This is a genomic window from Paenibacillus albiflavus, from assembly GCF_004344915.1.
Taxonomy (GTDB): domain Bacteria; phylum Bacillota; class Bacilli; order Paenibacillales; family NBRC-103111; genus Paenibacillus_AM; species Paenibacillus_AM albiflavus.
In genome coordinates this window covers 1-54,644 of the sequence record NZ_SKFG01000025.1, presented here as the reverse complement: position 1 = coordinate 54,644, position 54,644 = coordinate 1, and the positions used below count along the sequence as shown (strand labels likewise).

55 protein-coding genes, 2 tRNA genes and 1 other annotated feature are annotated in these 54,644 nt (G+C 42.2%); of the genes, 39 read left to right on the top strand and 18 right to left on the bottom strand.

Annotated features, from left to right (window positions below; translation table 11 throughout):
- The coding region (locus tag E0485_RS19560) for a class I SAM-dependent methyltransferase (protein WP_132419756.1) at positions 1 to 258 on the bottom strand (258 nt) is incomplete at its 3' end.
- Positions 259 to 264: 6 nt separating this feature from the next.
- The gene (locus tag E0485_RS19555) at positions 265 to 1,242 is read right to left on the bottom strand and encodes a TIGR01212 family radical SAM protein (RefSeq protein ID WP_132419755.1); all 978 of its coding nucleotides are present in this window, start codon (positions 1,240 to 1,242) and stop codon (positions 265 to 267) included.
- A gap of 166 nt (positions 1,243 to 1,408) precedes the next feature.
- Here E0485_RS19555 and E0485_RS19550 point away from each other — a divergent pair, with 166 nt between their 5' ends.
- Together E0485_RS19550 and trmB are read left to right on the top strand one after the other, a co-directional pair.
- Complete coding sequence (locus tag E0485_RS19550) at positions 1,409 to 1,942, top strand: hypothetical protein (RefSeq protein WP_132419754.1); 534 nt, start codon at positions 1,409 to 1,411, stop codon at positions 1,940 to 1,942.
- A gap of 157 nt (positions 1,943 to 2,099) precedes the next feature.
- Entirely contained in the window at positions 2,100 to 2,810 is a 711-nt protein-coding gene (trmB, locus tag E0485_RS19545; protein WP_132419753.1) for a tRNA (guanosine(46)-N7)-methyltransferase TrmB, read from the top strand.
- Between the two features lie 58 nt (positions 2,811 to 2,868).
- Here the strand turns inward: trmB and E0485_RS19540 are convergent, their stop codons facing one another.
- The gene (locus E0485_RS19540; RefSeq protein ID WP_235857642.1) at positions 2,869 to 3,996 is read right to left on the bottom strand and encodes an MGDG synthase family glycosyltransferase; all 1,128 of its coding nucleotides are present in this window, start codon (positions 3,994 to 3,996) and stop codon (positions 2,869 to 2,871) included.
- A gap of 292 nt (positions 3,997 to 4,288) precedes the next feature.
- Between E0485_RS19540 and E0485_RS19535 the strand changes: the two genes are divergently transcribed.
- Complete coding sequence (locus tag E0485_RS19535; protein ID WP_132419751.1) at positions 4,289 to 5,524, top strand: glycosyltransferase family 2 protein; 1,236 nt, start codon at positions 4,289 to 4,291, stop codon at positions 5,522 to 5,524.
- A gap of 288 nt (positions 5,525 to 5,812) precedes the next feature.
- On the opposite strand, the gene hflC is transcribed toward E0485_RS19535, so the two are convergent.
- A complete protein-coding gene (gene hflC, locus E0485_RS19530) occupies positions 5,813 to 6,679 on the bottom strand; it encodes a protease modulator HflC (RefSeq protein WP_132419750.1) in 867 nt (288 codons plus the stop codon).
- A complete protein-coding gene (gene hflK, locus E0485_RS19525; RefSeq protein WP_235857641.1) occupies positions 6,676 to 7,689 on the bottom strand; it encodes an FtsH protease activity modulator HflK in 1,014 nt (337 codons plus the stop codon). The genes hflC and hflK overlap by 4 nt, the downstream gene beginning before the upstream one ends.
- Positions 7,690 to 8,036: 347 nt before the next feature.
- Between hflK and infC the strand changes: the two genes are divergently transcribed.
- The 3 genes from infC to rplT are packed head-to-tail and all read left to right on the top strand — an operon-like array spanning position 8,037 to position 9,169.
- Entirely contained in the window at positions 8,037 to 8,534 is a 498-nt protein-coding gene (infC, locus tag E0485_RS19520) for a translation initiation factor IF-3 (protein ID WP_132419749.1), read from the top strand.
- 25 nt (positions 8,535 to 8,559) lie between these two features.
- Positions 8,560 to 8,757 carry a 50S ribosomal protein L35 gene (gene rpmI / locus E0485_RS19515; protein WP_132419748.1) on the top strand — a complete coding sequence of 66 codons (198 nt, stop codon included), beginning with the start codon at positions 8,560 to 8,562 and terminating at the stop codon, positions 8,755 to 8,757.
- Between the two features lie 52 nt (positions 8,758 to 8,809).
- The gene (gene rplT / locus E0485_RS19510; RefSeq protein ID WP_132419747.1) at positions 8,810 to 9,169 is read left to right on the top strand and encodes a 50S ribosomal protein L20; all 360 of its coding nucleotides are present in this window, start codon (positions 8,810 to 8,812) and stop codon (positions 9,167 to 9,169) included.
- A gap of 174 nt (positions 9,170 to 9,343) precedes the next feature.
- Here the strand turns inward: rplT and E0485_RS19505 are convergent, their stop codons facing one another.
- Entirely contained in the window at positions 9,344 to 9,802 is a 459-nt protein-coding gene (locus tag E0485_RS19505; RefSeq protein ID WP_132419762.1) for a Dps family protein, read from the bottom strand.
- 299 nt (positions 9,803 to 10,101) lie between these two features.
- Here E0485_RS19505 and E0485_RS19500 point away from each other — a divergent pair, with 299 nt between their 5' ends.
- From E0485_RS19500 to E0485_RS19455, 10 genes are all read left to right on the top strand, one after another.
- Complete coding sequence (locus E0485_RS19500) at positions 10,102 to 10,425, top strand: hypothetical protein (RefSeq protein ID WP_132419746.1); 324 nt, start codon at positions 10,102 to 10,104, stop codon at positions 10,423 to 10,425.
- Between the two features lie 467 nt (positions 10,426 to 10,892).
- Entirely contained in the window at positions 10,893 to 12,638 is a 1,746-nt protein-coding gene (gene ilvB, locus E0485_RS19495) for a biosynthetic-type acetolactate synthase large subunit (protein WP_132419745.1), read from the top strand.
- 2 nt (positions 12,639 to 12,640) lie between these two features.
- Complete coding sequence (ilvN, locus tag E0485_RS19490; RefSeq protein WP_132419761.1) at positions 12,641 to 13,129, top strand: acetolactate synthase small subunit; 489 nt, start codon at positions 12,641 to 12,643, stop codon at positions 13,127 to 13,129.
- Between the two features lie 195 nt (positions 13,130 to 13,324).
- Positions 13,325 to 14,302, top strand: a complete 978-nt coding sequence (gene ilvC, locus E0485_RS19485) for a ketol-acid reductoisomerase (protein WP_132419760.1) — start codon at positions 13,325 to 13,327, stop codon at positions 14,300 to 14,302.
- Between the two features lie 112 nt (positions 14,303 to 14,414).
- The gene (locus E0485_RS19480; protein WP_132419744.1) at positions 14,415 to 15,962 is read left to right on the top strand and encodes a 2-isopropylmalate synthase; all 1,548 of its coding nucleotides are present in this window, start codon (positions 14,415 to 14,417) and stop codon (positions 15,960 to 15,962) included.
- 109 nt (positions 15,963 to 16,071) lie between these two features.
- Positions 16,072 to 17,274, top strand: a complete 1,203-nt coding sequence (locus E0485_RS19475) for an aminotransferase-like domain-containing protein (protein WP_132419743.1) — start codon at positions 16,072 to 16,074, stop codon at positions 17,272 to 17,274.
- Positions 17,275 to 17,546: 272 nt separating this feature from the next.
- On the top strand, positions 17,547 to 17,993 hold the full coding sequence (gene gerQ / locus E0485_RS19470; RefSeq protein WP_407944863.1) for a spore coat protein GerQ: 447 nt from the start codon (positions 17,547 to 17,549) through the stop codon (positions 17,991 to 17,993).
- Positions 17,994 to 18,168: 175 nt separating this feature from the next.
- Positions 18,169 to 19,248, top strand: coding sequence for a 3-isopropylmalate dehydrogenase (gene leuB, locus E0485_RS19465; protein WP_132419742.1), 1,080 nt, complete (start codon positions 18,169 to 18,171; stop codon positions 19,246 to 19,248).
- A gap of 119 nt (positions 19,249 to 19,367) precedes the next feature.
- The gene (locus tag E0485_RS19460; RefSeq protein WP_132419741.1) at positions 19,368 to 19,916 is read left to right on the top strand and encodes a peroxiredoxin; all 549 of its coding nucleotides are present in this window, start codon (positions 19,368 to 19,370) and stop codon (positions 19,914 to 19,916) included.
- 186 nt (positions 19,917 to 20,102) lie between these two features.
- Positions 20,103 to 20,531, top strand: a complete 429-nt coding sequence (locus E0485_RS19455) for a hypothetical protein (protein ID WP_132419740.1) — start codon at positions 20,103 to 20,105, stop codon at positions 20,529 to 20,531.
- A gap of 70 nt (positions 20,532 to 20,601) precedes the next feature.
- On the opposite strand, the gene rsgA is transcribed toward E0485_RS19455, so the two are convergent.
- On the bottom strand, positions 20,602 to 21,681 hold the full coding sequence (gene rsgA / locus E0485_RS19450) for a ribosome small subunit-dependent GTPase A (protein ID WP_132419739.1): 1,080 nt from the start codon (positions 21,679 to 21,681) through the stop codon (positions 20,602 to 20,604).
- Between the two features lie 271 nt (positions 21,682 to 21,952).
- Here rsgA and E0485_RS19445 point away from each other — a divergent pair, with 271 nt between their 5' ends.
- Together E0485_RS19445 and E0485_RS25725 are read left to right on the top strand one after the other, a co-directional pair.
- On the top strand, positions 21,953 to 22,696 hold the full coding sequence (locus E0485_RS19445) for an RNA polymerase subunit sigma (protein ID WP_132419738.1): 744 nt from the start codon (positions 21,953 to 21,955) through the stop codon (positions 22,694 to 22,696).
- Positions 22,693 to 23,832 (top strand): anti-sigma-I factor RsgI family protein, encoded by a 1,140-nt coding sequence (locus tag E0485_RS25725; RefSeq protein ID WP_132419737.1) that lies wholly within the window; start codon positions 22,693 to 22,695, stop codon positions 23,830 to 23,832. Before E0485_RS19445 ends, E0485_RS25725 begins: the two co-directional genes overlap by 4 nt.
- A 66-nt stretch (positions 23,833 to 23,898) precedes the next feature.
- On the opposite strand, the gene E0485_RS19435 is transcribed toward E0485_RS25725, so the two are convergent.
- Positions 23,899 to 24,462: a hypothetical protein gene (locus E0485_RS19435; protein ID WP_132419736.1), complete on the bottom strand. Its 564-nt coding sequence runs from the start codon at positions 24,460 to 24,462 to the stop codon at positions 23,899 to 23,901.
- 141 nt (positions 24,463 to 24,603) lie between these two features.
- On the opposite strand from E0485_RS19435, the gene E0485_RS25570 reads away from it, so the two are divergent.
- The 4 genes from E0485_RS25570 to E0485_RS19420 are packed head-to-tail and all read left to right on the top strand — an operon-like array spanning position 24,604 to position 27,353.
- Entirely contained in the window at positions 24,604 to 25,491 is an 888-nt protein-coding gene (locus E0485_RS25570; protein WP_235857638.1) for an MFS transporter, read from the top strand.
- Positions 25,373 to 25,867: an MFS transporter gene (locus E0485_RS25565; protein ID WP_235857643.1), complete on the top strand. Its 495-nt coding sequence runs from the start codon at positions 25,373 to 25,375 to the stop codon at positions 25,865 to 25,867. The genes E0485_RS25570 and E0485_RS25565 overlap by 119 nt, the downstream gene beginning before the upstream one ends.
- A 24-nt stretch (positions 25,868 to 25,891) precedes the next feature.
- A complete protein-coding gene (locus E0485_RS19425) occupies positions 25,892 to 26,848 on the top strand; it encodes a thymidylate synthase (protein ID WP_132419735.1) in 957 nt (318 codons plus the stop codon).
- A 19-nt stretch (positions 26,849 to 26,867) separates the two neighbouring features.
- Positions 26,868 to 27,353: a dihydrofolate reductase gene (locus E0485_RS19420; RefSeq protein WP_132419734.1), complete on the top strand. Its 486-nt coding sequence runs from the start codon at positions 26,868 to 26,870 to the stop codon at positions 27,351 to 27,353.
- Positions 27,354 to 27,428: 75 nt separating this feature from the next.
- Here the strand turns inward: E0485_RS19420 and E0485_RS19415 are convergent, their stop codons facing one another.
- Together E0485_RS19415 and E0485_RS19410 are read right to left on the bottom strand one after the other, a co-directional pair.
- Positions 27,429 to 28,106 (bottom strand): response regulator, encoded by a 678-nt coding sequence (locus E0485_RS19415; protein ID WP_132419733.1) that lies wholly within the window; start codon positions 28,104 to 28,106, stop codon positions 27,429 to 27,431.
- Positions 28,107 to 28,112: 6 nt separating this feature from the next.
- A complete protein-coding gene (locus E0485_RS19410; protein ID WP_132419732.1) occupies positions 28,113 to 28,910 on the bottom strand; it encodes a sensor histidine kinase in 798 nt (265 codons plus the stop codon).
- 173 nt (positions 28,911 to 29,083) lie between these two features.
- Between E0485_RS19410 and E0485_RS19405 the strand changes: the two genes are divergently transcribed.
- Positions 29,084 to 30,289, top strand: a complete 1,206-nt coding sequence (locus E0485_RS19405; protein WP_132419731.1) for a copper resistance D family protein — start codon at positions 29,084 to 29,086, stop codon at positions 30,287 to 30,289.
- Positions 30,290 to 30,313: 24 nt separating this feature from the next.
- Here E0485_RS19405 and E0485_RS19400 read toward each other — a convergent pair whose 3' ends face one another.
- The 3 genes from E0485_RS19400 to E0485_RS19390 all read right to left on the bottom strand — a co-directional run bounded on the left by E0485_RS19400 (position 30,314) and on the right by E0485_RS19390 (position 32,703).
- Positions 30,314 to 30,907 carry a TVP38/TMEM64 family protein gene (locus E0485_RS19400; protein WP_132419730.1) on the bottom strand — a complete coding sequence of 198 codons (594 nt, stop codon included), beginning with the start codon at positions 30,905 to 30,907 and terminating at the stop codon, positions 30,314 to 30,316.
- 6 nt (positions 30,908 to 30,913) lie between these two features.
- Positions 30,914 to 31,717, bottom strand: coding sequence for a lipid II flippase Amj family protein (locus E0485_RS19395; protein WP_132419758.1), 804 nt, complete (start codon positions 31,715 to 31,717; stop codon positions 30,914 to 30,916).
- Positions 31,718 to 31,779: 62 nt separating this feature from the next.
- A complete protein-coding gene (locus E0485_RS19390) occupies positions 31,780 to 32,703 on the bottom strand; it encodes an aldo/keto reductase (protein ID WP_132419729.1) in 924 nt (307 codons plus the stop codon).
- Positions 32,704 to 32,866: 163 nt separating this feature from the next.
- Here E0485_RS19390 and lepB point away from each other — a divergent pair, with 163 nt between their 5' ends.
- The 3 genes from lepB (at position 32,867) to E0485_RS19375 (ending at position 33,649) form a co-directional block, all read left to right on the top strand.
- Complete coding sequence (gene lepB / locus E0485_RS19385; protein WP_132419728.1) at positions 32,867 to 33,385, top strand: signal peptidase I; 519 nt, start codon at positions 32,867 to 32,869, stop codon at positions 33,383 to 33,385.
- Between the two features lie 108 nt (positions 33,386 to 33,493).
- Positions 33,494 to 33,570, top strand: a tRNA-Pro gene (locus E0485_RS19380).
- Between the two features lie 8 nt (positions 33,571 to 33,578).
- Positions 33,579 to 33,649: transfer RNA gene (locus E0485_RS19375), tRNA-Gly, on the top strand.
- A 138-nt stretch (positions 33,650 to 33,787) separates the two neighbouring features.
- Here E0485_RS19375 and E0485_RS19370 read toward each other — a convergent pair.
- Entirely contained in the window at positions 33,788 to 34,375 is a 588-nt protein-coding gene (locus E0485_RS19370; protein WP_132419727.1) for a hypothetical protein, read from the bottom strand.
- A gap of 323 nt (positions 34,376 to 34,698) precedes the next feature.
- Between E0485_RS19370 and E0485_RS19365 the strand changes: the two genes are divergently transcribed.
- Positions 34,699 to 35,499: a class I SAM-dependent methyltransferase gene (locus E0485_RS19365; protein WP_165921233.1), complete on the top strand. Its 801-nt coding sequence runs from the start codon at positions 34,699 to 34,701 to the stop codon at positions 35,497 to 35,499.
- A gap of 198 nt (positions 35,500 to 35,697) precedes the next feature.
- On the opposite strand, the gene E0485_RS19360 is transcribed toward E0485_RS19365, so the two are convergent.
- On the bottom strand, positions 35,698 to 35,799 hold the full coding sequence (locus tag E0485_RS19360; protein ID WP_132419725.1) for a YjcZ family sporulation protein: 102 nt from the start codon (positions 35,797 to 35,799) through the stop codon (positions 35,698 to 35,700).
- Positions 35,800 to 36,038: 239 nt separating this feature from the next.
- On the opposite strand from E0485_RS19360, the gene E0485_RS25195 reads away from it, so the two are divergent.
- From E0485_RS25195 to E0485_RS19345, 4 genes are all read left to right on the top strand, one after another.
- Entirely contained in the window at positions 36,039 to 36,203 is a 165-nt protein-coding gene (locus E0485_RS25195; protein WP_165921232.1) for a hypothetical protein, read from the top strand.
- A gap of 225 nt (positions 36,204 to 36,428) precedes the next feature.
- On the top strand, positions 36,429 to 37,055 hold the full coding sequence (locus E0485_RS19355; protein WP_132419724.1) for an NUDIX hydrolase: 627 nt from the start codon (positions 36,429 to 36,431) through the stop codon (positions 37,053 to 37,055).
- A gap of 11 nt (positions 37,056 to 37,066) precedes the next feature.
- Positions 37,067 to 38,875: a cache domain-containing sensor histidine kinase gene (locus tag E0485_RS19350; RefSeq protein ID WP_132419723.1), complete on the top strand. Its 1,809-nt coding sequence runs from the start codon at positions 37,067 to 37,069 to the stop codon at positions 38,873 to 38,875.
- The gene (locus tag E0485_RS19345; protein WP_132419722.1) at positions 38,868 to 39,680 is read left to right on the top strand and encodes a response regulator transcription factor; all 813 of its coding nucleotides are present in this window, start codon (positions 38,868 to 38,870) and stop codon (positions 39,678 to 39,680) included. The genes E0485_RS19350 and E0485_RS19345 overlap by 8 nt, the downstream gene beginning before the upstream one ends.
- An 88-nt stretch (positions 39,681 to 39,768) precedes the next feature.
- On the opposite strand, the gene E0485_RS19340 is transcribed toward E0485_RS19345, so the two are convergent.
- A complete protein-coding gene (locus E0485_RS19340; RefSeq protein ID WP_132419721.1) occupies positions 39,769 to 40,029 on the bottom strand; it encodes a hypothetical protein in 261 nt (86 codons plus the stop codon).
- A gap of 212 nt (positions 40,030 to 40,241) precedes the next feature.
- Here E0485_RS19340 and E0485_RS19335 point away from each other — a divergent pair, with 212 nt between their 5' ends.
- From E0485_RS19335 to E0485_RS19315, 5 genes are read left to right on the top strand one after another with little or no spacing between them, the layout of a single operon-like run.
- Complete coding sequence (locus tag E0485_RS19335) at positions 40,242 to 41,324, top strand: ABC transporter substrate-binding protein (RefSeq protein WP_132419720.1); 1,083 nt, start codon at positions 40,242 to 40,244, stop codon at positions 41,322 to 41,324.
- A 2-nt stretch (positions 41,325 to 41,326) separates the two neighbouring features.
- Positions 41,327 to 42,463 carry an ABC transporter ATP-binding protein gene (locus E0485_RS19330; protein ID WP_132419719.1) on the top strand — a complete coding sequence of 379 codons (1,137 nt, stop codon included), beginning with the start codon at positions 41,327 to 41,329 and terminating at the stop codon, positions 42,461 to 42,463.
- The gene (locus E0485_RS19325) at positions 42,414 to 44,102 is read left to right on the top strand and encodes an ABC transporter permease (RefSeq protein ID WP_132419718.1); all 1,689 of its coding nucleotides are present in this window, start codon (positions 42,414 to 42,416) and stop codon (positions 44,100 to 44,102) included. The genes E0485_RS19330 and E0485_RS19325 overlap by 50 nt, the downstream gene beginning before the upstream one ends.
- A 57-nt stretch (positions 44,103 to 44,159) precedes the next feature.
- Positions 44,160 to 45,407 (top strand): extracellular solute-binding protein, encoded by a 1,248-nt coding sequence (locus tag E0485_RS19320; RefSeq protein WP_132419717.1) that lies wholly within the window; start codon positions 44,160 to 44,162, stop codon positions 45,405 to 45,407.
- Positions 45,408 to 45,450: 43 nt separating this feature from the next.
- A complete protein-coding gene (locus tag E0485_RS19315; RefSeq protein WP_165921231.1) occupies positions 45,451 to 46,317 on the top strand; it encodes a protein phosphatase 2C domain-containing protein in 867 nt (288 codons plus the stop codon).
- 106 nt (positions 46,318 to 46,423) lie between these two features.
- On the opposite strand, the gene E0485_RS19310 is transcribed toward E0485_RS19315, so the two are convergent.
- Together E0485_RS19310 and E0485_RS19305 are read right to left on the bottom strand one after the other, a co-directional pair.
- Complete coding sequence (locus E0485_RS19310) at positions 46,424 to 47,062, bottom strand: hypothetical protein (RefSeq protein ID WP_132419715.1); 639 nt, start codon at positions 47,060 to 47,062, stop codon at positions 46,424 to 46,426.
- Between the two features lie 69 nt (positions 47,063 to 47,131).
- Positions 47,132 to 47,917, bottom strand: coding sequence for a helix-turn-helix domain-containing protein (locus E0485_RS19305; RefSeq protein WP_235857637.1), 786 nt, complete (start codon positions 47,915 to 47,917; stop codon positions 47,132 to 47,134).
- A gap of 233 nt (positions 47,918 to 48,150) precedes the next feature.
- Positions 48,151 to 48,400: a binding site (T-box leader), on the top strand.
- A 54-nt stretch (positions 48,401 to 48,454) separates the two neighbouring features.
- Between E0485_RS19305 and pheS the strand changes: the two genes are divergently transcribed.
- The 3 genes from pheS to zapA form a co-directional block, all read left to right on the top strand.
- Complete coding sequence (gene pheS / locus E0485_RS19300; RefSeq protein WP_132419714.1) at positions 48,455 to 49,486, top strand: phenylalanine--tRNA ligase subunit alpha; 1,032 nt, start codon at positions 48,455 to 48,457, stop codon at positions 49,484 to 49,486.
- Positions 49,487 to 49,533: 47 nt separating this feature from the next.
- A complete protein-coding gene (gene pheT, locus E0485_RS19295; protein WP_132419713.1) occupies positions 49,534 to 51,993 on the top strand; it encodes a phenylalanine--tRNA ligase subunit beta in 2,460 nt (819 codons plus the stop codon).
- 98 nt (positions 51,994 to 52,091) lie between these two features.
- On the top strand, positions 52,092 to 54,644 hold a 2,553-nt coding region (zapA, locus tag E0485_RS19290; RefSeq protein WP_132419712.1), incomplete at its 3' end, for a cell division protein ZapA.

Here is a 54,644-nt window from a genome sequence, read left to right as displayed (position 1 = left end):
CGCTTCCATTGCATCGTGACTGCGGAGCGTGAGTGTGACCGAGCCCGCCGCGGGCTCGGTGGATAGGCGCTGGGCTGCGCTTTCCAGCGCCGCCGCTTGCACGTCAAAGCCATACACGCGGCCTTTGACGCCGACGACACGCAGTAGAAACTGCGTGTCAACCCCATTGCCGACAGTCGCATCGATGACTGTCTCTCCCACCTGGACGCGCTCTTTCACGAGCGATTGCGCCATGCTGAGTACTGACAGGAAGCCCATGTGAGCCTACACCTCCTCATGACTGCTAGGTGTGTTACCCACCCATTTTTTACCTTGCCATGTATCACGTCTACGCAATTCAGCATCGAATGCGTTCAACACTTCCCACTTCTTAAGACTCCACATAGGGCCGATGAGCAAATCACGCGGAGCATCGCCTGTCAATCGATGAACGATCATTTCTGGTGGCAGCATTTCTAACGCATCTACGACTAAATTTACATATTCGTCTTTTTCCAAGAACTGAAGCAGACCTGCATTGTATTGTTTAACCATTGGAGTTTTGCGCATAAGGTGAAGCAAATGAATCTTAATGCCTTGTACGTCCATTTGCCCAACCGCACGCGCTGTCTCAAGCATCATCTCGTGTGTTTCCTGAGGCAAGCCAAAAATAATGTGTGTGCAAACACGAATTCCGTGTTTACGCAGCTTGGCCACTGCGTCAATGTAGCACTGGGTGTCGTGCGCACGGTTAATCAGATCGGATGTTTGGTCATGAATCGTTTGCAAGCCCATCTCGATCCATAGATAAGTACGTTTATTTAAATCAGCTAAATATTCAACCACATCGTCAGGCAAGCAATCTGGGCGAGTAGCAATTGACAAGCCGACTACGCCCGGCTGCTCAAGGATAACTTCAAAATATTCTTTTAACCTTTCAACTGGCGCATAAGTGTTTGTGTAGGCTTGAAAATAGCCAATATATTTCGCATCGGGCCATTTCTGGTGTTGCAGATCACGCACCTTATTAAACTGCGTAACCAAATCATCTCGTCTAGAGCCAGCAAAATCGCCAGAACCGCGGGCAGAGCAGAAGGTACAGCCGCCAATGGCAATATTTCCATCTCGGTTCGGACAGGTGAATCCTGCGTCCAGCATCACCTTGAACACTTTAGTTCCAAATTGTTCACGCATTTCATAATTCCATGTATGAAAACGTTTATCTCCCCATAAGCGCGGAGTCGTTACGTATGTTTGCTCCATGTTTCATTCTCCTTGTTATTCGCTCTTCAAACAGCATTTATATTGTAGCCTAATTTCACATTGAACGAGAAGCCTCTATTTCCCGTATTTGAAATTCACTAAATCGGTAATGCTAAGAAAGCATGATTATTACTCCATTTTAACATACCGAAAGGGGACAAGAGGAATGAACAAGTTTCGCGTAACCGCAACAGCTTTAGCTTTAACTGCAGCACTGAGTATTTCAAGTGCAGCACTTGCTGAAACAACCGCAGCCGCTTATAATGCGCCAGCAGCTACAACGACACCAGGCAGAATGGTGAATGATGTGGGAACAATGACAGGCAATGTTGTCAATGATGTTACACAAGGTACAAGAAATATGGTGAATGACGTAAGAACTGGCACGACCAATATGATGAATACTGGTACAACGCCGAATCCGACTGGCGTAACGCCGCAAACCAATTACAATAATGGTATGCGCCCATACAATACAGGGGTAGCTCCATACAATGCTCCTAGTGGTGTAACTCCTAGTGGTGTAACTCCATATACCACTACGCCAAACAGTGTTAATCCATACTCGACCAATAATGCGAATAGACGTACCGTTCGCGCCGCTAATACCACTACTGGCTTTAACTGGGGCTGGTTAGGATTGCTTGGCCTATTAGGCCTAGCTGGTATGGGCGGTCGCAACCGTGAAAAAAATCGTTAATTAGCAGGACAAGTAAAACGAGTAATGTGTTAGAAAACAATACCTCTGCCCTTATTGGGTAGGGGTATTGCAGTTTCCTTTGATTTTTTTGAAGTAATCGTCTATCATGAAGCATGTTATTCCAACATGGGGACTTATTGTTTTGAGGAGGATATATATGCGACTAAGAGGCAGAAAAGGGATTCGCGAAAACATTGAAAGCCAAACGGATCTTGTTATTCTTAATCCACAGCAATATAAAGGCAAATGGCATGAGGTTTTCGGCAACGATAATCCGATTTATGCTGAGCTTGGTATGGGGAAAGGTAGATTTATCAGCGAACATAGCCGATTAAATCCGAATATCAATTACATCGGAATTGATATGTACGATGAGCTTATTCGCAGATCCAGCGAGAAGGCTCGTGAGGCACATACGTTAGAGGATGGAACTTGCGATGTAAGTAATATCAGACTTGTTATATGGAATATCGAGAAAATTGAGGAAATTTTTGCGCCAGATGAATTGCAGCGTGTTTACCTCAATTTCAGTGATCCTTGGCCTAAGAACAAACATGCCCGCAGACGTTTAACACATGCAGGCTTCCTTCATAAATATACCGACATTCTGAATGAGTGGGGAGAAATTCATTTTAAGACCGATTCGCAGAGCTTATTCGAGTTCTCTCTTAATTCCTTTGCGGATATGGGGCTTCGTATGCGCAATATTTCGTTAAATCTACATGAGGATGGACCGAATCCTGAGCATATCATGACAGAATACGAAATGAAGTTCTCATCGAGAGGGGTCAATATTCATCGCTGTGAGGTAGTAATTGGAGAGAAGGTACTTGAAGCTCATCTTGCAGAGCTTAAAGGACGTAAATAAAACATAGATGTACGCAAAAGGAGTAGTGCATATATATAAAAGCACTACTCTTTCTCGTTTAATTTAAGAGTTCTATGATGGCTTGAGAACAACTCCTAGGGTCGTAGTTGTCATCTGGATTACTCTGAAGGGATGGGCGAATACCGTCAATTTCCTGATCGGAAGCAAATTCCAGGATCATCTGACGCATGCGAACATCAATGGTTTGACCTGAAATTATCGGTTCACCAAAGCCTTGATCGAGAAAATATTGCATATTCTCTTCCTCTTGTCCAGGAATCGGTTTGTAGAATAGCATTGGAATTCCTTTAACTAATCCTTCTGTACACGTAATGCCGCCTGGTTTGGTAATGAGCAAATGGGAGACGTCCATGAGCTTATCAATTTCTTTGGTAAAGCCAAGCAATTTGATATGTGGATGCTGGAACCGCGGATCATTTGATAATTGTTGTAATGTTCGCTCATTACGTCCTAAGCAAATAATTAACTGAATATGTTCACGCCATTTGATTAGATCGTCCATAAAAAGATCGTTATCGAATAATCCCCAGCCACCACCCATCACGAGTACAGTTGGCATCCTTTTAAGCCCATATTGCAACCTAATTTCTTCACGGTTATTGTGCTGCCAGAAGGAAGGATGAATAGGTATGCCGGTTATTTGTATTCGATCAGCAGGAATGCCGCGATTTACGAGCTTTTGCTTCACCTCTGCTGTTGAGACCATATAACGATTAACTTCTGAACTCACCCAGGTGCCGTGAGCATCATAATCTGTTATAACCGTGCAGAGCGGGATTGAAAGTCCAGACTTCTTCAGTCTGGAAACGACTAGGTTCGGAAATGGATGTGTGCAAACAATCACATCAGGTCTTAGTTGCCGAATGACTTCATCAGTTTGACTATATAAAATCCGGTGAAGTGCCAATTGGGTTAGCGGATTAAGTGACTTCATATACTGAAATCGATATAGCTTTCCGTATAAGTGTGGCTTAGTCGAGACGGTTCTGCGATAAGCATTAAATATCCATGGAAAAAGAGTTGGGTGCAAAAAAGCGCCAAGCTCTATCACTCGCGTTGTGAGTCCCGGATAATATTGTCGCAGAGAAACCGATAATGCTTGAGCCGCTTGGGTGTGTCCGGCGCCGAACCCTTCAGATAGTAAGAGGATCCTTTTTTTACGCAAGCTGATTTCACCTAACCTTGTACCCAGTTTAATTAAATCTACATTACCTTTTTTATATCTATATTGCAACATGTGCCGAAGTTCACACGTCTAGATAAGAGAAGGAGGTGAGGTGGTATCCGACAGGTTTTATTTGAAAAATTTAATGAAAGAAGATTTGTAACTTGTATAACAGTGCATTATAATAGTGTGGGTCGATGTAGACATAGATAAAAAATCGACACCATTCGCTAAAGAGAAATTTTAAAGAGAGAAAAAATTTCGATAGGAGAATTTAAAGGGGGATCCACTTATGCTAGACCAGTTTATACTGGCGGCGCAAGTAGTTTTGGCATTGATCGGAGCGTACCAATTGGTATTGGCTTTTTTTGGCTATCGCACTCCGAAGAAGGTTAAATCACATGCACCGCAAAAAACATTTGCAGTATTAATTGCTGCTCACAATGAGGAACAAGTTGTCGGAGCTTTAATCGATAACTTGAAGAAGTTGAGTTACCCGAAGGACAAGTATGACATCTTTGTAATCGCAGATAATTGTACGGATGGTACAGCAAATATTGCTCGTAAAATGGGTGTGTATGCATGTGAACGTCACAATGATCAACTAAGAGGCAAAGGTTATGCAATTGAATGGATGCTCAAGGAGCTATGGCAACATCCTAGTTCCTATGATGGAATTGTCATTTTGGATGCTGATAATTTGGTTAGTCCAGATTTCTTGCAGCACATGAACAACGAGCTATGCAATGGTTCCAGAGTGATTCAAGGCTACTTGGATACGAAGAACCCATCAGACTCTTGGATTACTTCTGCATATGCCATCTCTTATTGGTATTGTAACCGTCTATGGCAGATGCCGCGCCGTAATCTAGGTATGGCTAACTACCTGGGTGGAACAGGGATGTGCTTTGACTCGACTCTTCTAAAGGAAATGGGTTGGGGAGCAACTTCGCTTGTAGAGGATTTGGAATTCACCATGCGCTGTGTACAGCGTGGAATCTATCCAACGATGAGCTATGAGGCGAAGGTTTACGATGAGAAGCCACTTGGCCTAAAAGCATCCTGTAAGCAAAGACTTCGCTGGATGCAGGGGCATTTTGACGTTGCACGCCGTTATTTCTTCCCTCTATTATGGCAGGGAATTAAAGAACGGAGCTGGACCAAAATTGATTCAGCGCTATATGCAGTCAATGTCTATAACCTATTCTTAGGTTCAATCATGACCGTCGTATTATGGATCGATATCTTACTACCAGGAAGCTCGTATTTACCATCACTCTATATTGAGGCTCCTGTGCTGTTTAATGTACTCACCATATTGATTTACGCACAATTCCCAGTGGCGCTTCTACTGGAGAAAGCACCGAAGAAGATGTTCCTTAACCTAGCGTCGTTTGTGGTGTTCCTGCTGTCTTGGTGGCCTGTAACGTTCTACGCTTTCTTCACACAGAACAACAAGCAATGGAGTCACACACAACACACTCGCGTTATCCGTCTCGAAGACGTGCACAGCAAACAGGCAAGCTAATAAAGAATAAGTCAGTCATTAACATTAGTGACTGATACATATACAAAACCCCGCAGACTTCTGCGGGGTTCTTCTCTTTCTTATATAACCCACGAAACTTTTGAGCGGGGAAGAGGGGTTAATTGTTGTAATAGCATGAAACGGAGAGAGAAATAATGGATGTAAAAGTGGAACGGTAGCCTTTCGAATTTCGTAAATTCCTTAAAATCTAATCAGATTACGAAATGAGGACAGCTATTGGAATCCATTATTTCTGCTCGGAGTTTCAGCATTCTATTATAACAATAATCACTTCTGACCCATCAAAATTTTCGTGTACGGCGAGTCGATTGGCATCATAATAACCGGCTCCCCTTTAAATGTCGTCAAATAACTCTCAAGTGTACGATAAAGCTGATAGAATCCAGGGTCCTTGCCATAGGCATCATTGTAAATTTTAGCTGCTTCCTGCTCGCCTTCTGCAATGATCTTCTTGGCATCCGCTTCAGCTTGTGCTTTCAGCTCAGTCGCTTCGCGATCTGCTTTGGATGTAATCTTGCGAGATTCCTCGTCACCTTCGGATAAGTAGCTTGCTGCAATGGACTGTCTGTCTGTAATCATACGGTTGTATACACTTTGCTTATTCTCATCAGGCAAGTCCGTACGTTTAATACGCACATCTACAACCTCAATGCCGAAATTGCTTTTTTCTAATTGCAGGGCAACTTCTTTTGTAATTTCATCATTTAAATTGCCTCGACTTGTATTTTCACTGATGATATTGCCATATTCAATTTCGGAAAGCTTTCTACGAACAACGTTGTACACAGCTGCATCAATTCGTGATTCACCATAAGAAACTGTTTTGAGCGTTCTTAGGAATTTTCCCGGGTCATTAATACGCCAAACGGTATAGTTATCAACTAGAATTGGTTTCTTATCTTTAGTTAAGATCTGTGTTGGATTACTGTTATATACTTTCTGATATTTAGGCATAGATGCCGTTGTTTCGATGAATGGAATCTTAAAATGCAAGCCTGGTTTGTCATATACGCGAACGAATTCTCCGAATTTCATGACAACTTTGTACTCGCCTTGATTAACAATAAAGAGTGAGCCTACGGCTAGAATAATAACAACAATAGCTCCTATAATGCTCGTTATCCACTTACTCATGGGGTAGTCGTCGCTCCCTTCGCAGAGCCTTTTAGCAAATCATTAACTGGGAAGTACTTCACCGTGCTGTCGTTATTGTCACTGATAATGATTTTGGCATTCGGTAATATTTTCTCAAGTGTTTCTAGAATGAGTCGATTCTCTGTGATGCTTGGGCTCTTGGCATATTCCTGCTGAACCGCATTGAACTTCGCCACATCACCTTGAGCGTTCAATATTCTCGATTTTTTAACGGCTTCTGCGTTCTCAAGAATAGCTTGTGCTTCACCTCGAGCTTTAGGAATGATGTCATTCTCATATTTCTTGGCGTTATTAATTTTGGTATTCTTTTCTTCTCGAGCGTTGGTTACTTCTTTAAAAGCGTTGGATACTTCACCTTCAGGAGGCTCGATATCTTGGAATTTAATATCCTGGATGAGAATTCCTGTGTCGTACAGATTATTTAATTCATCAAGCTTTTCTTTTACTTTAATCTGGACCTCAGTTTTACCATCCGTAATTGCGGAATCCAATTTTGTTGAACCAATGACCGTTCGAATAGCAGCGATTGAGGCATTGCGCAAGAATAGCTCGGGCTCCTCAATATTGTATAAATATTTTTCGATATTACCGATCTTCCATTCGACTACTGCATCGGCGGATACGATATTCTCATCTCCTGTAATCATAAGCGACTCGCCCTCTTCGGAGATATCCTTGCCGTTCTTCTCGATATAGCCAATATGTATGCGCTGTGTGATTTCTGCTGGTACTTTAATGACATCCTGAATTGGATATGGCAGTTTAAAATGTAGCCCCGCCTTTTCTTCACCTGTAAACTTTCCAAAAGTCATAATGGCTGCGCGTTCCTGCTCTTGCACAGTGTAGAACGTTGTAGAGCCGAGTCCAATAACAGCGAGAAGAACAGCACCGATGATTACGGCTTTACCCATCCCCTTTGGCAATTTGGGCATTTGAGGCATCTGAGGTCTTTGTGGCTGCTGTTTGGGCTCATTATCAAAAATGTTCATGCACCTGTGACTCCTTTCGTTTGAATAATTCCTTATTTCTTACGAAGTTGTCGGTGTTCGGGTTGCGTAATATTAGAGATAAATATAAATTAAGTTGATGCTTGACTTTAACGAATACCATGTGATATATTATTCAGGTAATAAATATTAAACTTCGCAAGCAGAGGCGCCCGCTTCTCACCTGTCCGACATCCGTTGGCTGGTTTAATGAAGATCTTTCTTTTACATGTAATGTCATGTTAGAATGTGATCGATGGGATGTGGGCATTAATGCACACATCCCTTTTTTATTGGAAGGCCGATTAACGGATCATCTTCGGAGGTGACAAGCTATTAGTAAAGAACATATGATTAACGATGAAATTCGTGTCAAGGAAGTACGCTTGATTGGTGCTGACGGTGAACAGCTCGGCATCAAACTGACTCGTGAAGCTATGCAAATGGCGCTCGAAGCTAACCTTGATTTGGTTAATGTGGCACCAACGGCTAAACCGCCAGTTTGTCGCATTATGGATTATGGAAAATTTCGTTATGAGCAGCAGAAAAAAGATAAAGAAGCTCGCAAGAACCAAAAGGTCGTGGATATTAAAGAAATCCGCCTCAGTGCGACAATTGATGAGCATGATTTCCAAACGAAGCTGCGCAATGCGATTAAATTTTTGAAAGATGGGGACAAAGTCAAAGCATCAGTTCGTTTCCGCGGACGTGAAATTGCCCATGCCGAAATCGGCAGGAAGGTACTTGAGCGTTTAGCAGCAGAAACTGCTGAAGTCTCCACCATGGAACGTACACCGAAGTTAGAAGGCCGTTCGATGATCATGATTTTGACACCAAAAACGTCATAAATTATTTTTTAGGAGGATTTCCACTATGCCAAAGATGAAAACACATAGCTCGCTAAAAGACCGTGTCAAAATTACGGGCACTGGTAAAGTTAAAAGATTTAAAGCTTACAGAAACCACTTGCTTTCACACAAATCAGGACGCCAAAAGCGTAACCTAGCTGGACACCCAGTAATGGCTGCTGGTGACGTTAAACGCTTAAAGCAATCCCTTTCTAACCTATAATAAGTTCCTTGTTTAAGGACGTATATTCAATCATATCTAGGAGGTATTTACTATGGCAAGAGTCAAGGGCGGATTTACTAACCGTCGTCGTCATAAAAAAGTTCTAAAATTAGCAAAGGGTTATTTCGGCTCTAAACACCGCCTGTTTAAAACAGCTAATGAGCAAGTAATGAAATCCTTTATGTATGCATACCGTGACCGTCGTCAAAAGAAACGTGACTTCCGCAGACTGTGGATCACTCGTATCAACGCGGCAGCTCGCATTAATGGTATGACTTACTCCACAATGATGCATGGTCTTAAACTTGCTGGTATCGAAGTTAACCGCAAAATGTTAGCTGATATCGCAGTTAACGATGCAAAAGCATTTGCAGATCTTGCAACTGCAGCTAGAGCAAAAGTGAACGCATAAATTAGCGAATATAATCTCTCGCGATCATATTGGTCGCGAGAGTTAAAAAGCTTTCCTTTAAGTAGATGATTTCTACCTGAAGGAAAGCTTTTTTGGTATTCTAGAATTTATATCATTCGTGTCAAAAAACGCACCGTCCTTAGAGGCGGTGCGTTTCTTCTTGCTATCTGATGACTATCCCAAGAAGGCTTCGAGCATCCATACATGCTTGTCTAGTCCACTTAGAATGCCGAGAAGCATATCAGATGTCGCTTCATCTTCAGCAGCTCCAGCAATCTCCATGCCTTCTTTTAGCTCTTGCATGATCGTTTTGAAATCATTTACGATTGCAGTGACCATTTGATTGGCATTCTCGTTGTAGGCTGCTTCTTTGATGGAAGCAAGCTTTAGATATTCAGCCATTGTTGCAGCGGGCTTGCCTTTGATCGCTAGCAGTCTCTCTGCAAGCTCATCCACATGTTCGCCGGCCTCTTGATATAATTCTTCAAATTTAGCATGAAGGGTGAAAAAATGATTTCCTTTGACATACCAATGGAAATTGTGCAATTTGGTGTAAAGTAATTGCCAGTTAGCGATTTGCGTATTCAATACCTGTTCCAAAGTTTTGCTTGTTGTAGTGATTGTCATATCCATCATCCTCTTTTCATGTTATTTTGGGTATGGGTAGGGCTTATCCCATTTTTGAGCACTGCAGATTATCTTCCTCTTATGTTCTGTCGGTGCCGTAAGTTCTAACCATTTATTCTTGAAAAATAAATTAGTTAGATTAATATTAAATTTAGACTTAATCTAAATCTATAATTCCATATTATCATATAAATTTAAGGGAATCATGAAGATTTGATGAAATTATTTTGATTAAATGATTTACGGATTTGGATTTATATGATAGTTTATTTGTAAGAAAAATGTAACAATTTGGAGGAATGAGAATGGGATCTGCACGTGTAATGAAATGGGTAACAGGAGCGATGGAGGCGTTTTTAGGAATTCCGCTAATTGGGGGAGCGTTTATTATTTCGCTTAGCTGGACACCGTTATTCATTATGTTTATCTTGCATATTATTACGCTTGTATTAAGCGCGAAGGAGAATAACGCGAAAGCAGGCAGCATCTTGGGGATTATTACTTCTGTTATCGGATGGATACCTGTTGTAGGGATGTTCATGCATATTGCATCGGCAATTGTCTTAATGATTACAGCTGCCAAGAAGGATAATCACTATCCTAATTACAACAATCACTATGGTGCATAATCGTTGGTTCAATTCATTTATATTTTGAAACTTTAAATAATAGTATTGACTATACTGAGTGCCGCGAATATAATATTCTTTAAATCACAGCCAAGTGAACAATCGTAATCGGCTATGAAGAGGACGAAGTGATAAGGGCTCTTATGCTCAGAGAGTGATGGATTAGCTGAAACCATTGCCTTAAACCCTTACAACGAGCTCACCTCGGAGCCATTTTCCTGAAAAGAAGATCTTATCTCAGATCAACCTATTAGGGAGAATCGGATTAGCACACGTTAAAGTGCTTAGGTTTGAATCAACTCAAACCTGCTGAGTTTAGGTGTTGTGAGACACTTAATAAAGCTGGGTGGTACCACGGAAGCTTATCCCTTTCGTCCCGTTACACACATATCGTGTGTCTACGGGATGAAAGGGTTTTTTAGTATTCTAGAACTTAACTCGATTTATTATTTGAGAGGAGGATTCACATGAACGTTGACACAGCACCACACAAATCAACAGAGATATTATTGGAAAAATGGAAACAGCCAGAATTAATTACAGGTTCAGAAATTTTATTACGTTCTTTAGTTTTGGAGGGTGTTGATTGCGTCTTTGGTTATCCAGGCGGAGCAGTTCTTTACATTTACGACGCGCTTTATGGCTTCTCAGACTTTAAGCATTTGTTGACACGACATGAACAAGGCGCAATTCATGCAGCTGATGGTTATGCCAGATCAACAGGAAAGGTCGGCGTTTGCATCGCAACATCAGGTCCGGGGGCAACTAACCTAGTCACTGGTATTGCGACAGCTTACATGGATTCCGTACCACTCGTTATCATAACTGGGAACGTTGCGACAACATTGATCGGAACGGATGCTTTCCAAGAAGCGGACATCACAGGTATTACAATGCCGATTACAAAGCACAGCTATCTTGTTCGCGATGTGAATGAGCTGCCAAGAGTTATCCACGAAGCCTTCCATATTGCGAATACCGGACGGAAAGGTCCAGTACTCATTGATATTCCGAAGGATGTATCGGCACAGAAGGCGATGTTTGAACCTGTTAATGAAGTGAATCTTCGCGGATACAACCCTACGGTTAATCCGAATAAGCTGCAGGTGGATCGCTTAATCAAAGCGATCGAGAAAGCTGAACGTCCAGTCATCATTGCTGGTGGCGGGGTTGTATATGCTGATGCAAGCGAGCAATTGATTGAATTTGTAAACAAAACACAAATTCCAGTAACGACAACCTTCCTTGGTCTAAGCGGCTTCCCAAGTGGGCACGAACTATGGCTCGGAATGCCGGGTATGCACGGCACATATACAGCGAATATGGCGATACAGGATGCTGACCTGCTGATTTCCATTGGTTCCAGATTTGATGATCGCGTTACGATGAAACTGGAAGGATTTGCGCCTAAAGCGAAAATCATTGCACATATCGATGTAGATCCGGCAGAGATCGGTAAGAATGTTCACACGGATATTCCTGTAGTTGGTGATGTAAAGGCTGTTCTAAGTTATGCGAACACCAAAGCGACGCCAGCTAATTCAGCAAAGTGGATTAAAACAGTGCAAACGAACAAAGCGGAATTCCCACTTGCATATGAAGATTCAGAGGAAGAGCTTAAGCCGCAATACGTTATTCAAATGATCAATGATACCACTAAAGGCGAAGCGATCATTACAACGGATGTAGGCCAACATCAAATGTGGACTGCGCAATACTATCGATTCCAAAATCCACGTTCGTTCGTTTCCTCTGGTGGTCTAGGTACGATGGGCTTTGGTTTCCCTTCAGCGATCGGTGCTCAGATGGGGAATCCCGACAAGCTGGTTGTATCCATCAATGGTGATGGCGGCATGCAAATGTGTGCGCAAGAATTAGCGATCTGTGCGATCAACAATATTCCAGTCAAAGTTGTGATCATTAACAATCAAGTGCTTGGAATGGTAAGACAATGGCAAGAGATCATTTATGATAATCGCTACAGCCATATTGATTTGGCAGGCAGTCCTGACTTTGTCAAGCTAGCAGAAGCATATGGTGTTAAGGGACTAAGAGCAACGAATAAAGAGGAAGCACAGCAAAAATGGCAGGAAGCACTTGATACACCGGGACCAGTCGTTATTGAATTCGTTGTTCGGAAGAATGAGAATGTGTACCCAATGGTTACACAAGGCTGCACACTTAGTGAGATGTTATTGGGGGATGAGAAATGATGATGATACGTCGACATACAATATCCATTCTTGTTAATAATCAGCCAGGTGTTTTGCAGCGTGTATCAGGGCTATTTGGCCGCAGAGGGTTTAACATTGAAAGCATTACAGTAGGTGAATCAGAAGAAACAGGTCTATCACGGATGGTCATTGTAACCCAAGGTGATGACAAGAATCTGGAGCAGATCTCTAAACAGCTATATAAATTAATTGATGTCATTAAAGTTGTTGATCTAAGCTCCAATCCAATGGTTTCTCGTGAGCTTGCCTTAATCAAGGTCAATGCAGAGCCGACGATGCGACCAGAGATTCTGAGTGTAATCGAGACTTTCCGTGCTTCAGTAGTCGATATCGGTCCAGCTTCCCTGATCGTTCAGGTTGTTGGAGATCCGGAGAAAATTGATGCGATGGTGGAGCTTCTTACTCCATATGGCATCAGAGAGTTATCACGAACTGGCGTTACAGCGATGATTCGTGGTTCAGTTCGCTAGAATCAATTTATAATGAAGACTCTTGAACGGGTCTTTGAACGGAACATACAGCTGATAAAAGTACAAATGATTGTACTTTTGGAATGATTACAATCTAGTAATGTAATGCGGTAATCCGTTGAAATGCCCGCTCAAGGGTCGTTAAATAAAATCATACTGTTTTATACTTTGAGGAGGAATTATACAATGGCAAAAATGTACTATGAAAAAGACGCAGATCTAGCAATTTTGAAAGGCAAAACAATTGCAATTATCGGTTATGGTTCACAAGGACATGCGCAAGCGCAAAACCTTCGTGATAGCGGGTTAAATGTAGTAATTGGTCTTCGCCCTGGTAAGTCCTGGACGACAGCTGAGAATGATGGTTTTGAAGTGCTTACAGTTGATGAGGCAACTCGTCGCGCTGATGTTGTACAAATTCTAATGCCTGATGAAGCGCAAGCTAGAATCTATAAAGAAATGATTGAGCCTAACCTTAAAAAAGGCGCGGCAATTATGTTCTCCCACGGTTTCAATGTAAACTTTGGACAGATCGTTCCATCTGCTGATCTTGACGTATTCATGATCGCTCCTAAATCACCAGGACATATGGTTCGTCGTACTTATGTTGAAGGCTTTGGTGTTCCAGCGCTTATCGCTGTTGAACAAGATGCTACTGGCAACGCATATGCACTTGGTCTTGCTTATGCGAAGGGTATCGGTTCCACTCGTGCGGGTGTAATCGAAACTACATTCCGTGAAGAGACAGAGACTGATTTGTTCGGTGAACAAGCTGTTCTTTGCGGTGGTACAAGCGAGCTAGTTAAAGCTGGTTTTGAAACTTTGATCGAAGCTGGCTACCAACCAGAAATCGCATACTTCGAGTGCTTACATGAGCTTAAGCTAATCGTTGACATGATGTATGAAGGCGGCTTATCCAGCATGCGCAGCTCGATCTCCAATACAGCTGAGTATGGTGATTATGTAACGGGTCCTCGTATTATCACAGAAGAAACGAAGAAAGAAATGAAGCAAGTTCTTACTGATATTCAAGAAGGTAAATTTGCTCGCAACTTCATCCTTGAACAAACAAATGGAGCTTTCCTACATTCTAAGCGTCGCAAAGAGTCCGAGCATCCGCTTGAAACAGTTGGCGCAGGTCTTCGCGATATGATGCATTGGATTAAGAAATAAGCCATTCTAATATTCTATTTTAGATAACAAGGATTACTCAGGAGGAAATGGGTTTGCTACGGTAAATGGCGAATTCATTTCCTCTGATTTTACAGATATAGGAGGTGTCAGCATGAGGAAAATCTATATATTCGATACAACCCTTAGAGATGGAGAGCAATCTCCAGGTGTTAACCTTAATGTGCATGAGAAGGTGGAGATTGGCTTACAACTCGAGAAGCTTGGTATTGACCGAATTGAAGCAGGCTTCCCTGCAGCCTCGGCTGGTGACTTGGAGAGCGTAGCTGCTGTCGCACAAGCTGTGCGAAATGCAACGATTGTTGCTCTTGCCCGTTCGAACGAGAAGGACATCGATGCAGCTCGCGAAGCATTAAAGCAGAGTCAGGATGCATGCTTGCATATTTTTCTAGCCACTTCTCCTATTCATAGACAGCACAAGCTGCGTATGAGTAAGGAACAGGTACTTGAAACAGCAGAAGCAGCGATTAAATATGGACGGCGCTATTTTGACAAGTTGGAATTCTCATTAGAGGATGCTGGTCGTACTGAGCTGGATTTCATCTGCCAAGTAACGGATATGGCGATTCGTGCTGGCGCAACAGTCGTTAATTTACCAGATACAGTCGGCTATTTATCGCCATTTGAGTATGGTAATATTTTTAAAACAGTGAAAGAAACCGTTCCTGATGCGTATAAAATTCAGCTTAGCGCTCATTGTCATGATGATCTTGGAATGGCTACGGTTAATGCGCTTGCAGCCATTATGGGCGGAGCGGATCAAGTGGAAGGGACAATCAATGGAATTGGAGAGCGCGCGGGGAACACTGCGCTTGAAGAGGTTGCGCTTGCACTTGAGACGAGATCAGAATTCTTTGGTGCCAAAACCTCGCTTGTGCTCAATGAGATTGCACGGACTTCACGCTTAGTCAGCAAGTTAACTGGAATGGTCGTTCCTGGCAATAAAGCGATAGTTGGTGCAAATGCCTTCGCGCATGAATCAGGCATTCATCAAGATGGTATGCTGAAAGAAAAGACGACTTATGAGATTATGACCCCTGAGACAATCGGGCTTAAAGAGAGCAAGCTGGTACTTGGCAAGCATTCGGGACGTCATGCATTCCGTGAAAAACTAATTGATCTAGGGTATTCATTATCAGATGAGCAAGTGAATGCCGCTTTTAAGAAGTTCAAGGATCTTGCGGATAAGAAGAAGGATGTTGTTGACGAGGATCTTCGTGTTATAGTGGAAGAGAAGCTGATTACAACACCTGAGGTTTATGTGCTTGACGCATTCCAAATTTCTTACGGAACACAGTCTGTGCCTACGGCAACGGTTCGCATTCAGTCCGAGGATGGGCAAATCATTGAAGAAGCTGCAATCGGCAACGGTTCAGTTGATTCGATCTTTAAAGCGATTGATAAAGCGACGGGTGAAGAAATCGAACTCGAAGATTATACGATTAAGTCGATTTCACATGGCAAGGATGCGCTTGGCGAGGTTCATCTTGTTATGCGTCAAGGTGAGATTTCCGTACAAGGCCGCGGCGTATCAACAGATATTCTGGAAGCAAGCGCGAAGGCGTATGTTCATGCGATTAATCGACTAATTGATAAGCGTAAATCGGTGAATCATAATCGGAACAATATGGTTTTGAGCTAGGCTTTATTTCTTCTTGGCAATTTCTTTGTTATAGTTATTAAGCACCTCACACTCGTAAATAGCGGGGAGGGGTGCTTTTTCCAAATTAGTTCTGGAGGCGTGTTTATTTATGGAATATCAATTTTCCAAATCATTAGATGGATTTAAATCCTCTGCAGTACGTGAGATTCTTAAATTAACACAAGGTAAATCGATTATATCATTTGCAGGCGGCTTGCCTGCGGAAGAGTTTTTTCCGCTAGATGCAGTTAAAGATGCAGTTGAAAGAGTCATGGCTTCAGGTAAATCTGCGCTGCAGTATGGATTGACAGAAGGATATACTCCGCTAAGACAAAGCATTTGCAATTGGATGGAGCAGAAGGGAATTCATGTAACGCCTAATGAGATGCTGATTACAACGGGTTCTCAGCAAGCGATTGATTTGCTAACAAGGGTATATATTGATCAAGATGATGTTATTCTTGTGGAACGTCCAACATACTTAGCAGCTATTCAAGTATTCCAATCACGTGGCGCGCGAATCATTTCGGTTGATGGTGATCAAGACGGTATGGATCTTGATGATCTGAAAGCGAAGGTAGCCGAGTATAAGCCTAAAATGGTTTATGTCATCCCAACCTTCTCTAATCCAACGGGTAAAGTGTGGAATTTGGAGCGTCGTAAAGGATTACTGTCTATTTGTCGTGAAGCGAATATACTTATTCTTGAAGATGATCCATATGGCGAGTTGAAATTTGGAGACACGGAAGTGTACCCATCTATTTTCTCGCTAGATGAGCATCCGCATAATTCTTGTGTCGTTTATACAAGCACCTTCTCCAAGACTGTTGCACCAGCACTTCGTACAGGTTGGGTAATGGGTGATCCTCAAATTATCGGGAATATGACTCGCGCGAAGCAGGCGGCTGACTTGCATTCCTCGACGCTGGATCAGCAAACGTTGCATCAGCTGCTTGAGCACTTTGATCTACAAGGTCATATTCAGCTTATACGCAAGCATTATGAAGAGCGTATGCGTTTAATGGCAGAACTGCTTGCCGAGTACAATTGGCCAGGCGTAACATGGAACGAGCCTAAGGGAGGCATGTTCTTCTGGGTTGAGTTGCCAGAGTCAATCGATACGACTGAGCTTATGAAAGTTGCTGTTGAGAATGGTGTTGCTTTTGTACCGGGGGTTTCGTTCTATGCAGATCGTCCGAAGAATAACACCATGCGATTAAATTATACTTTTGCAGACAATGAGACAATGAGACTGGGTATGGAACGACTCAATCGTGCAATTACTTCCGCGTTAGAGAAAACAAATGCATAAGCTATATACAAAGATGCCGTGCTCTCCTCTTCTATGAGGGGGGTACGGCATTTTATTTTGAATCAAGCCACGCTTCAAAATGTTGTCACCCTCTGGGCTACTGGGCAATATGATGTTGATATGGGTATATGACCATTGTTTCTTCAGTCCTACTGGTGAGGATTGCCCAACTGTGTTCAATACGTATTAGGAATTATGAGGAGGATACTTAAGTGATGAATTATCCTGTTAGACCTGCTATGAGTAATCCTGGCATGCAGCAAGGCATGGGGATGCCGTCAGGAATGCAGCCAGGGATGCATTGGGGATCTTGGAATCCTGGCATGCACCAAGGAATGGGTATGCAGTCAGGAATGCAACCAGGCATGCAGATGCCACCGAATCTCACATCAAGCGGAAATATGATGACGCCTCCGGGAAATATCTCTCAACTGCCCCTAGAACAGTCATTTATTGAGAATATTCTGCGTCAGAACCTAGGTAAGATGGGCACTTTCTATTATACCTATGAAAATAATAAAGAATGGAACGCTAAAATTTTCAAAGGTGTTATTGAAGCAGCGGGTCGAGATCATTTGATTATCAGTGACCCGAATACAGGGATGAGATATCTGCTCTTAATGGTCAATTTTGATTATGCGACTTTCGAAGAACCGCTTAATTATACGTATCCTTATCCCGGAGTTATTGGCAATCCTCCTCCTAAAAAACCTCGATAACACAAGTGATATACGCTTCATTACCTGCTGGATGCAGATAGTGGAGCGTTTGTTCATGTCTTACCCTTGCACCGTTATAGTTATAGCCTATAAATTCAATAGCTTTTATATCTTTGTGCTAACAGGTGATCTATGCTACAACTGAGTTAAGAGAATTTACTAAGGAGTGGGGATCATGTCAAAAACAAAAAAAATTGCAGTCATTTCTGGAGATGGAATTGGACCTGAGGTCGTTGCGGAAGCCATCAAAGTAATGAAGCGTTCAGAAGAAATGTTCGGACTATCATTTGAATTTGAACATGGATTATTTGGCGGAATTGCAATTGATGAGAAGGGAACGCCGTTGCCGCAAGAGACACTTGATATGTGTCAAAAAGCTGACGCGGTACTGCTTGGAGCTGTCGGCGGTCCTAAGTGGGACAATAATCCACAAGCAACTCGTCCTGAAACTGGACTTCTTGGCATACGTAAAGCATTGAACTTGTATGCGAATATTCGTCCTGCTTTTATCTTTGATTGCCTCAAAGAAGCTTCAACGCTTAAACCAGAAGTTCTTGAAGGCACAGATCTTCTTGTCGTTCGTGAATTAACAGGCGGTATTTATTTCGGAGATAAATTCCGTCGTGAAACAGAGCAAGGTCAAGAAGCAGTAGATACTTGCGTATATAATGTAATGGAAATCGAGCGAATTGCGCGTCAAGCATTCGAAATTGCTAGAACTCGCAGTAAGAAAGTAGCTTCAGTAGATAAAGCGAACGTTCTTGAAACTTCCCGTTTATGGCGTGAGACTGTCGTTCGTGTAGCAGCTGATTATCCAGATGTTGAGCTTGAGCATGTGTTAGTCGATAATTGTGCAATGCAATTGCTCCGCAGACCATCCTCATTTGACGTGATCGTAACGGAGAATATGTTCGGCGATATTATCAGCGATGAAGCAGCGATGCTGACAGGTTCGATCGGTATGCTATCTTCCGCTTCATTAGGTGACGGAGCATTCGGTTTGTACGAGCCTGTTCACGGTTCAGCGCCTGATATTGCAGGAAAAGGTATCGCGAATCCAATCGCAACGATAATGTCAGTAGCGCTAATGTATCGGTTAACATTCGGCTACCATGAAGCAGCGGATTGCATCGATAACGCAGTGAAAGAAGTGCTTGATGCTGGACACCGTACAGCAGACATCGCAGTTGATAAGAGTAAAGCAATTAGCACAACAGCTATGGGTGAACTTATTCTTGCAGCTATGAAAAAATAGATAGAAAACTTATAGTATATTAACTATTAGATTATAATTATTATAATCTTGACATTGCTATAGTCGAATGGTAGGATTTTTTGTAGAGAATATAATTAATCCTGAGGAGGAAATTCAATATGGTACAACGTCTTGTAGGTAAACAAGCTCCAGACTTCACAATGGAGACGGCAGCAGGAAGTGGTAAGGACTTTGGTAAAGTATCTTTATCAGACTACAAAGGCAAATGGCTAGTATTTTTCTTCTATCCACTAGACTTCACATTTGTATGCCCAACTGAGATTACAGCTTTGAGCTATGCAGCTGATACATTTAAAGAAATGAACTGTGAAATTCTTGGGGTTTCTACTGATAGCATTCACTCCCACCGTGCATGGATCAACACACCAATTGACCAAAACGGTCTTGGACAATTGAACTTCCCACTTGCTTCTGACCTTACGAAGAAGGTTGCTAGCGACTATGGCGTTCTAATTGAAGAAGAAGGTGTAGCGCTTCGTGGACTATTCATCATTAACCCAGAAGGCGAACTTAAATATCAAGTCGTTAACCACAACGATGTTGGTCGTTCCGTTGACGAAACAATCCGCGTACTAGAAGCTCTTCAATCCGGTGGTCTATGCCCAATGAACTGGAAAAAAGGCGACAAAACTTTAGTAGCGAAATAAGTTGATCCTATATAAGACAAGCTCCTTGTCCGTATTATTACGGCAAGGAGCTTTTTTTCGGTTAATTATTTTATTTTATTCACTTGATAAAAAGGTAATTTGTATTTGAATCTCGAATACATTGTCTCAAGGTTGTATAATTGCTGCATGAACTCTTTGAGATCCTATTTTGGGAGGGTGGATAGCATGAGCTTTTGTTGCGGAGCCAGCATGATTGGAACAAAGGGAACACTTAAGCATTTTCGAACACAGATTAATAATGTACCGATCGTGTTCTGCCCCGTTTGTCATCGAGTTGAAGTGCATTATTTGGTTGAACAGGAATATGAGTTGTTGGCGGAGTTTGCACATGATGATGGTGCGACAGAGATTGATTTTATCCAATATATTGAGGAAAACACAGAGCTAGAGCTGTTTGAGAATTGTGTAAACCATGATGAGGAAGATCCACTTCAAGTTGTGAAGTATCAGATTGATATGGCACTGGATTTGTTAGCCATTGCCAAGGGATTGCATGATGAGGAATGGATCGAGCAATTGAAGAAACGGTTAACTATGCTAAGTTCTAGACGTAGTAAGCTTACCAAGCGGAAATCAACGAGGGGCTCACGTTAATAATGGGAATATTAGAATGAAGAGGCAGCTCCAACGTCGTTAAGACGAAGGAGACTGCCTCTTTTGTTACTTATTCTATCGTGTATTTTTCACGAACACTCTTCGTGACTTTCTTTGATTTTTTCTTTTCTGCTATTCGTGCATGATGATTTTCTTTGCGTAATATATATTTGAGCTCGCGCTGGAGCTTTACATAGCTATCATAGCGTCTGGCGTCCAATTCCCCTGAATGAATTGCAGCCTTAACGGCACATCCAGGCTCATTCTTATGTGTGCAATCATCAAATCGGCACTGCTTCGTAAATTCCTCGACGTCGTCGAAAGCTGTTTGTATACCCGCTTCACTGTCCCAGAGACCAAGTTCTCTCATCCCTGGTGTATCAATGATGAGACCACCTTGCTTTAAGGCGATAAGCTCACGATGTGTAGTTGTATGACGACCACGGTCATCTCCTTCACGTGCAGCTCGAACCTCCATAACCGTTTCACCAATTAATCGATTTACGATAGAAGATTTGCCAACACCTGATGAGCCAAGTAGAGCGGAGGTATGCCCTTCTTCGAGAAAGGGCTGTAATTGGTCAAGTCCTTCATTCTGAAGGCTTGAGATAACAAGGATCGGGACACCAATTGCAATATTTTCAATTTGGGCTATTTTATGCTCGATATCCGTACAGAGATCTGCTTTGCTAAGTAGAATAACGGGATTGGCCCCGCTTTCCCAGGTAAGAATAAGATATCGCTCTATACGCCCAATATTAAAGTCATTGTTAAGTGCATTCACAATAAACACGGTATCAATATTAGCAGCTACAATTTGCTCATCGACTAATTGACCTGCGATTTTACGCGAGAACTTCGTTTTGCGTGGAAGGATAGTGTGAATAATAGCCTTTCCTTCATCGATTCTTGGGCTAATCATAACCCAATCCCCAACTGCAGGATAATCGTTGCGACCATCTGCTTGAAACCGCATTTTGCCTGTGATTTCTGCATGCAGCTCGCCTTGTTCGGTTAATACGCGATATAATTGTTTCTGTTCGGATGCAACCCGTGCTGGGATTAAACCGTCTTTATAGTATGGTGCTGCTTGCTCTTGATAAGTCTCGTTCCAACCTAGTGATGTTAAATTCAAATAGAATTCCTCCATTATTAATTGATGTGTTAAGTGTTTGATAGGATTTCATGAATTTAGTATTGTACATATAACATCACTCCTTTGACCAAATAGATTTAAATTTCAATTTTTTCGGAAAATACGCTTGCTTTATAAAGAAGGCTAAGCGGATTCCCCTTGCCACATGCATGATATTAACATTAATTTAAGGAAAAAGCGATAGTCATATGGAGTCTATGTTATAATTATTCGGAAAAACATTGTTTGGCACATAGGATTATACATAATAGATGAGGTGACATGATTGTTACTTATTGGAATGAAACGTATTGTAGGGAATAACAAATCAGGCCTCCCGAATGATTCTCGAACCAATTTGCCAGAGCAAGTTGTTGCACAGATTCAGGCAGGTAATCACAAGCTACGAAATATATTTATTGCCGAGAATCAGCAGTTTGTGGCTGCATTCGCTGGACAGTTCTATAAACGTCATATTAATCCAGCGATCGATGACGAATTTACGATTGCTCTTTCCGCTTTTGATGAAGCGATTAATTTGTACAATTCCCAAATGAATTGGTCTTTTCTCGATTTTGCCAAGTCGGTTATGCAGAAGCGCATGACGGAATATAAGAGCACGGGTGCTGATTTTTTTGTAGAGTCTTTCTCGCAGGGGAAGAGTTATGATAAACAAAGTGGAATTGAAGAGCGTCAAAGTGAGATCGCTGATCTTCGTGAGGTTCTACATGATTTTGGAATTGAATTTGAAGATTTAGTTGCTGAATCCCCTGAGGATGAGGAGTTATGCTTTGAACTGCTTACGGCAGCCAAAGAATTAGGTGCTAACGCAGAATTGATGAGACAATTGCTCAAAACTCGCAAGCTTCCAATCAAGGAATTAGCAGTAAGATCTGGTATTTCACGCAAAATACTAGGACAACATAAGAATTATGTCACGATTATCGCTATTCTCGGACATGGACCATTCCCTAACTTGCGCACATATTTGGAGCTGGTTTCTACTAGAGAGAGAAGGGGAAAGCTATGAATAATCGGGGTATCGTTCTAGAAATTCAGGACAAGCAGATTATTGTTCTGCGATCAACAGGTCAAATTGATAGGATTCCTCGTGGCAAACGGATTTGCGAGATCGGCGAAGAAATTGTGTATGTATTGCAGCCGAAATCATCGATCAAAGGTCTTATTATCGCTATTGTTGGTTTAACTGCTGCACTTACTGCTTGCTTCTTTTTCATATTGAAATTAGCGGGTGTAACCTCTACTGATGAAGTGATTGCTTATGTATCATTAGATGTCAAACCAAGTATTGAAATGGGTATTGATGAGAATGAGATTGTACATGAGCTTCGAATGATTAATAATGGTGATGACAAATGGATCGAAGACATCAAATATAAAGATCAAACGCTTGAGAACGTTACAGCAGCTATACTGGATAAAGCCGAAAAGGGAGCATTCTCAGGACATGAAGGTGAAATCATCATTGCTTCATCCACCAAAATTGAGAATGCGAGTATTAGTGATGTTGTCATTCAGACGAAAATGAAGGAACAAGTGACGAAGCATTTGCAACAGACGCATCCGAATCAATTCAATAATTTTATTGTATTGTCGATTGCAGTGCCTGATGAGCTTCGAAGAATGGGTAGTGTTCAAGGTTTATCAATGGGCCAATATGCCGTTTATTTAAAATCCAAATCAGAAGGTGAAGACCTGACCTTCGAGGAAATTAAGGCAAGTACGCTTCGAGAGTTTGATGCCAAAATCAAAGGCTTCATTACGATGCTCACATCGGATCAAGCGCTTAGTAAAGCAGCCTTAAGTGAATTGCTGCAGGATGAGAAGGCAGGCAAATTAGATGAGGATCTGGCTAATAGGGAAGCGACGCCTACTTCCCAAACCAAATCCAGCACCAAGCCAGAAGCAACACCTAAACCATCTGGAGGAGCATCAACGGGTACGCCTAAGCCAAGCATCAAGCCAACGCAGACACCAACAGGAACTGCCAAGCCGACTCCGAAGTCAGGGAGTACGAATAAACCCGAGACTTCCAATCATCCTAGCCAAACACCGAAACCAGAAAAAACGCCTAAACCGACTGCTAAACCAACGCCTAAGCCAAGTCAATCGTCAGAGCCAAGTGATGAGCCTTCAGTTGGATAACCAGAAGAAACGGTACGAAAAGAATCCCGTTAATGAGCCATTGCTCGATTAACGGGATTCGCTATTTTAGGCTTGCATATTTGGAGCAGGAGCAGCAGCTTTTTTGCTGACTCTGCGTTTGTTTGTGATCGTTGTAATGTCGGATACGCGAATCGCTAAACGATTTACTTCATCTGTCGTATAGGATAAATAGTCGACTCGCTGTGCTAAGTTGGATAATGTGATGCCGATCCAGCCTCGTCTCTTCGGGTGAAGCGTGAAATCATGCCTTAGGACTGTAAGTGTGGCAGCATTGTGATCCAGATGATCTTTGGATACTTTGGATACTTTGCCGAGCGTGAAATAGAGAATATTCTTGTCCCAATCGATATAACCATTCTTGAACGTAATAATCAGCAAATCTGATTCTGCCGATTGCTTACTTTCTACTATATATAAATCTACTTTCTCTGAATCCTTTCCCGATTGAATCCATTGTGAAGCGCGCGTATTAGGAAGCAGAGCGACTATAAGAATCGGACATGCGCTAGCAACGTAGATGAAAACGATGGACTCATAAATAAAGGCAAGTGAACAGATAACTAAGAAAGAGATAATGGATAAAGTTAGTGCCCAAAATTTATTTTTCACAATGCATGAACCCTCCTGACATGATAGAATAGATTCCGAAGATGAACGGAAATCTAGACTGTTCATAATTTTACCACAAGATGGCTTCTGTTTGTAGATTTAGATTAAATAGTAGGGTATTGGGTAGAGGAGAAAGACACCATGTATGTTAACAAGCAAGTACCTATGTTAACCCCCAAAAACTATAACACCAGGCGAGGCCTGCGTGTTCTTGTATTGGAAGGTATGGCAGCGACTGTCGTTCTACAGCTGCTTGCAGGTCCATTTCAAACAGGCTATTTGCTTCATTTGGGCGCAACCTCCGGTCAGATCGGATTAGTGCTCGCTATTACTACTTTTGTTAACATCCTACAGGTATTTGCCGCTTACTGGATGCAGAAAAGCATGAAGAGCCGTAAGCCGTGGCTCGTAATTTTTGCCTCCGTGCAGCGATATTTGTGGGTTCTGTGCGGAATCATTCCGTTTGTCCTGCCGCAAATATGGTGGGTATCTGCTTACATTATTCTATACACAACTGCCTTTGCTTCAAATGCTTACGCTGCGGTTATTTGGACGACGCTAGCAGGCGATATGGTTCCTGCATCGATTCGAGGTCGTTTCTTCGGTATTCGGAATACCATCATTGGTGCTTGGGCTATTGTCGTTGTATTCTTAGGGGGGCAAATATTAAAATGGTATCCAGGAGGGCAAGGGTATAGCATTTTATTTGTGATATGTGGGATATTCGCTGTGCTCAATATGATCGCTTTCTTATACTATCCGAATATCCCTCTGGTCAAGTCGACTGAATCCAATTTTGTGCCAATGATCAAGAAACCGTTCCATGATCGCCTTTTTATAAAGGCTATTCTATTCTTGGCTTCTTGGTTTTATTCAGGGGACTACAGTACCGTTATTCTCTTATGTCATGCTGAATGTACTGCATGTCAGCATCGACGTTGTTTCCCTCATTACGGTGATCCAAATGATCGTGACGATGGTCGCCTATTATTTTTGGGGGAACCTGAATGCCAAATATTCAACGCGTAAAGTTCTATATTGGACTTTACCTTTTATAGCAATAGCATGTCTGAGTTGGGTTGGTCTGCTTGTATTGCCTGTCTATGCGGTGCTTATTATGGTACATTTCTTCTTAGGAATTGGATTAGGTGGATTCAACCAGCTTGTATTTAATTTTATTATTGGGGATACACCTAAGAGTGAACGTCCCATGTTCATTGCAGTATATTCTGCTTTGACTGGTTTTGCGGCATTCTTAGGACCACTTGTTGGCGGCTGGCTCTATGGGCTTGTCAGCGATGCGCCTATGTGGGTGCAATCGTTCGGCATTGCGGTTACAGCTGGGGCAGTCCTATTGATGCTGGCGTTTACGTATGGACGTATTATTTTTAACATTAAACAATAAATAATTGATGGAGTGTATGCTGGAATGGTGAGTAATGAGCAGGCTTATTTAGATTTATGTCGAATGATAATTGAAACTGGCACAGTGAAGGAAGATCGCACTGGAACAGGTACGATTAGTATATTTGGTCATCAAATGAGATTTGATTTGAGCAAAGGTTTTCCTCTGCTGACAACGAAGCGGGTTCCTTTTAAACTGATTGCGAGCGAGCTTCTCTGGTTCATTAAGGGAGATACGAATATTAAATATTTGCTTGAGAACAACAATAATATTTGGAATGAATGGGCGTTCAAAAGATGGATCGAGAGCAAGGAATATGAAGGTCCAGACATGACAAACTTTGGTCTTCGATCATTGGAAGATGAGGCGTTCAGCGTTCAGTATGAGCAGCAACTCGATAAGTTTAAGAAGCTAATATTGGAAAATGAAGAATTCGCACAGACTTATGGTGAACTAGGGGATGTGTATGGCAAACAATGGAGAGCGTGGAAAACGACGACAGGTGAGTTCATCGATCAGTTGCAGCAGATCATTGAGATGATCAAGACGAATCCTTCGTCCAGACGATTAATCGTATCTGCGTGGAATCCAGAAGATGTGCCAACGATGGCGCTGCCGCCATGTCACACGCTGTTTCAATTCAACGTTTCTGACGGGAAGCTGTCCTGTCAGTTATATCAACGAAGCGGGGATGTCTTCCTAGGCGTACCTTTCAACATTGCGAGTTATGCCCTCTTAACGCATCTGATTGCGAAAGAATGTAACCTGGAAGTGGGCGAATTCATTCATACGTTAGGTGATGCGCATATTTATTCCAATCACATTGATCAGGTTCGCACGCAACTGAGCCGTGAGCCAAGAGAATTCCCTCAGCTCATCATTAGTGATGAAGTGCAGAATGTGTTCGAATGCGAAATGAAGCATCTGGCGATTGAAAATTATAATCCACATCCGACGATTAAAGCGCCTATTGCAGTTTAAAAGGGAGGTTAGATACAAGATGAGCATTTCATATATTGTAGCAATGGACCGCAATCGCGTCATCGGTAAGGATAATCGTCTGCCATGGCGATTGCCTGCAGACCTTAAGTTCTTCAAACAAACAACGATGGGACATCCGATTGTTATGGGTCGCAAAACCTATGAATCGATTGGGAAGCCGCTGCCAGGGCGATTGAATATCATTATGACGCAGAATCGTGATTATCAAGCTGCAGGCTGCGAAATCGTATATTCGGTAGAGGAATTGCTGAAATTCTCCAAGCAGGGAGAAGTATTCGTAACGGGTGGATCGGAGCTATTCCGACTGTTCATGCCACATGTAGATCGGATGTATATTACAGAGATCGAACATGAATTTGCCGGCGATACCTGGTTCCCAGTCTTTAGTAAGGACGAATGGCAATTGACTTCAAGTGAGCAAGGAATTCAGAATGAGGAGAATCCCTATACGTATTTCTTCAATGTCTATGATCGGATAAAGTAGAGTAATAAGATAAGAAGCAGTAGTTAAGATAGACTAAGGGTCTACTTATCTGCTGCTTTTTTGTATGTACAACTATCATGCTTGTGTTAATTCATGCGTGTAGGCATAGGCGGTAAGCTGTACACGATTTTCTAGTTGAAGCTTCTCCAAAATATTCTTCATATGATTCTTTACCGTATTCTCGGAAATAAGCAGCTTTTCAGCTATCTGACGATTATTATCGCCAATCGCTACTAACCGAACGATTTCACGTTCTCTTGTTGTAAGAACAGCAGCTGGCGCACCAAATGCAGTAGAAGTTGTAGCGTTCTGCTCACGGCGAACGGAGCGGAATCGCTGAAACATAGAATCTGCCATTTGTCTGGCTACCTCAGAATTGTCATCAATTAGCGCATGGAGATAAGATAACCATTCGTCGGGGTCCATGTTTTTGAGGAGATAGCCTTGGGCACCAACCTGAAGCGCAGTGAATAAGTCGGCTACATCATCAGATACGGTTAGCATAATAATCCGAATATGCGGATGCTGTTGTTTAAGTTGTTTGGCGGCTTCAAGTCCGTTCATGGGCGACATATTAATATCCATTAAAACAAGATCAGGCAGCAATTGATCGCTTAATCGAATCGCTTCTAGACCATTATGGGCCTCGCCTATGACTTGAAAAGTATCATCAGCTGCGAGTAAAGAACGCACAGCCTTGCGGGCCAAGTGATGATCGTCAACAATCAGAACGCGATAAGGTTGCTGATTCATTGTTCATTACCTCCTTATGTCAGTGTACATATGGAGCTTCGTTCCACCTTCGACCGCTGTGGTGAGCTCCCACTTTGCACCTAATTCTTGTGCGCGATTGCGCATCATGGCGATGCCGTATTGTTTGGTAGTGTCATGCTTGGGCTGGATACCGATCCCATTATCGATAATGGTTAAGCTCCATCCCTCTGCGATAGCTTGAAACGTGATAGTTGCCTTAGTTGCTTTCGAGTGCTTGCGAATATTCGTAAAGGCTTCTTGTATGATGCCGAAGAGCTGTGTTTCCTCCGAAGTATGGAATTCTCGTTCATTGATCTGTATGGTGCTTGTAATGGCGACACCAGTCAGTAGACGCCAGTCCTGCAGCCATTGCAGGATTCGGTTGGAGAAGGAGACGGCATTCTCGGGTGATGTTCGCAAATTGAAGATCGCTTGTCTGAGATTGTTATCTATTTCAGAGACAGCCTCTCGTGCTTCATCGATTTGTCCTTGTTTTAATTTGACATTGAGAAAAAATAACGTTTGAGCCAGATCATCATGCAGCTCTCTTGCGAGGCGCTCTCTTTCTTCATATACGGCACGCATTGCCTGTTCCTGCACGAGCTCCTGATTAGATTGTTCAACGTTCTTGAACATCCAGGTACCTACCAAATAGGAAAGGATGAGTGTAAGCAGTGTAATATAGAAATTCCCTGCCTCCATGGATAAATAATCAAGTAGGAATTCATGGCGAAAATATTCAAATCCCCCGATTAAAAGCGGAGGAAGCAAAATCGTGATCAATTTATACTTGCGCATGGACATGAACACAAGACTCCTTTCAGTATGGCCCTCTGCAGTTTTTGTACCATAAGAACTTGTGCTTGGCAAGGCTTGTCATAACATTTTGCCAATTCGTCAACACTTCTTCTCTTGTGGGAAACATTTTTTGCTAGAATAAAGGAAGTGGGGTTTGAATATGGAGGTGTCTGTAAGACATGAGTTTGCATCAATTTTCAGCAGATATGAGCACATCGTTGCTGTTTCAATTTGCGTCAAGAGGGTTATGGTATTTGATCGTTCTCATACTTGCCGGAGGGCTGTTATGGACAGCATTCTTTAAAACAGGAGATACAGCTAGAGCATCTATTGCACGCGTGACGAGCAATTTGCAGCTCTTTCAGCTATTCGCGCTTGTCCTTATGATTCTAACACATCTTGAAGAGCTGCTAGATGGCGGAGGAATGGATGAGCTGGCGAATATTTTCTTAACAACGAATGTTGGTATTGGTTGGTTGGTACTCCTAGTGTTGTCTATTATAGGGATTGTTGCACTTGCACGGATTCCTTGGTTGAACGTTATTTGGGCAATTGCCTTCTTATTAGTCTCAAGCATGTACGGACATTCGGCGACTGACAATCCAGCGTGGATAACGATGCTTCTCGGATTTATTCACCTAGCATGCGCAGCTTTATTACTAGGTGGACTACTGTTCGGGTTATATATAAGACGTCGGCAGGCTGACCGATTCGCAACATGGATACATAACTATGTAAGGATTGCGATCACCTCTATTCTAGTGATGACAATCACGGGGATTATCTCCACACTAATCTTGCTGCCAAGTATGGATTATTTGCTTCGTACACAGTGGGGGATCCTGCTGCTCGTAAAAGCTGGATTGACGCTTATTATGCTTGTTCTGTTGATTATGGTTTGGGCAAAAGAGCGCCGCAGACAAAATCAATCAGTTGCTGGGCTGCTTAAACTGAATGTGACTTTAGGCGTTGTCATCACATTAATTGTAGGATGTATCACTTACATGTCACCTACGCCTACGAATAAGCCGCTGTTTTGGCATGAAATGGGTGAAACTGTGCATATGTCTGTTCGGGTTAATCCACTATTTGTTGGACCTAATACATTCCGCGCCAAAATATGGGCATCAGAGAAAGAAGAAGCGCCTGCAAAAGTCGTTATGCAGTTGTATAGCTTGGATCGTCAGAATGAGGCGCCAATTGAGATTGCTCTATCGCCATATAAGGATAATAAGAAGGAAGCTGATTTTGAAGGCTTTAAAGAATATGATTATCAAGCGGAGGATCAGAAGCTGCCTTACAGTGGCAATTGGAAGCTTGAAGTGCATGTGAAGCGTTCCACAGGCGATGAGGTCAAATACGAGAAAACCTTCAAGCTTAATTAGTAGGAGAGTAGGATGCAACCCAAATTATCTCGTCAGTCGTGCTTCAATAAGCTTGCTCGCAAACCAAAGGGAAGCAGCGAAGGAAGCAAGTATTAGAAGCTTAATTGGGTTATGGATAAAAGCGATAAAATCTCGTCCGATAAAGGAAACGATCAGAATCATGATCGCTTTGCCGCTTGTAATGGCAAGCACAAAAGGGAGAATTGGCATTCTGCTGATTCCAGCAGCGATGTGAACGATAAAGGCTGGGCCCATAGGTAAGCAGCTAATAATAAATATAGAGCCAAAAGAATGCTTCTGAACCCATTCAAGACTGTTGATAATGAATGGGTTTGTTTTCCATTTTGTGATGATTGGATGGTCCGCCAAATGTCGAAAAAATAGATAGATGCATATAGAGCCGCTCACAACGCCAATCCATGAGCATATAAATCCAGTCCATAGTCCATAGGCTGCTGAATTGGCCGCTACTAGCAGAAAGAGAGGAAGCGGTGGAATGAAGGATTCGATAAACGTTATCAATATGCCAGGGATAGGTCCAAATGACTTGTACTTCTCAAGCAAATAGATTAAGGAATCATGAGAAATTATGGGGGGAAGTTCAAGCCAACTCGACATCTCCTGTTAACCTCCATTCACCAGTTCGACTACCCATTTGATCCAGTAAGCGGCAGGAACAAGCAGGAGTTGGGCTAGTAGGGTACCTGCGAAACGGGAGATCATGAGTAATCCAAACATTTTATTAAGCGTCTCGATTTCGGCTTTGCCGGTCAAGGCTCGATCCGTGGCAACGGCTACTTGTGGATCTACGAACATAGCAAAAATAATCGTCGCAATACCATTGATTAGTCCTGAAGACATCAAAGCTTTGGCAGAATTATCTGGCGTTAATACTGCTGCGTATAATGCCGCAAGTACGCCAACGGTATAGACCGCAGTTACTAAACAATTAAGCAAAAGAAGACGTTTGGGCAAGCCTCCGATTCTTAATCGAGATAGCATAGCTAAGCGAGGTTTGCGAATATGTTGCCCTGCATGTTTCAGTTTCTTGATCGTAACGGAATGTTTGAGCATTTCGGGTAAGGAGCCTGCTACCTCTAAATGTGAAATCACTCTAGCTGAGATAAATACTAAGGTAGGAAAAAGAATTAAAGCGATGAGGGTTCCGATCGATGAAGAGAAGATAATCACACGGAAAGGAGAAACTATGTCCGCTAATCTGCCGCTTTTGGCATCGTCCACCATGTCGCCTATAAATAAACCTTGAACTAAATTAGCAGTTCTGGATACCAGTACGATGATCCCTGCCAAAGAAAGCGCGACGGCTAGCTTGCTTACACGAATTCCTGCTAAGCGAATCGCATAGGAAGCTGTGTCCGTCGCATGAATAATTGAAGTGAATAAACATAGTAAGAGCACTTGTTGAATCACTTGCCCACTCCCCCTAAACAATTAAACGACGGTTGGATAGCTTTCTTGGTTTATTCCCCTTATTTATCTTTCCAAGCTTGCGGGTGAGAACTAGGTGCATAGTTAGTGGCAATGCTGTTTGCTTCAACCTGAGCTGGTGATTTGCAGCCAGGAATGACAGCCGTAACCGCTGGATGCTTCAAGCACCATGCGAGTGCCCAAGTTGCCATATTCATATCAGTTGGGACTTCATTTTCACGTATTGCATGGACTTCTTGAAGACGCCTAGCGACCAGCTCCTGATCGTGGCGATGGCGAACATCGTTATCTCCAAACACTGTTCCTGGTGCGTATTTGCCGCTTAAATATCCACTCGCAAGTGGTACACGCGCTAGAACACCTAAATCTTGCTCGATACAGGATGGGAAAATTTGCTCTTCTGGTGAGCGATCCAATCGGTTGTAAACAACTTGAATCGTTTGAGAACCAACCTTCGTAGAAGAAGCCGTCTGATGAATTTGATCGTTCTTGCTGATGGATGTGCCAAGGTGACGGATTTTACCTGCCTTCATCTGCTTATCAAGCATCGTCCATAAATCGTCATTATCGAACATTTCGTCTGCGCCTGAGTGGAATTGATACAGGTCAATGTAGTCCGTTTGCAGTGCTTGAAGTGATGCTTCTAATTGAGCCAGCACCTGTTCAGGCGCCCACTCCTGCGTACGATCGAATAATCCATGGAACCGATGGCCGAATTTAGTCGCGATGACGAAATCCTCTCTGCGATGTCTTGCCAGATAATTACCAACGAGCTGTTCCGCCAGATGATCGCCATAACATTCGGCCGTATCGATCAGGTTGATGCCGACTTCCTGCGCACGATCCAGAATGGCGTCTACTTCTTGTTGATTAAATGTTTGTCCCCATTCTCCGCCGAATTGGTAGGTCCCAACTCCGATAACGGAAACTTTCAGGTTTGTTTGTCCGAGTCTTCGATATAACATGAAGTTCACTCCTTATTTATACATGGATATTTCTCACAGAAACGCCCCGTCTATAAATACGGTGAAACCGTTTCTACTTGAGTCACATTTTATTATGGCATAGAAATCATATATAATATAGGTTATTATTGACTGCAAATTCAGAGAAGTGGAGAGGTGAGCTATGCGATATATTCTCAAATGGATCAAGGAATACGGACTCAGCATCGTAATTGCGATAGTACTTGCACTATTTATTAATACATATGTTGCCCAAGCCGTAATCGTGCCTACAAATTCGATGGACCCTACAATTAAAGTAGATGACCGCTTAGTGCTTCAGAAATGGTCGCTTAATGATTTGCAGCATGGCGATATCGTCGCTTTCTGGCCACCGATTCCTGATAATCATGACGCCTACATTAAAAGGTTAATAGGATTGCCTGGCGATACGATAGAGGTGAAGGATGGTGCTCTGTATCGTAATGGAGAGAAGCTTGATGAGCCTTACGTGAAGGTACATATAAATTATACTTTTCCTAAAGTTGTTGTTCCAAGTGGCAAATACTTCTTCCTAGGAGATAATCGCAACGTATCCAACGACTCGCATAAATGGCCAACACCCTTTGTGGATGAGTCAGAAATAATTGGCAAAGCATGGATTCGTTTCTTTCCATTCGGATCATTTGGTTCGATAGAATAGTGCATATAAGACTATGATCTGTAAAAAAATACCTCGATTTAATGACTTGCACAATCGCTATAAACATGATATATTAATTTTTGCCTTTACTAAAGATGAAGGCAATGACGGGATGTAGCTCAGCTTGGTAGAGCACCTGGTTTGGGACCAGGGGGTCGCATGTTCAAATCGTGTCATCCCGACCATATCATATGCGGATGTAGTTCAATGGTAGAACTTTAGCCTTCCAAGCTAATAGCGTGGGTTCGATTCCCATCATCCGCTTATATGTTTGACAATGACGAAACCCTTGCGCTGCAAGGGTTTTTTCTTTTGGTCATTTTTCAACTAAGATTCGGGTAATGAAAAGCCCTGAATAATTCAGAGCTTCTCAATATTATATAAGCTATGTAGTTCAGCACACTATTGAAAAAATATCGCCATATGTCTATCATATAACATTATCCTATCAACATATCCATTGTCATTAAAGATAAAATCTGTTCCTATTTGCTCATAAAGATCATCTTTATTTGATAAGGGATTAGCGAGACTCTCCTGTCCCATAAACTTCTTCAGTTTAAGGTCGTAGTAATATGCAATATCCCTATCTATCTTCATAGTTGGAACAGGATACTTTTCACCATAAGATTTAATTACATCACTTTTTAAATCTCCGACTTTGATTCCCCTTATCGTACTATATATTTTCTTTGAACCTTCATCGAGCGAAATAAGCGCTACAGTTTCTTCATTATTTTCTTTATTGACTCGATACATTATTTCCACACCAAAATCATATTTTATTAAAATATCTTTATTTCCATTACCTAAAATTTTTTCTGCTTCAGATCTTTTCATGCCGTAGTAAATCTTCGCATTCTTGTCATCAATTTTCATGATAGCTATATCATCCTTAGACATAGTATCTGGTTTAAACTTACCTTCACCACACCCGCTTAATAATACGGAGAATAATAACATTAACACTGTAATCGTTTTTAGTTTCAATTACTACAACCCCTCAAATATTTTAATTAGAAAATCTTGAATTTTCTGTCTAAATACTATTTAACCATAAAAAAACTTGGACAACTACTCCAAAGTTACCGCGATTTTACAATCTGGAAAATGTGGAAACTGGTAAAAAATCCTAAACATTGCTGGTCATAGCAATAAATCTCTATTATATTGGCTCATTATAAGTAACGTGATATATTTTACTTAACATAATAGAAAGGGTGATCGGTTATGAAAACAACGGATATTAAAATGACAGTTATTACAAGGAGGGCGACTATACTTTAACCCTCCTAGAAAATGGGGGAAATATTTTGAATAGAGAATTTATTGTAAAACATTGGTATGCCGACATATACGAGCAATTTGAAAACCATACAAATGACGTTGAGTTTTTACTGAAAATTTTGAACGAGCAAACGGACCAAACTCCTCAAAACATCCTTGAGGTCGCCTGCGGCGGCGGGCGCATTTGTATACCGCTTGCTCAAGCCGGGCATAAGGTAACGGGCTTTGATGCGGATGAGCATATGCTTCTTCGCTGCTACCGCCGAATGAAAGGCTTAAGCAACTTACAATGTTTCATGGCAGACGCCACAACCGCAGACTGGGGGACAGCCTTTGATGTCGTTATCTTGGCTGGCAACATACTGATCAACATTGAATCCGATATGGACTATGCTCAATCACAAGCCGTCTTCATCCGAAAGGCTGCGGAAGCGCTTCGGTCAGGCGGACATCTCTACTTGGATTTCGATTTGCATTTTGATCCTTCCGCCACCTTTAACGGATTACGTGAAGGCAGCTATTTTAAAGGCACCGATGATTTGGGTACATATGGACGAACTATTAGTTACGGAAGCATCTATAATCCTATAACCCAAATATGTGCAGGCGTCAACCACATTGAAATCACAACAAACAGCGGAGATCAATTCATCATTCCAGAGCAATGGTACAAGCATATCCCGACCCAAGCTCAGGTGTATGGCTGGCTCAAGGATGCAGGGTTCACCATAGAAAGAACCTTTATAAATTATACCGACCAACCATTGGCGGAACCCTTAAATGATATGAAGTGGTGCCGTGCAACTATTTGGGCCAGAAAAGTCTAAGCACAAAACTCAATCTTAATTTTAGCAAATAAGCATGAAGAACTGTTTCCCATCAATTAAAGGGAAACAGTTTTATTTTTGGAGGTAAATAAAATTGGAAACAAAATAGCCACTCGATTAGGAGTGGCTTTAGAGAGAATGACTTATGAAAGTGATAAATGTAGTCAGAATACATCTGACCTTCCTGTTAAATCATTCTTAGTACATAAATGTTTTTGTAATGATAACTAAAAGAATAAACAGAACCAAAATCGCAGCTGTGTTAGTGAACATGCCTCCGCAGCTTCCAAATTCACCCATGTGGATCCCCTCCTTCACTTCTAACTAGAAATATCATATGTCTCTAAGACAATTTTGATTGGGTAAGAGTACAGTTCATTGTAATCATACGTTTGATTTCATGCTATATCGATAAAAAGGCTAATTTATCAAGACAAGATGACTTGGGGTTTTTATCAATCGTGCATATAATATCATACGATTAGCTTATGAAGAGAAAGTATCATGAGGCAAATAGCAAAGGAGAGATAACAAGGTTCATGAAGAATAAACAAAAGAAGCCATCTTATTTAAAAGGTCAAAGGATTAATAGCAATTATAATGAATTGGAGGGTCTTGATGAACAGAGTGAATCCATAAATAACAAAAAGGATACAAAGAAGGGCAAAAGAAAGAGATTAATAAAAAGAAAAGTTAAAGCTTAAATTCAAAGCGTTCCATTGCTGCTGGCAACACTTGCGGTGTTAAGAATACGTTTGATAACTATAAAACCCTTGAGCTACAAGGGTTTTTTCTTGTAACCTTTTTCAATACTTGAACCCTTATATTGTAGCATCGGACGTAATAATGATATAGTTATGAAAATTGCGATAACTCGTTAGAGATCAGAATTTATAGTCGAAGATATACGTACTAAAGGGGGAGCTGCGATGAGTTACGAGTGGTTGGATTGGGCGAAGCAGATTCAGAGTATTGCTCAAATTGGACTGGCTTATAGCAAGGATGTTTACGATCTAGAGCGATTTGAACAGCTTCGGAAGTTGAGTATGGAGATTATGGCGCGTTATACAGAGACGGAAATGGATGAACTGCCTCGTTTATTTGCGAGTGAAAGCGGTTACGCAACACCAAAGGTAGACATTCGTGCTGTCGTGGTGCGGGATGGACAAATCCTGCTCGTTCAGGAAAAAGCGGACGGTTCCTGGTCGCTGCCTGGTGGCTGGGCGGATATCGGACTATCGCCGGCAGAGGTTGTGGTGAAGGAAGTAAGAGAAGAAGCGGGCATTAATGTACGTTTCATTAAGCTGCTCGCCGTTCTCGATACGAAGTTGTACGATAACCCGCCTTCTCCATATCATGTCTATAAAATGTTCCTGCACTGCGAAATGCTGAATCCAAACGAAACGATAGAGTTTGAAGGTGTGGAGACGAGCAAGGTGAGTTTCTGGGATGTACATCATTTGCCTGAACTATCACGCGAAAGAAATACGGAAGATCAAGTAAGAATGATGCTCGAACTGATCCATAACCCTGGGGCTCCAGTTCATTGTGATTAGGTAACAAGCCTATGCTGCAAAAAATCCAAGCCTATCTTAGCAGAATCAATCTGCAAAATAAACTAGTTGCTCTGTTTCTGCTGCTTTCTGTTATTCCGCTGACCTTGCTTGGAACTTTCTCTTACAATAAAGCTTCAAGCGTTATACAAGAGAAGGTATATCAGACTGTACTCGAAAATTTATCTCAGGTGAACCATAGCTTGGATTATTTTGCCCGAGACATTGAGCAGCTTTCGATTTATATATACGGTAACAACGAGATACAAGAAGTACTGGCTAAGCCTTCTAATCGAAGCTTGGTCGAGAAGCTGGAAGATGAGAAGAAAATCAACGGCATTCTCAAAATGTTTCTCGGCTTCAAAAGCTGGGATATCGATATTTATCTGCTTGGACTCAACGGTGATCGATATTTTACAGGTGATTTACTGCCAAGTCCGTACGAAGATTTTAACTCCAATTGGGGACTGTTCCGTAAAGCCAGATTAGCAGATGGGAATGTCGTCTGGGATACGCATTATGCGATGAAGAAGATTAATGATTTTGGCGTGGTGCTTAGTTCAGGAAGATTAATGAAGAGAATAGGTACCAACGAATCGTTGGGCTACTTAGTTATTGATATAAGAGAGCCTGCGCTTGCCGATAAATATGATAAAGCTTATTTATATCCCGGTGGGGAAGTCTATTTGACTGATCAGAGCGGTTATATTATTTCGAGTACACCTTCCAAGCAACAGATCGGTACGAAGTTGCAGGCGGCTTTTATGCCAAAAGTGATTGAGGGGACAAAGGGCTTTTTCAGTATTGATTCTCCTGATGAATCTACAGCGATGGTGATCTATGATACCTCCAAATCGACTGGCTATAAGCTGATTAGCAAAGTGCCTGTCAACATGGTGACCAAGGATAGCCTTAGTATCCGCAACTTGACCATTTCGATGATTATCTTAGAGGTCATTGTATTCTTCGTCATCGCATATTTGATCTCCCGGACCTTGACACGCCCCATGCGCAAGCTGAATTCTTTAATGCGTAAGGTAGAAGGCGGGGATATGAATGTTTCCTTTGCCTCCAAATATAATGATGAGGTCGGGCAGTTAGGGCAGAGCTTCAACCGTATGCTGGGCCAAATTAATCATTTAATTAATGAAGTCTATGAGAAGCAGCTTATGCTTCAGCAGGCAGAGCTGAAGGCAGTTCAAGCGCAATTCAATCCGCATTTTCTATATAATACATTGGATTCGATTAATTGGATGGCACGCATCCATAAGGTGGATGATATTAGTCAGACGGCTGTGGCATTAGGCGAATTGCTGCGGTTCAGCATTCGTAAGGATGGTCTATTCATTCCGATCGAGGAAGATTTAAGGCAAATCAATAACTATCTGACGATCCAAAAAATTCGTTATCGCGATAAATATGAGGCGACACTCGAAATTGAGTCTGATATTCAGAAGCTGTACATGCCTAAGCTGCTGCTGCAGCCGATTATCGAGAATGCGATTACCCACGGGCTTGAAATGAAAATGGGCAAAGGCAAGATCGATATTTCGGTTAAGAATGTAGGAGAACGGATACGGTTCGTTGTGCATGATGATGGTGCGGGCATGGACCCGATTCGGGCAGAGCAGATCATGAATGGAGAATATGTAACGAATAGACTAGAGAAAACGGGAATTGGTCTAGATAATGTGAGGAAGAGGCTCCTATTATATTTTGGACCTGAATATAAGCTTCAAATTGACAGTGCTGTTCAGCAGGGAACGACGATAACGATTGAAATTCCCGTCATTACAAGTCCTGAGGAGGGTAAGCATGTATAGGATTGTCATAGCGGATGATGAGTGGGTAATACGGGAAGGTTTGAAGCACACGATTCCGTGGGAAGACCTAGGTTGCCAAATCGTCGGTGAAGCGGTAGATGGCATCAGTGCATGGCAGCAAATTGAATGCAATGCGCCAGACATTCTGCTTACCGATATTCGCATGCCCGGAATCGACGGTTTAGAGCTTGCGATGCAAGTATCACAGAATTATCCCATGGTGAAAATCATCTTCCTGACAGGCTTCGATGAATTTGCCTATGCGCAGCAAGCGGTTAAGGTTGGGGCATCCGATTATATTCTGAAGCCGACTAATTCAGATGAGCTGATCAAAGTGATTCGTCGGATTACATGCGATATAGCAGATGAACGGCGTAAATCTGATCACATGAAATGGCTGGAAGCACGAGTTGCAGAGTTAGGTGAACAAGAGCAGCAGGATGAATTTTCGGCATTTTATAAAGATAAATATGATTTTAGTGCTGCTTATTCCTATTTGGATCAGCATTATCATGAGGATATTGCGCTGCAGGACATCGCATCGCTTGTTCATATGAGTGAAGGACATTTTTGCAGACAGTTTAAGAAGCAGACGGGGCATAACTTTCTGGAGTTTCTAACTAATCTTCGGATGGAGAAGGCAAAGCCGTTATTAGCGGATTTAAGCTTGAAAATATATGAAGTATCCTTACAAGTAGGTTATCAGGATTCTCGATACTTTAGCCAAATTTTCCGCAAAGTTACAGGCGATACACCTACTGAATTTCGTAAAAAGCATACGAATCAAATGCCTGCATCCTCGTGATACATTACATAAAATGAAAAATCACTGCCGATGTGTCCTTTTTTAGCGGACAGCTAGGGTTCAGTGATTTTTTATTTGCAAACACATATTATTTGGATTGATTTAATGATGTGATAGTCGCGTGCGTGACCATCGCTTTGATGAAGAAGAATACACCTAAGAACAAGAGTACAGCCATTCCAATGATGAGATAAGTTGCTACATCCTGCTGCTGATGTAAAGCTAAATTCGTTCCCACATAAGACTCGAGCAAGGATAAAGCAAAGAAACATGCGGCTAAGAATAGGGAAGTAGTCTTTTTCTCACGCAGGACTTCAATTGGTTGTGGATATGCTGTTTTGGTCTGCATTTGGTTGCCTCCTGCAAATATGTCAGAATTGTTACATTTATTAAATTAACATAATTATTAAAAAATTAACAGCATTAATTTTCAAAGTTCTGTCACATTTTCTTGATCAAAAATTTCAACCATTTGCTCAATTTCATCGCATTGAAAGCGTTTTCTGCAAGATTTATAGTTAATTCAGACATTAAACATGTATTGAAAGGGGTATTAAACAGATGAAAAAAAGTATGTGGTCGAGCATGATGATGTTAATCATTTTATCGCTTACGCTAGTTGGTTGTGGTGGAGGTAAGGACACGGCTGCAAGCAGCACACCAGCGCCTGCTAAGGATCAAGGAGCAGCAAGTACAGAGACACCAAAGACGAAAGGCGGTAAATTGACGATCTATTCACCTAATGCTGCAGAAGTAAACAACCCAATCGTCAAAGAATTCCAAGAGCGTACAGGTATTGAAGTTCAATTGATTTCTGGCGGTACTGGAGAATTGCTCAAGCGTGTGCAAGCAGAAGGCGATAACCCGCTTGGTGACGTGTTCTGGGCTGGCGGAGCGGATTCTTTGGAAGCTTATAAGAAGTTCTTTGAACCCTATCAAGTGAAAGAAATTGATCAAATCGCAGCCTCCAACCTCAGCAGCACAAATCATTGGACGGCATTCACCTCGATTCCAATGGTCATTATGTATAACAAAGAATTAGTTAAAGACGATGAAGCGCCAAAGAGCTGGAAAGACCTGCTTGATCCCAAATGGAAGGGTAAAATTGCATTCGTAGATCCTGCTAAATCGGGTTCCTCATTCACGCAGCTAGTGACGATGCTTACAGCGTTCGGTAAGGAAGATGGTAAGGGCTGGGATTATGTTAAAGACTTAGTGAAGAATATTGACGGTAAACTTTTATCCTCATCAGGTATGGTATATAAAGGCGTAGCTGAAAAAGAATTTCCAATTGGCGTTACATTAGAAGAAGCAGCTCAGCGTTATGTTGAAGGCGGAGCACCTGTCGGCATTATGTATCCTGAGGAAGGTACATCTGCAGTTCCGGACGGAGCAGCCATTATCAAAGGGGCTAAGAATATCGAGCAAGCGAAACAATTCATGGATTTCTTAACAGGTACAGATGTACAGAACTTGGTACAAAAAGAATTCAATCGTCGCTCCGTACGTAAAGATATCGAACCGCTTAAAGGCATTCCTGCCATTGCTAGTATCAAGCTGGTTGATTATGACTTTGATTGGGCAGCAACACATAAAGAAGAGATTATTAAGAAATTCAATAAAATCATCACGGGACAAGAATAATTATGCAGAGTATCGTATTTGACCATGTGAATAAATACTTCGGAGATATGAGAGCGGTTAACGATGCTCACTTTACAATCGAAGCGGGTGAATTTTTCACCTTGCTTGGACCAAGTGGATGTGGAAAGACAACGCTGCTTCGAACAATTGCTGGCTTCTATCATCAAGAAGAGGGCGATATTTGGTTCGGTGATCAGAAGATCAATGGCGTTCCTACGCACAAAAGAAATATTGGCATGGTTTTTCAGAACTATGCCATATTTCCTCATATGTCCGTTTTTGATAACGTTGCTTATGGTTTGCATGCTAGAAAGGTAGACAAAAAGGAAATTGAGAAGCGGGTTATGGAAGCTCTGAATATGGTAGAGCTATCTCATCTGCGTGATCGTATTCCATCTGACATGAGTGGCGGTCAGCAGCAGCGGATTGCACTTGCACGCGCAATTGTTATTAGACCGCAGTTACTGCTGATGGATGAACCCTTATCTAATTTGGATGCTAAGCTAAGAATCAAGATGCGTTCCGATATTCGGAATCTGCAAAAAGAACTTGGGATCACGACGATTTACGTAACCCATGACCAAGAGGAAGCGTTAGCTGTATCCGATCGTATTGCGGTAATGAGCGAAGGTAAGGTTCAGCAGATCGATACGCCGCAAAATATTTATTCATTCCCGCAAAATCAATTCGTAGCCAATTTTATCGGCACTTCGAATTTTATAAACGCCGAGGTTGTAAGTGGGCAATTGGATACAGGCGACACGAAGCTACGGATCGCAAATATCGATTTTGCGATACAGCTTAATCGTTCTTACACAGGTACTGCCATGTTGTCACTTCGACCGGAGAGAATTGATTTGACGACTGGCAATAAACCTCAGAATGGTTTATCAGCCGAAATTGTGGAGGTAACTTTCTTGGGAGAGAAAGTAAGCTATGTCGTTAAGCTTCAAGATGGAAACGTTCTGCAAATTGGGCAGCATGCAATTGAGCCAAGCGATGTATTAAAGGTGAAACAGCAGGTGTATGTAAACTTGAATTTAGAGAAAGCTGTGATTTTTGATTCAGAAGGGCAGGAGGTGCTTTATAGTGCAAAGAACAGCACGAACAGGAGCCTCGCCACTGCTCAGCAGGCTTAGTCTACGTAAGTGGGATTTCTGGACTTTCGTTATTATAGTAGGGTATTTGTTCTTCTTTACTTTCATTATTTATCCGCTATTTAATTTGTTCTATGCTAGTTTGTTTGACGAAAATGGAAGCTTCTCTCTTGCGAATTACGGAGACTTTTTTCGTCTGAAATATTTTCGAAATGCTTTGTTAAACAGCTTCCTCGTATCGGGACTTGCGACTGTATTTGCGATCTTAATCGGCGTACCTATGGCGTATATTACAACTCGCTATAATATTGGATGCAAAGGCCTAATAAATATTCTCATCATTATGTCCCTGCTATCGCCACCTTTCATCGGCGCTTATTCTTGGATTCTGATGCTGGGAAATAACGGATTCATTACACGGTTCTTGCATGAGATTGGGATTCCATTTGGAACGGTCTACGGCTGGAAAGGAATCGTGTTCGTATTCACGCTGCAATTCTATCCGCATATTTACTTATATGTTTCTGGAGCGCTTAAGACAATTGATACATCACTTGAAGAAGCAGCTGAAAGTCTCGGACATTCGAGCTTTAGACGTCTATGGAACATTACATTACCACTCATTTTCCCAACCTTATCGGCTGGTGCGCTCATGGTATTCATGGCATCCTTCGCTGATTTTGGAACACCGATGCTGCTTGGGCAGGGATTCAAAGTATTGCCTATTCTTGCTTACGAACAATTCATTAGCGAGATGGGCGGCAATCCAGCGATGGCAAGTACCTTAAGTGCGATCTTGATCATCTGCTCAACATCAATTCTTTTCCTGCAGAGATATTTTGTTTCTCGCAAGAATTATGCAATGTCGGGCATGAGAACACCTAAAGTAGTGAAGCTGCGCAGAACACCGCGTATCCTTCTCACCCTAGGAGCCTTAGTCGTTGTATGCATCTCTATGATTCCGCAAGTAACCGTTGTAGTGACCTCTTTTATCAAGACTAAAGGACCTGTTTTTCACAAAGGATTCAGCTTGGACAGCTATAAGGAAATTTTATTCCGAGTTCCACGTGCGATCATGAACACGTACTCGTTCTCACTGATCTCCATATTAATTATGATCGTATTCGGGCTTGTGCTAGCTTATATCATTGTTAGAAGGAAGTCGAAGTGGACTGCAGCACTTGATGGAATCATCATGATTCCTTACGTCATGCCGGGAACGGTTCTCGGAATTAGTTTAATTATTGCTTTCAACAAACCGCCCGTTTTATTGACAGGTACGTGGATCATTCTTGTAGTCGCCTATGTTGTTCGTAAGCTACCCTATACGATTCGTTCAAGTACAGCTATCTTGCAAGGTCTTGATCGTGGGGTTGAAGAAGCATCTATTAGCTTAGGCGTACCCCCGATGAGAACATTCTTCAAGACGACAGCACGTCTGATGATACCTGGCGTATTATCTGGAGGGATTCTTAGCTGGGTGACGACAATTAATGAGCTAAGCTCAACAATCGTACTCTACTACGGGGCAACAGCAACCATTTCGGTAACGATCTATAGTGAAGTTTTTACTTCCAATTATGGTACAGGCGCAGCATTAGCTTCTATCTTAACGATCTCAACTTTAATCTCCCTATTGATTGCAAATAAACTGATGGGCAAGAAAGGCTTAAACATCTAGAGACTCGAATTGCGTTATTGCAGTATAATTGGTGCAAATAACGTTGTTCAGGGGGAAATGATGCATACCAGAAAATGGTTAGTCGGCATTGTGCTTAGTGGTGCAGCAGTTATCTTGCTTGTCATCATAAGCTCACTCATGCACAATCCCAATCGAGTGATTGATCAGGAAGTGAAGGTAGAATCATCCATTGAATGTTGGGTATATACCAAAGAACTGGCTGAATATATGAAAGATTTTGAGAAACAGAATCCACAGTATAACGTGGAAGTGAGAGGATTCAGTTCTGCTGAACAGCTCTATGAGGAATTGAGCGCGGCGATCTCAGCTAATGCAGCTCCGAATCTAGCTGAAATAAACGGTATTTACGGAGTTGCACAGTTAGCTGATAGTGGAATGCTAATCTCGCTTAAGGACCATTTGGCGCCGGATGTGTGGCAAAAGCTGCATCCGGCATTTGTGTCCCAATTTACCTATAAAGAGGCTTATTGGGCTCTGCCAATCGGTGGAGAAATTCCTGTTGTTTATTACAATGCAAATTTGGCTAAGCATGCTAACTTGGACCTTAACCAAAGACTTGGTGATTTAGCCCAATTAAAGTACACTGCCGAGAAGCTAACGATAGACGTGAATAAAGATGGTGAACCCGATATTTGGGGGCTTGGGGTTGATTCCAAGACTCCTTGGTTTTTTATGAATTGGGTGAACAGACATAACTTACTCGATGATCGTAATGAGGCGTGGCTGGTCCCACTTCATTTATGGCAGCAGCTTGTATTTGATTACAGGGTGATGAAGCCGCTTCATCATCAATTAGCACTGAGTGATTTTATTAATGGGAATGTTGGACTTTTTATTAGTTCATCCAGCAGAACACTATTGCTTGATCGATATATTGGGGGTAAATTTAGCTATAACGTGCTTTCCTTTCCTATATTTGAAGGGGGGCAGATCATCCCGAATGCAAGTGGCCTTGCTTTGATTCATTCTTCTTCAGAAAAAATGCAATCAGCTACTCGACTCATGGAGTATGTCATCGATTTGAAACAGCAGAAATCGATGCTACAACATACTGGCTTAATTCCGGCAAGCACGGAAGCTATTGATTTATTAATTTCGAATGAGGATACGTCTTCAAAAGAACAGGCTATTCTAGAAATGCAAAAACAATTTATGCGTATTACACCTAATCGATCTGACTATGACAGGTGGGAGAAGCTGAAGGAAATTATAGAGAAGCTGGAGTCACAGGCCGGGCTAGAGCTTGAACCATTGATGAATGAATTAGTGGTTTCAAGTCAGTAATTTATGCAATGCTTAAGGCAGGTAAATGAAGGAGGAGACACTCGTGATAATAGAGAAGCTTACTATCCAAGGATGTAACGAGTGGAACGAGGATGCACTTATTGCATCCGAAGCGATGCAAATATTTGGGGTGTTAGATGGGGCTACATCACTGAAGCCATTCAGAGGACCGAATCAAGAAACTGGAGGCTACTTGGTTTCTAATTTGGTTAAGCGAGAGCTTGAAAGCTTGGATGTAACAGAGCTTGATGCTTTTCCTTTACATGAGCTGGTCCTTCGCGCTAATGCAAGACTAAGACGAGAGATGCTTGAAAGTGGAATTGATGTCTATAATAAAGAAGAATTGTGGACAGCAGGTATCGCCTTAGTTCGTATACATGAGAATTATATTGAATATGTGCAGGCTGGAGATTGCATGATTGCTGTATCGTACAAGGATGGGGTTATTAGGACCGTATCCCATGATCAGGTTGATCATATTGATGCACAAACAATGCGGATGTGGAGAGATGGCATTCATCAGGGGATTAAGACTTGTGCAGAACTACGTAAATTAGTCGAACCGACTATTCTGCACAACAAACGCACGATGAATACACTTGATGGCTATGCAGCGATTAGCGGAGAGCCAGAATTAAGCGAATATATTGAGTATGGGCGTATCAATCGTATGCAGATGACAGATCTGTTAATTGTGTCGGACGGGCTGTTTTTGCCAAGATCGCTGGATGCGAATGAACCACCAAGAGATTCGGGTATCGAAGGCTTGATGCGACACGTTCAAAAGCAAAATTTGCACAATTACACGGATTGGCTCCTTAATTTAGAAGAAACGGATCCTGAATGTCTGAAGTACCCACGATTCAAGAAATCGGATGATAAAACAGGTATTTATATAAGGTTTGAATGAAATAAGTGCGTATCCATGAGGCTGTCCCAGAAAAAAGGAGGCGATCCCTGGTCAATTTAATGACTTATGGGATAGCCTCATTGTTTTTTGTTATAATTCTATGAAATTACTTGAAACTAACTGACTCGATTAATTTATCTGTTTCTGCTTTGGACTCATCATCTACATATGTGATTATCAAGTTCAATGCATATCCATTCATGAGCGTGGAGTATATTTTTTGTGTTAAATTCCCACCATCTTGTGACAGGCTAGTTTCCAGAACGTCAAAATCTTTGCCGCCTACTTTAACAGAAGTGATCTCCTTGAACTGGTAAGGAATTTGAGATGCTATTATAATTTTTTTAGTAGCTTCCAGATAATCCTTGCTTGTTTTGACTTGTGATTTGCTTACTTTCTCTGCATTGGAGATGACGCTAGGATTCAGTACAGCTTCACCCATAGGAAATTTGGATGCCATTGCCAAGTTGAGAAGTTTTTGCTCAGCAAGATCAAATTGCTTTTGCTTTGTTTTGTCGTTCCCTGCAGCTATTTCTTTACCAACTTCGTTAACTTGCCTCATAGTTTCTTCATCTTGAACGTTCCAACCTTGTGGAACTTGAAAACTAATACCAAAGTATTCGTTCTTGTAAGTTCCGTTTTCAACTTTGCCCAAATCCACTTTTTCCTTGCCCCCGCAAGCTGTTACAAACACTAATACCAACATGGCCAGAACAGACCAAATTGCCAATTTCTTCTTAGACATGATTATCCTCCTGATTTCTCCCTTTTTGTTTACCCATACAAGTGTATCAGGAAAAAAATACTTATCTAGCTATATTTTTGTATAGTATAGATTTTTCTGAAAATAAGGTAATCGAGCTACTTTCAATACGGCTTCTGTGCTTGATCGAACGCCTAATTTATCGAAAATAATTTTTTTGTGGTGATTGACTGTGCACTCTTTAATTTTCATTATTAGCGCAATGGATTTTACCGTATGCCCTTGCGCAATAAGCTTCAGCACGTGCAACTGACGGTCAGTCAGCTTAATGGAACAGTCCCCATCAACTTGACTTGTAATTCTACTCCGGTAACCGCTCAGCAAATGTTCTGAAAGAAGTTTAGCAATAGCGATTAATTCTGTTTTCATGTCTTCATTAACCGTGGATACGTCCAGAAAACCGATGTTCTCGCCGTCAATGGTCAGCGGAGTCGAGAAGCAATGCCAAGTATGGAAAAAGGCATTTTCATGCTGCTCCGGGCGCAGATAGATCGGGCCGCTGCAGGACATTGCTTCTGAGATGGCATTGACGCCGCAGCTTTTCTCTGTAAAATACATGCCTAGCCGAATCGGAGACCGCCGCACTGTACTTTCAAGATTTTTACTGTATTCTATCGTCAGCAGAACGCCGTGTGCATCAGTCAGCAGAAATACGAACGAGCCCGTCAAGTATTCCTTGATGTCTGAAATGCACTTGGCAAATACAGAAATTAATGTTTGGTTTTGCTTGCAGATTATATCAAATTGAGATTGGGATACGAATAAAGGTGGCGATGGAATGTATGTTTTTGAACTTGTCTTATCTTTCGTCTGTTGCATAGCTTGCGTTTGAATCATTTGATAATACTCCCCTTGTTTCCTCTTCTTGCTTCGAGAAGAAACGGTGTCGCTAAAATAGTCCAACTAATTTAATCGGCTAAGTGGAGTGAGTTTTAAATAAGACTAATCTACTAATTTCAGGAAAACTAAGTAATATCAAACAACAGATATTATTTCATTTTGGCAAAGGAATCCCCTTGCATCCCGTGGTCAGATTGCATATAATAACTGATAACTATAATTATATATGACCAAATGTGTCGACGGAGATAAGTAAGCAGTGCCTCCCCACAGGGAGAAGAAGCCATGATTGAGAGCATCTTCAGGGAAACAGGCTGCCGAAATTCACTCCCGAACAGTCCTTTGAACGAGCATGCTTCAAGTAGAGGGAACCGGATGATGTATCCGTTATTGAATGAATGAAGTGAGATGTCTTTATCGCTGTCATGTGATAATCGGCATTTAAACAGGGTGGTACCGCGAGCTTTGCTCGTCCCTTTGATGGGATGAGTGAAGCTTTTTTTGCGTAAAAGAATCGATGTAGGAGGTAATGTAATGAAAGAACGTTTGCAGGAATTAAAAGTTGAAGCGCTTGAAAAGCTATCCAAGGTTAGTATCAAAGAGGAGCTTCAGGAGCTCCGTGTTAAATATTTGGGTAAAAAAGGTCCTCTAACTGAGATTCTACGTGGTATGGGCAGCTTGAGTGCTGAGGAGCGTCCTCTTATTGGACAGGTTGCGAACGATGTTCGCGAATCGATTGAGCAACTGGTGAATGAAAAGCTTGCTTACTATGAACAGCAAGATACGGAGAATCGCCTTCGTTCCGAAACGATTGATGTAACGTTAGCAGGCAGACCATCTAGCCAAGGCGCAGTGCACCCACTGAACAAGATCGTGCAAGAAATTGAAGATATTTTTATTGGAATGGGTTATTCCATTGTTGAAGGTCCTGAAGTTGAACAGGATTACTATAACTTCGAAGCGCTTAATTTGCCCAAAGATCACCCGGCACGTGATATGCAGGATTCGTTCTATATAACAGAAGAGCTGCTGCTCAGAACACAGACATCCCCTATTCAAGTTCGTACGATGGAGAAGATGAAGGGTCAGCCTATCAAAATTATTTCTCCAGGCAAAGTGTACCGTCGTGATGATGACGATGTTACGCATTCCCATCAATTTACACAGATTGAGGGTCTTGTTGTAGGACGCGATATTCGCATGAGCGACTTAAAAGGTACGCTGCTGCAATTCGTACAACAATTATATGGTCCAGATTCGCAAATTCGCATGCGTCCTAGCTTCTTCCCTTTCACAGAGCCAAGTGTCGAGCTTGATGTGTCCTGCTATTATTGCAAAGGTGCAGGCTGTCGTACATGTAAAAACACAGGTTGGATTGAAATTCTAGGCGCAGGCATGGTTCATCCGCGCGTGCTAGAGATGGCGGGCTATGATCCGAAGGAATGGAGCGGTTTTGCATTCGGTATGGGTCCAGAACGTGTTGCTATGTTGAAATACGGTATTGACGATATTCGTCATTTTTATACAAACGATGTGCGCTTCTTAAATCAATTCGTGCATCTATAACAAGGAAATTTTATCTCACGAACAATTAAGAGGAGGCATCCATCCGAATGAAAGTATCCTATCAATGGTTATCACAATATGTAGATGTATCTGGTTATACAGGTGAAGATTTAGCGGAGAAGCTTACACGCTCGGGAATTGAAGTTGACATCGTCGAAAATCGGAATAATGGTGTTTCAGATGTTGTTGTCGGTTATGTCAAAATGAAAGAAAAGCATCCAGATGCAGATAAGTTGAATGTTTGTATCGTCGATGTTGGTCAAGAAGAAGATTTGCAGATCGTTTGCGGTGCGCCGAACGTAGCAGCAGGACAGAAAGTTCCTGTCGCTGTAATCGGGGCTGTCCTGCCTGGCGATTTCAAAATCAAGCGTGCTAAGCTGCGCGGTGTTGAATCACAAGGTATGATCTGTTCTGCCAAGGAACTTGGCATGAATGATAAGCTTTTGCCAAAAGAAATTCAAGAAGGCATTCTGGTTCTTCCAGAGGACACCGAGATCGGTACATCCATTCTCGACGTACTTGCGCTTAATGATAAAGTACTTGATCTGGATTTAACCCCTAACCGTTCCGATGCACTGAGCATGATCGGTGTAGCGTATGAAATTGCAGCTATATTGGGTCGAGAAATTAAGCTGCCTAATCCTGAATGTGATCTTGCTAGTATGATGACAAGTGAAGAAGTACAAACTTCTGATCGCATTGGAGTAACGATTGCTGAGAACGAGCTGTGTACACACTATTCCATTCGTTTGATTGAAGGAGTAGAAGTTACATCTTCTCCGCTCTGGATGCAGAACCGTTTAATGGCTGCAGGTATTAGACCAATCAATAATATTGTAGACATTACGAACTATGTCATGCTTGAGTATGGTCAACCGCTTCACGCTTTTGACGCAGATAAGCTTGCAGATGATCGTATTGAGGTCCGTCTTGCAGAAGCAGGTGAGAAGCTTGTTACGCTTGATGATGTTGAACGTGAGCTAGAGCCTCATATGCTAGTAATTGCTGATGGTGAGAAGCCAATTGCACTTGCAGGCGTAATGGGAGGAGCGAATAGTGAAGTAACATCGTCAACGACTCGAATTGCACTTGAGTCTGCCAAATTTGCAGGAAAATCGGTAAGAAAAACTTCCCGTCAGTTAGGATTACGTTCAGAAGCATCCTTGCGCTTTGAGAAAGAAGTTGATCCAGCACGCGTGATTGCAGCTTTGAACCGTGCTGCTGTATTAATGTCTGAGTATGCACATGGTAAGATAGCAAAGGGCATTGCTGAAACGCATATTAGTGATCCTGCGCCGGTATCCATCGAATTATCACTAGCTCGTGTGAATGGCTATTTAGGAATGGAATTAACGCAAGAGCAAGTGAAATCGATTATGGGTAGATTGTATTTTGAATATGAAGAACTTAGCGATAGCAGCTTGCTTGTGCATGTACCTAGCCGCCGCGGAGATATTACTTTAGATGTTGATTTGATCGAAGAAGTGGCTAGATTACATGGCTACGATCATATCCCAGCTACTTTAATAAGTGGGGAAACAACGCCAGGTTCTCTTACGCGTGAACAAGCGATCCGCCGCATGATTCGTAATATCATGACACAAAGTGGACTGCATGAGGTTCTAGGTTATTCACTAGTAAGAGCAGATCAAAGCGAGATGCTGCCGAGCATGTATCCACAAGCGAAGCCAATCGGTCTTGCAATGCCAATGAGTGAAGACCGTTCTGTGCTGCGTACCTCATTAGTACCGAATATGATTGAGACAGCGATCTATAATCGCAATCGGAAGAATGAGAACCTGGCACTGTTTGAGATGGGGAAAGTATTCATTACAGAAGAAACTACGCTAACAAAACAGCCTGAGGAAAAAATGCTGTTATCCGCTCTTATCGCAGGCAAACGTTTAGGCGAGCATTGGTCCTATAAATCAGTGGATAATGTTGATTTCTATGATCTGAAAGGCGTGTTTGAACGAGTATTATCTTACTTTGGCATTCAGAACATCACGTTCGAACAAGCTGCACCTGCGGGTTTCCATCCGGGACGTACTGCTGAGATCGTGCTGAAGCAAGCAGAAGGACGCCGAGTGATTGGACGCATGGGTCAGCTTCATCCAGCTCTTCAAAAGCAACAAGATCTAGATGATACTTATGTACTTGAAGTTGAGCTTGAGCCGATCATTGCGGAAGCAAATGATCTGATCGTATACAAGATCTTGCCTCGTTACCCATCTGTAACGCGTGACCTTGCATTAGTGGTTGATTCGGCAGTTCCTGTTGGTCAAATGGAACAAGTAATCCACGAATCAGCAGGGAAATTGCTTGAATCCCTACATGTATTTGATATCTATAGTGGCGATAAATTGGGCGGCAATAAGAAGAGTGTAGCGTTCTCACTTGTTTATCGCGCGGCTGAACGTACTTTGCAGGATGAAGAGATTGCTGAAGTACAAGAGAAGGTACTCAATGCACTGCAGCAGACATTCTCAGCCGAACTTCGCAAATAGTAAATAATTAGTATGCAAGTTATAGCAGGAAATGAGGCTGGGCGTATCGAAGTTTTATTAGATACGACTAGCCTTCATTTTTAGGAGGGAGAAACAGGATGAACGAGAATCGCACTCGAATAGCAGTTGATATATATGGAATGCAATATAAGATCATGTCCAGCAAAAATACTAGCGTTGCTTACATCAAAAGAATAGCAGCGGAAGTAAACGAGCAGATGCAGCAAATAGCAGCTAATAATCCTAGGCTGGATGTTCAGCGAATTGCTGTTCTTGCAGCTGTACATATTGTGGATCAGAACTTTCGGATGGCAGCTGACCTTGAGCAGCTGCCGCGATTAAAGGAAACGAATGAGCATCAGACTGAGCAACTACAGCAGATTACAGAGCAGTTGAAGACTGCTACTGAGGATAAAGAAGCAGCCTTGCAGGAGCTGCGAGATGAATTTGAAGTTATGCTTACTAAGCAGCGACTTGCTCATACTGCTGAATTACAAGAGCAGAATGCGAAGCTGGAGGAAGTGACCAAACAGTCCCAAGCGGAGCTTGCTGCAGCAACTGACAAGCATAAACAAGAGATAGAAGAATACAATCATCGTATTCAGAAATTAGAGAATGATACCAAGCATAGACGTTCTCAGCACGAGCAGGATTTGAAGCAAAAGCAAGCTCAGCTTGAACAAGAGCGCAATAAAGCCCAGACGCTTCTACAAGAAGAACGCAATAAATCCAATACAGTTCTTCAGGAAGAAACGAATAAGCTGCAGTCCGAGCATGAGCAAGAGATGAATAGGCTGCATTCCAAGCATGAGCATGAGATGAATAAACTGAAATCAGATCATCATCAAAGTGTAAATAGCTTAAGAGCGAAGCTCGATCAGTTGCAGACACAGTTGGAGCAAGACAAGAGTGATGTACAAGCTCTACTTGATCGGGAGAAACAAGACCATGAGCAGAGTATCGTGCTGCTTAAGGAACAATTGGAGCAGGAGCGCAATAGCTCGCAGCAACTGCTTGAGCAAGCACAGGCTGAAGCTGAGTTGAAACTTGAAGAGGCGAATAGTGCGGCTGGGTCGAAGCTTGAACAAGTACAGGCTAAAGCTGAATTAAAGCTTGAAGAGGCGAATAGTGCAGCTCAATCGACACTTGAACAAGCACAAGCCGAGGCACAGATGAAGCTTGAACAAGCACGAACGGAAGCCCAAGCGCGGCTGGAAGAAGTACAGCTTGAAGCTCTGGCAAGTTTGGAGCAAGAACAGCTTAAAGCGGAGGCATTGCTTGAAGATGAACGCCGTAAGTCACGTCTTCGATTAGGTGATGAAGTCCGTAAATTGGAATCTGAGCATAATCAATTGATAGATGAGCTCAAAGAAAGTTATCACAATGAGCGCAATGGGCAGAGTAAACTGCATAGTCAGGAAATTAGTGAGCTTAAGTCTCAATTCTCTGCAAAACGCATCGAGCTAGAGAGTCAAATTGAACAAGCACGAACGGAAGCCCAAGCGCGGCTGGAAGAAGTACAGCTTGAAGCTCTGGCAAGTCTGGAGCAAGAACAGCTTAAAGCGGAGGCATTACTTGAAGATGAACGCCGCAAGTCACATCTTCAAATAGGTGAAGAAATCCGTAAATTGGAAAATCAGCATAATCAATCGGTAGATGAGCTCAAAGAAAGTTATCACAATGAGCGCAATGGGCAGAGTAAACTGCATAGTCAGGAAATTAGTGAGCTTAAGTCTCAATTCTCTGCAAAACGCATCGAGCTAGAGAGTCAAATTGAACAAGCACGAACGGAAGCCCAAGCGCGGCTGGAAGAAGTACAGCTTGAAGCTCTGGCAAGTCTGGAGCAAGAACAGCTTAAAGCGGAGGCATTACTTGAAGATGAACGCCGCAAGTCACATCTTCAAATAGGTGAAGAAATCCGTAAATTGGAAAATCAGCATAATCAATCGGTAGATGAGCTCAAAGAAAGTTATCACAATGAGCGCAATGGGCAGAGTAAACTGCATAGTCAGGAAATTAGTGAGCTTAAGTCTCAATTCTCTGCAAAACGCATCGAGCTAGAGAGTCAAATTGAACAAGCACGAACGGAAGCCCAAGCGCGGCTGGAAGAAGTACAGCTTGAAGCTCTGGCAAGTCTGGAGCAAGAACAGCTTAAAGCGGAGGCATTACTTGAAGATGAACGCCGCAAGTCACATCTTCAAATAGGTGAAGAAATCCGTAAATTGGAAAATCAGCATAATCAATCGGTAGATGAGCTCAAAGAAAGTTATCACAATGAGCGCAATGGGCAGAGTAAACTGCATAGTCAGGAAATTAGTGAGCTTAAGTCTCAATTCTCTGCAAAACGCATCGAGCTAGAGAGTCAAATTGAACAAGCACGAACGGAAGCCCAAGCGCGGCTGGAAGAAGTACAGCTTGAAGCTCTGGCAAGTCTGGAGCAAGAACAGCTTAAAGCGGAGGCATTACTTGAAGATGAACGCCGCAAGTCACATCTTCAAATAGGTGAAGAAATCCGTAAATTGGAAAATCAGCATAATCAATCGGTAGATGAGCTCAAAGAAAGTTATCACAATGAGCGCAATGGGCAGAGTAAACTGCATAGTCAGGAAATTAGTGAGCTTAAGTCTCAATTCTCTGCAAAACGCATCGAG

Bases quoted from the DNA above. Each gene is read 5' to 3' on its own strand.
- E0485_RS19475 (WP_132419743.1), top strand. From the start codon at position 16,072: ATGGAATATCAATTTTCCAAATCATTAGATGGATTTAAATCCTCTGCA.
- rpmI (WP_132419748.1), top strand. From the start codon at position 8,560: ATGCCAAAGATGAAAACACATAGCTCGCTAAAAGACCGTGTCAAAATT.
- E0485_RS19500 (WP_132419746.1), top strand. From the start codon at position 10,102: ATGGGATCTGCACGTGTAATGAAATGGGTAACAGGAGCGATGGAGGCG.
- ilvB (WP_132419745.1), top strand. From the start codon at position 10,893: ATGAACGTTGACACAGCACCACACAAATCAACAGAGATATTATTGGAA.
- E0485_RS19460 (WP_132419741.1), top strand. From the start codon at position 19,368: ATGGTACAACGTCTTGTAGGTAAACAAGCTCCAGACTTCACAATGGAG.
- hflK (WP_235857641.1), bottom strand. From the start codon at position 7,689: ATGAACATTTTTGATAATGAGCCCAAACAGCAGCCACAAAGACCTCAG.
- E0485_RS19320 (WP_132419717.1), top strand. From the start codon at position 44,160: ATGATGCATACCAGAAAATGGTTAGTCGGCATTGTGCTTAGTGGTGCA.
- rsgA (WP_132419739.1), bottom strand. From the start codon at position 21,681: ATGGAGGAATTCTATTTGAATTTAACATCACTAGGTTGGAACGAGACT.
- pheS (WP_132419714.1), top strand. From the start codon at position 48,455: ATGAAAGAACGTTTGCAGGAATTAAAAGTTGAAGCGCTTGAAAAGCTA.
- ilvN (WP_132419761.1), top strand. From the start codon at position 12,641: ATGATACGTCGACATACAATATCCATTCTTGTTAATAATCAGCCAGGT.
- E0485_RS19305 (WP_235857637.1), bottom strand. From the start codon at position 47,917: ATGATTCAAACGCAAGCTATGCAACAGACGAAAGATAAGACAAGTTCA.
- E0485_RS19550 (WP_132419754.1), top strand. From the start codon at position 1,409: ATGAACAAGTTTCGCGTAACCGCAACAGCTTTAGCTTTAACTGCAGCA.
- E0485_RS19405 (WP_132419731.1), top strand. From the start codon at position 29,084: ATGAGTTTGCATCAATTTTCAGCAGATATGAGCACATCGTTGCTGTTT.
- rplT (WP_132419747.1), top strand. From the start codon at position 8,810: ATGGCAAGAGTCAAGGGCGGATTTACTAACCGTCGTCGTCATAAAAAA.
- trmB (WP_132419753.1), top strand. From the start codon at position 2,100: ATGCGACTAAGAGGCAGAAAAGGGATTCGCGAAAACATTGAAAGCCAA.
- E0485_RS19455 (WP_132419740.1), top strand. From the start codon at position 20,103: ATGAGCTTTTGTTGCGGAGCCAGCATGATTGGAACAAAGGGAACACTT.
- E0485_RS19355 (WP_132419724.1), top strand. From the start codon at position 36,429: ATGAGTTACGAGTGGTTGGATTGGGCGAAGCAGATTCAGAGTATTGCT.
- E0485_RS19555 (WP_132419755.1), bottom strand. From the start codon at position 1,242: ATGGAGCAAACATACGTAACGACTCCGCGCTTATGGGGAGATAAACGT.
- leuB (WP_132419742.1), top strand. From the start codon at position 18,169: ATGTCAAAAACAAAAAAAATTGCAGTCATTTCTGGAGATGGAATTGGA.
- E0485_RS19310 (WP_132419715.1), bottom strand. From the start codon at position 47,062: ATGTCTAAGAAGAAATTGGCAATTTGGTCTGTTCTGGCCATGTTGGTA.
- lepB (WP_132419728.1), top strand. From the start codon at position 32,867: ATGCGATATATTCTCAAATGGATCAAGGAATACGGACTCAGCATCGTA.
- E0485_RS19350 (WP_132419723.1), top strand. From the start codon at position 37,067: ATGCTGCAAAAAATCCAAGCCTATCTTAGCAGAATCAATCTGCAAAAT.
- E0485_RS19400 (WP_132419730.1), bottom strand. From the start codon at position 30,907: ATGTCGAGTTGGCTTGAACTTCCCCCCATAATTTCTCATGATTCCTTA.
- E0485_RS19425 (WP_132419735.1), top strand. From the start codon at position 25,892: ATGGTGAGTAATGAGCAGGCTTATTTAGATTTATGTCGAATGATAATT.
- E0485_RS19360 (WP_132419725.1), bottom strand. From the start codon at position 35,799: ATGGGTGAATTTGGAAGCTGCGGAGGCATGTTCACTAACACAGCTGCG.
- E0485_RS19420 (WP_132419734.1), top strand. From the start codon at position 26,868: ATGAGCATTTCATATATTGTAGCAATGGACCGCAATCGCGTCATCGGT.
- E0485_RS19390 (WP_132419729.1), bottom strand. From the start codon at position 32,703: ATGTTATATCGAAGACTCGGACAAACAAACCTGAAAGTTTCCGTTATC.
- E0485_RS25195 (WP_165921232.1), top strand. From the start codon at position 36,039: ATGAAGAATAAACAAAAGAAGCCATCTTATTTAAAAGGTCAAAGGATT.
- pheT (WP_132419713.1), top strand. From the start codon at position 49,534: ATGAAAGTATCCTATCAATGGTTATCACAATATGTAGATGTATCTGGT.
- ilvC (WP_132419760.1), top strand. From the start codon at position 13,325: ATGTACTATGAAAAAGACGCAGATCTAGCAATTTTGAAAGGCAAAACA.
- E0485_RS19415 (WP_132419733.1), bottom strand. From the start codon at position 28,106: ATGAATCAGCAACCTTATCGCGTTCTGATTGTTGACGATCATCACTTG.
- E0485_RS19340 (WP_132419721.1), bottom strand. From the start codon at position 40,029: ATGCAGACCAAAACAGCATATCCACAACCAATTGAAGTCCTGCGTGAG.
- E0485_RS19335 (WP_132419720.1), top strand. From the start codon at position 40,242: ATGAAAAAAAGTATGTGGTCGAGCATGATGATGTTAATCATTTTATCG.
- gerQ (WP_407944863.1), top strand. From the start codon at position 17,547: ATGCCGTCAGGAATGCAGCCAGGGATGCATTGGGGATCTTGGAATCCT.
- hflC (WP_132419750.1), bottom strand. From the start codon at position 6,679: ATGAGTAAGTGGATAACGAGCATTATAGGAGCTATTGTTGTTATTATT.
- E0485_RS19505 (WP_132419762.1), bottom strand. From the start codon at position 9,802: ATGGATATGACAATCACTACAACAAGCAAAACTTTGGAACAGGTATTG.
- E0485_RS19480 (WP_132419744.1), top strand. From the start codon at position 14,415: ATGAGGAAAATCTATATATTCGATACAACCCTTAGAGATGGAGAGCAA.
- E0485_RS25570 (WP_235857638.1), top strand. From the start codon at position 24,604: ATGTATGTTAACAAGCAAGTACCTATGTTAACCCCCAAAAACTATAAC.
- E0485_RS19330 (WP_132419719.1), top strand. From the start codon at position 41,327: ATGCAGAGTATCGTATTTGACCATGTGAATAAATACTTCGGAGATATG.
- E0485_RS19345 (WP_132419722.1), top strand. From the start codon at position 38,868: ATGTATAGGATTGTCATAGCGGATGATGAGTGGGTAATACGGGAAGGT.
- E0485_RS25725 (WP_132419737.1), top strand. From the start codon at position 22,693: ATGAATAATCGGGGTATCGTTCTAGAAATTCAGGACAAGCAGATTATT.
- E0485_RS19535 (WP_132419751.1), top strand. From the start codon at position 4,289: ATGCTAGACCAGTTTATACTGGCGGCGCAAGTAGTTTTGGCATTGATC.
- E0485_RS19410 (WP_132419732.1), bottom strand. From the start codon at position 28,910: ATGTCCATGCGCAAGTATAAATTGATCACGATTTTGCTTCCTCCGCTT.
- infC (WP_132419749.1), top strand. From the start codon at position 8,037: ATGATTAACGATGAAATTCGTGTCAAGGAAGTACGCTTGATTGGTGCT.